The following is a 57323-nucleotide window of genomic DNA, read 5'->3' on the forward strand; positions in this document are numbered from 1 at the left end:
ATCGACGATGTGTTGGGCGCGCGCCTCGTATCCGATCCGCTCTCCGTGCGCGACTGTTGCCTCGTCACCGATGGCGCGGCGGCGGTCGTGATGGTGCGCGCCGAACGGGCGCGCGACCTGACTGACAAGCCGGTGTATCTGCTCGGCGCGGCTTCAGCCACGTCGCATCGCGAGATCGCGAACATGCCCGATCTGACCGTGACGGCGGCCAAAGAATCAGGGCGACGCGCCTATGCGATGGCGGGCGTCAGCGCCAGCGAGATCGATGTCGCAATGCTTTACGACGCATTTACGATCAACACGATTCTTTTCCTCGAGGATCTCGGCTTTTGCCCGAAAGGCGAGGGCGGCCGCTTCGTCTCCGATGGCGGGATCGCGCCTGGCGGCCGTCTGGCGGTCAACACGAACGGCGGCGGTTTGTCGTGCGTGCATCCAGGCATGTACGGGTTGTTTCTGATCGAAGAATCGCTGCGGCAGCTGACAGGTCGTGCTGGAGAGCGCCAGGTGCCGGGCGCGCGGCTTGCCGTCGCGCATGGCAATGGTGGCGTATTGTCGAGCCAGGCTACCGTGATTCTCGGTACCGAAGAAACGTTGTGACCGGCGCCAGCGGGCCCGTGCCCCTCGCCACGCAGGCAGCGCACCGATCCAGCGGTCCCGGTCAACAGGAGACAGACAGATGAGCGAACAGGCCACCGGCGACGCGACACAGATCGTGCAGGTCCAGCATGACGGGGCGATCGCAGTCGTCACCCTGAACTACCCCGAACGGCGCAACGCGTTTTCGCTGAAGATGCGCGAGACGTTGTACGACCGTCTGCATCACTTGATGCACCACGAGGACGGTTGCCGGGCGATCGTGCTGACAGGTGCCGGCAACACGTTCTGCGCGGGCGGCGACATCTCGGAGATGAAGCCGCGCAAGGTGCTCGAATACCGCGAGCGCAACCAGCTGCCGCTCGAGATCTTCAAGCTGATGGTGTCTGGGCCGAAGGCCATCGTCGCGGCCGTCGAGGGGTGTGCGTTTGGCGCGGGCCTTTCGCTCGCCGCCGCATGCGACATGGTGGTCAGCTCATCAGCGGCGCGTTATTCGAGTGCATTCGTCAAGGTCGGATTGATGCCTGATACAGGTCTTTACTGGTCCCTCGCGCAACGCATCGGCGGCGGACGGGCGCGCGAGCTGATGCTGAGCGCCCGCGAATTCAACGGCACGGAAGCCTTGCAGATCGGTTTTGCCAATCAGGTCGTCGAGCCTGGGCAGACGCTTGCCGCGGCGCTGGACGTCGCCCGCCAGTATGCCGCGCTGCCGGCGGTGGCCACGGCGCATCTCAAAGCGGCGCTGGCGACCGGTATCCGCACCCTCGATGAAGCGATCGAAACTGAGGTCAATCTGCAGCCCATCCTGCGCCGTAGCCGTGAACATCGCGAGGCCGTCAGCGCCTTCATGGACAAGCGCAAACCGGTATTCGTGGCTGACTAGGGGATGCACATCATGAGCGAGAAGCATTCGGATAAGAGAAACGCGTCCGCGTCGATCGAAGTGACCCGGGATGGCTCGGTGGCGATTGTCACGCTGAACAATCCTGGGCGCCGCAATGCGATGGGGCGGCAGATGCGTCAGTCGCTGCGCGACACGATGCACTGCCTGCTGACGGCCGATCCTGACTCGCGCGCGATCGTGCTCACCGGTGCGGGCGAGCACTTCTGCGCCGGTGCCGATATCTCTGAAATGACGCAGCGGACCATCCTGCAAAGCCGCGAGATTCTGGTTGAATCGTGCGTCGTGGTGCGTGACATGCTGGCGGGCGCGAAGCCGGTCGTGGCCGCTGTCGAAGGCGTGGCGTTCGGCGCGGGGCTGTCGCTGGCGGTGGCCACCGATTACGTGGTGGCGGCGTCGAACGCGCGCTTTTGTGCGGCTTTTCTGCGGGTCGGGCTGATTCCCGACACTGGCATTCTGTGGACGCTCCCCGAAAAAATCGGCATGGCGCGCGCCAGAGAGATGCTGTCGCTCGCGACGGAGATCGATGGCGTCAGGGCCGGTGAGATGGGTCTCGCGAACGAGGTCGTCGAGCCGGGCGCGGCACTCGCTGCCGCGGTCGAAGTGGCCCGCGGCCTCGCCGCTCGTCCACCGCTTGGCGTGGCGCTGCTGAAGGCGGCGCTGACCGACGGCGCCACCACGATGGATGCAGCGTTGCGTGCGGAGATCGACTATCAGCCAGTGCTGCGCCAGTCCAAAGACCACCAGGCCGCTTGCCAGGCGTTTTTCGACAAGAGCACGCCGGCCTTTACCGGTCAATGAAGCTTGAGGAGGCTCCGATGAGTGTCGAGCGAAATGAAGCACTGGGCGGCACAAGCGGCGCGGGCGGCCAGCCGGGCACGGACGATCTGAACGACATCGTGCAGGTGCGCCGCGAGGGCGACGTGGCGGTCGTCACAATGAACTATCCGCAACGCCGCAATGCGTTCTCGATAAAGATGCGCGTTGCGCTGATCGATGTCTTCCAGCACCTCGTGCACGAAGACGCCGCGACGCGCGCGATCGTACTGACCGGCGCGGGCGGCCATTTTTGCGCGGGTGGCGACCTCGCCGAAATGCAGGATTTCACGCCTACGCTGCTTGAACTGCGCGAACGCATTGCAGTGGGCGTGCGTCTGTTCCGGTTGATCTACACCGGCACCAAGCCGGTCGTCGCTGCGGTCGAGGGCACCTGCTTCGGCGCCGGGCTATCGCTGGCTGCCGCGTGCGATCTCGCCGTGAGTAGCAATGAGGCGAAATATTGCTGTGCCTTCGCCAAGGTGGGTTTGCTGCCTGACACCGGGCTGCTTTGGACCTTGCCGCAGAAGGTCGGCGGCGGCAAGGCGCGCGAATTGATGTTGAAAGCGCAAGTGATCGATGCGGCGACGGCGTTGCGCATCGGCCTTGTCAACCAGACCACCGAGGCGGGCGGCGCGCTCGACGCGGCAATCCAGCAGGCTGCGCGCTTCGCCAGTTATCCGCCCGTTACGCTGGCGCTGTTGAAGGCGAGCCTCGTCAACGCAGGCAACTCGATCGAAGACGCGTGGCGGCTGGAAGTCGATTTGAATCCGTTGACGCGTCAGACTGGCGACCACACAGAAGCTGTGGCCGCGTTCATGGAGAAGCGCAACCCCGTTTTCACCGGCACCTGAGCGTCCCGGCGGGTGCGCCGTTTCGCCTTTGCGTTCGTTGTGTCGCCCCTTGTTTCCGGCCACTGGATTTTACGGAAGTACACCGACCATGTTCACACCCGATCTGCTCAAGAACAAGAAGATTCTGATCACCGGCGGCGGTACCGGCCTCGGTAAGAGTATTGGCCGGCGCTATCTGGAACTCGGCGCGGAGCTGGTGATCTGCGGGCGCCGCAAGGAAGTGCTCGACGCCACCGCCGACGAATTTCGCTCCGCTATCAGCGGTGCGCAGGTCACGACGATCGCCGCCGACGTGCGCAGCGCCGAGTCGGTGGAAGCGATGATGGACACCATCTGGCAGTCCAGCCCGCTTGACCTGCTGCTCAACAACGCCGCCGCCAACTTCATCGCGCGTACCGAAACGCTCTCGGCGCGCGCGGTGGATGCTGTGCTCGACATCGTGCTGCACGGAAGTTTTTATTGCACGATCGCGGCGGGCAAGCGCTGGATCGAGGCCGGCCGCAAAGGCAACGTGATCAGCACGGTTTCCACACCGACCATGACCGGTTCGGCTTTCACTGTCCCGTCGGCGGCGGCAAAGGCCGGCGTGCTCGCCATGACGCGCAGTCTTGCGGTCGAATGGGGGCCGAAGGGGATACGCCTGAACGCGGTGGCGCCGGGTCTCTTTCCGACCGAAGGCGCCTGGGAACAACTCTATCCGCCGGGCTCACAGGTCGAACCGCAGGATCGCAGCGTGCCGTTGCGGCGCTTCGGCGACCATGCCGAACTGGCCGATCTGTACGCGTACCTGGCCTCGGATGGTTCCGGCTACATCACCGGCGACATGATCGTAATCGACGGCGGTCGCTGGATGCAGGGCGTTGGCGGCCCCACCTTCCGCGCCATGCAGGACTGGAGCGACGAGCAGTGGGACGCCATGCGTGCTCATGCGCGCAAGAGCTGACCATGGGGCCGCTCGCTGGCGTCAAGATTATCGAACTGGCCGGCGTCGGACCGGGCCCGATGTGCGCAATGCTGCTCGCCGACCTCGGCGCGACGGTGCTGCGCATCGACCGGCGGCAACCGGTCAAACTGGGTATCGAGCGTCCCTTGCGTTACAACCTGCTGCTGCGCAATCGCAAGACGGTTGCGCTCAATCTGAAGGATCCGGCCGCGATCGAACTCGTACTGACGCTGGTGGAAAATGCCGACGCCTTGATCGAAGGCTTTCGTCCTGGTGTGACCGAGCGTCTGGGACTCGGGCCGCAAGTGTGTCTTAAGCGCAATCCGAAGCTGGTCTACGGGCGTATTACCGGCTGGGGGCAGGAGGGGCCGCTTGCGCAGTATGCGGGTCACGATCTGAACTACATCGCCATCACGGGTGTGCTGAACGCGATCGGCCGCTTCGACCAGCCGCCCTCGATTCCGCTAAACCTGATTGGCGACTACGCGGGCGGCTCGCTATATCTGGCGATGGGCCTGCTGGCCGCCATCCTTCATGCCCGCGATGGCGGCACGGGTCAGGTGGTGGATGCGGCGATCGTCGACGGCACGGCGAATCTCGCCACGACCTTTTTCGGCATGCAGGCGGCGGGTATCTGGAGCGAGCAGCGCGGCACCAATATCACCGACTCTGGCTCACATTTCTACGATGTCTACGAATGTGCCGACGGCAAGTGGATCACGGTGGGTCCGATCGAAGACAAGTTCTATCTGCAACTGCTGGGTTTGCTCGAGATCGCGCCGGACACGCTCGGCGCCCAGCTCGATCAGCACAACTGGCCGGCCGCGCGCGCCTTGTTCGCGCTGAAGTTCAAGACTCGCAGCCGCGCCCAGTGGACCACCCTGCTCGAGCATTCCGATGCGTGTTTCGCGCCGGTCCTGTCGTGGTGCGAAGCGCCTGAGCATCCGCATCTGAAGGCGCGGGGAACGTTTATCGAAGTGGATGGAATCGTGCAGCCTGCGCCCGCGCCGCGTTTTTCGGCGACTGTGCCTGCGCCGCCGACGCCGCCGGAAGCACCTGATCCGGCTGCGCTGGATGCCGCGTTATCGGTCTGGCTCGACGCGCACACCATCAACCAACTGAAGCAAGCAGGGACGTTGGCCTGAGAGGCTGATGAGCGAGACAAAAAGGATGGACGGCCGCACGCGCCGCCGCAACGAGTCGAGACGAGACACTCATGGATCTGCGATATACCGATGAAGAGCTGGCCTTCCGCGAGGAGGTGAGAGCCTTTTTCAAGGAAGCTTTGCCGGAAGACATCCGTCGCAAGGCAGCGCTGGGTCAGCGCTACTCGGCCGCCGACCTGCGTCGCTGGCAGCGCATTCTGTACCAGCGCGGCTGGGCGACGCCCGCGTGGGACAAGGTATGGGGCGGAATGGGCTGGAGCGCGGTGCAGCAGTACATCTTCAAGGAAGAGCTGCATATGGCGCCCGCGCCGGAGCCGCTGTCGTTCAACGTCAACATGATCGGGCCGGTGCTGATTGCGTTCGGCAGCGACGAGCAGAAACGCGCTTTTCTGCCGCAAATCGCGAGCCTCGAATACTGGTTCTGTCAGGGCTTTTCGGAGCCAGGCGCCGGCTCGGATCTGGCCGCGCTGCGCACCCAGGCCGTTCGCGAAGGCGACCATTATGTGATCAATGGCCAGAAGTTGTGGACCTCCACGGCGCATCACGCGGACTGGATGTTCTGCCTTGTGCGGACCGACGCGAGTGCGAAGAAGCAGCAAGGCATCACGTATTTGCTGATCGATATGAAGACGCCCGGTCTGAGCGTGCGCCCGATCATCACCATCGACGGCCATCACGAAACCAACGAGGTGTTCTTCGATAACGTGCGCGTACCGGTGGCGAACCGGATCGGCGAAGAAAACAAGGGTTGGGACTACGCCAAGTATCTGCTCGGTAACGAGCGCAGCGGAATCGCCCGTGTGGGTGTGTCGAAGATGCGAATCCGGCACGCCAAAGACCTCGCAAAACGCACGCCGTGCGGCGATGGTGTGCTGTGGGATCAGCCGCAGTTCCGCGAGCGCGTGGCGGCGATCGAAGTCGAACTGAAGGCGCTGGAAATCACCCAGATGCGGGTGATCGCCGAAAGCTCCGCACGGGGCAGTCATGTGCCGGACCCGAAGACGTCGATCCTGAAGATCAAGGGTTCGGAGTTGCAGCAACGCTCGGCCGAACTTCTTCTGGAAGTGGCCGGCGCCGACGCACTACCGCTCGATCTCGACTTCCTGCGTGGCCTGGGCGAGCCGATCCGCGAGCCGGACTGGGCGCTGACCATCGCGCCGAATCACTATTTTGCGCGTCACGTTTCGATTGTGGGTGGATCGAACGAGATCCAGAAAAACATCCTCGCCAAGTCCGTTCTCGGGCTTTGAGCGTCAATCGAAACGAGGAGAAGCATCGGCCATGGATTTTGACCTCACCGACGAGCAACGCATGCTCAAGGACAGCGTCGAGCGGCTCGTGAAGGACGAGTACAGCTTTGAACAGCGTGCGCGGTACCTGGCGGAGCCGGAGGGCTTCAGCCGCGCACAGTGGGCGCGTTACGCGAGCATGGGCTTGCTGGGCCTGACGTTCGACGAAGCGTTCGGCGGCAGCGGCTGCGGCCCGGTTGAAACGATGATCGTGATGGAGGCGTTCGGCCGCGGGCTGGTTGTCGAGCCCTATCTGGCGACGGTGGTGCTCGGCGGCAGCTGTATCCGGCTTGGCGGCAATGTTGCCCAGCGCGAAGCGATTCTGCCGCACATCGCCGACGGTTCATTGCTGATGGCCTTCGCCCACGCCGAGCCGCAGTCGCGCTACGAGCTCGCCGACGTGGCCACCTGCGCGCGACGCGACGCACAGGGTTGGTTACTGGACGGTGCAAAGCGCGTCGTCATTCACGGCGGCAGTGCGGACCGGCTAATCGTGTCGGCACGCGTGTCGGGTGCGCGCCGCGACCGCGCTGGCATCGCGCTGTTTCTGGTTGACGCGAACGCGCCGGGTCTCACACGCAGCAGCTATCTGACGCAAGACAGGCTGCGTGCCGCGGATATCGATCTGTCGGGCGTGCGCGTGACCGACGACGATGTGATTGGCGTGGCAGGCGAGGCGCTGCCGCTGATCGAAACGGTCGTTGCGCAGGCGATTGCCGCGCTGTGTGCCGAAGCGGTCGGCTCGATGGCGGCCGCGTATGAGGAAACCGTTGCATACCTCAAGGTGCGCAAGCAGTTTGGCGTCGCGATAGGTTCGTTTCAGGCGTTGCAGCATCGTGCCGTGGACATGCTGGTCATGGTCGAGCAGGCGCGCAGCATGGCGCTGTTCGCCACCATGATGAGCGCGGAGCCGGATGTCGCGGAACGCGAGCGCAGCATGTCGGCCGCCAAGGTGCAGATCGGCCATGCCGGCCGTTTTGTCGGCCAGCAGGGCGTGCAACTGCACGGCGGCATTGGTATGACCGAGGAATGCAAGGTGGGGCATTACCTGCGTCGACTCAGCGTGATCGACATCCTGTTTGGCGCTGCCGAACACCATTTGACCCAGCTCGCCAGCGCGGGCGGACTGATCGACGCGGCTGCTTAAGTGCGCCGCCCGATCGCGTGACCGGAACCCTTGAAATGAGCAAACCTAGCCCCTCTGATCCGCATCGGGAACTGCGCGACGCATTGCGCGATCTGTCGAAAGAATACCCCGACGAATACTGGCGCCGCATCGACCACGAGCGGGTTTATCCGGAGGCGTTCGTCGATGCTTTGACGCGTGCTGGCTGGATGGCCGCGCTGATTCCACAGGAATACGGCGGCTCAGGGCTGGACCTGGTCGAAGCCTCCGTGATCATGGAAGAGATCAACCGCAACGGCGGCAATTCCGGGTTTTGCCACGGCCAGATGTACAACATGAACACGCTGCTGCGCAACGGCTCTGAAGCGCAAAAGCGGGCGTACCTGCCTAAGATCGCCAGCGGCGAACTGCGTCTGCAGTCGATGGCCGTGACCGAACCGACCACGGGCACGGATACTACCAGGATGAAAACCATGGCGCTGAAGAAAGACGGCCGCTATGTGATCAACGGGCAGAAGGTGTGGATCTCCCGTGTGCAGCATTCGGACCTCATGATTCTGCTGGCGCGCACCACACCGCTCGCCGACGTGAAGAAGAAATCTGAAGGCCTGTCATGCTTTCTGGTCGACCTGCATCAGGCGATCGGCAACGGTCTGACCGTGCGGCCGATTCCAAACATGGTCAATCACGAGACCAACGAACTGTTCTTCGACAATCTCGAGATTCCCGAAGAGAGCCTGATCGGCGAGGAAGGTAAGGGCTTCAAGTACATCCTCGACGGTCTGAATGCCGAGCGTGCGTTGATCGCCGCTGAGTGTATCGGCGACGGTTACTGGTTCGTCGATCGCGCCTCGAAGTACGCGAGCGAGCGCCAGGTGTTCGATCGGCCCATTGGCATGAACCAGGGCGTGCAGTTTCCTATCGCCGAAGCGTATATCGATGTGCGGGCGGCTGATCTGATGCGCTATAAGGCATGCGAACTGTTCGACAGCCAGGAGCCGTGCGGCGCCGAGGCGAACATGGCCAAGCATCTGGCCGCCACCGCCTCATGGAAAGCCGCTAACGCGTGTCTGCAAACGCACGGGGGCTTCGGCTTCGCCTGCGAATACGACGTGGAGCGCAAATTCCGCGAAACCCGTCTTTATCAGGTGGCGCCCATTTCGACCAATCTGATTCTGTCCTACGTAGCCGAACACGTGCTGGACATGCCGCGTTCGTTCTGAGCGGCGCGCCTATTGAGGGAGACATCCATGGGCTACGAGACCATTCTCTATGACGTGAAGGACCGGATCGCTACGGTCACGCTGAACCGTCCGGAACAGATGAACACCTGGAACGACACGGTGGCCACCGAGGTGTACGAGGCCATGCAGGCCGCCGGCGCCGACCGCGGCGTGCGCGTCATCGTCTTTACCGGTGCGGGCAAGGCGTTCTGCGCGGGTGGCGACATTCATAGCTTTGGCGGCGATCCGAACGCGCTGATGACCAAGCTGCCGCGTCCGTTCGACATGCGCAAGCGTGCCGACTGGCAGACGCGCTGCTCGTACTACCCGGCGATACCGAAGCCCGTCATCGCGATGCTCAACGGTGCGACGGTCGGCATTGGCCTGATCCATGCGCTCTTCTGCGATATCCGCTTCGCCGCCGAGGATGCCACGATCACCACCGCCTTCGCGCGTCGCGGGTTGACTGCTGAGTACGGCATGGCGTGGATCCTCTCGCATCACGTCGGGCACGCACGGGCGCTCGATTTGCTGCTGTCCGCACGCAAGATCAAGGGCGGCGAGGCAGAACGCATGGGGCTCGTGAATCGCGCGTTCCCATCCAGCACATTGGCGGACGAGACATATGCCTATGCGCGCGACCTGGCGGAGAACTGCTCCCCGCGCTCGATGCGCATCATGAAAGCGCAGCTATGGGAGGTGCCGTTCCAGACACCGCATGAAGCGATCATGTCTGCCGGGCTGGACATGCCGATCGCCAATCAATGCACCGACTACAAAGAGGGTATTGCAAGCTTTCTCGAGAAGCGCAAGCCGAATTTCACCGACGATTGATACGCTCCGGGGCAACGTCATGCTGAAGTACGAAGTCATCAAGAACTGGCCGATCGAAGACGTCACCCAGGCTTACACCGAACGCGATGTCATGCTGTACGCGCTTGGTCTTGGCATCGGCGGCGATCCGCTGGACGCGGCGCAACTTCGCTACGTCTACGAGAAGGATCTGCAGGCGATGCCGACCTGCGCCGCCGCGTTTGCGTGGCCTCGGTCCTGGATGCGCGATCCCCGTGCCGGCGTCGACTATCTGAAGGTCGTGCATGGCGAACAGGACGTCCGCTTCCTCCGCCCGATGCCGACTGCCGCCACTCTCGTCAGCAAGACGCGTGTGAGCCTTGTTTCGGACAAGGGAGCGGACAAGGGCGCAATTGTCGAGCTCAAGCGCGATCTGATCGAGGCGTCAAGCGGCGAGCGGCTCGCTGAAGTGCGGCAGGTGTCGTTCCTGCGCGGCGACGGCGGCTTCAGCGCGGAATCAGGCGTGAGCGATGCGCCGCCCGAAGCATTGCCCGCGGTTCCCGAGCGCGCGCCCGACAGCGAATTCGAGTTCGGGATCTCGACGCAGGCCGCGTTGATTTACCGCCTGTCCGGCGATTCGAATCCACTGCATGCCGACCCCGAAGTGGCCGCGAAGGCTGGCTTTAAACAACCCATACTGCACGGTCTCGCGACCTACGGGATCGCCGGGTATGCGGCGATTCGAACCTGCGCGGGAAATGATGCCGCACGGCTAAAGCGGCTTGCGCTTCGCCTCACTTCACCGGTCTATCCGGGCGAAGTTATCCGTTTCCAGTTCTGGCGCGACACTGGCACCCGTTTGTATTTGCGTGCGCGAGTCGATGCGCGCGATGTGGTGGTGTTGAACAACGGCATCGTCGAAATCGGCTGAACACGGGACCCGGTGTTTGTCCTGCGCAGGCGTAAGGTCAAAGGAGTGTAGGTATGGAATTGCGAGAAAGTCTCGAAGACAAGGCCTTTCGCGCATCGGTGCAGGAATTCGTGGTTGCCCGGTTGCCCGCGGATATCCGCGATCGCGTGCTGAATTTTCGGCATCTGCCGCGCGAAGATTACGTGCGCTGGCAGCGCATCCTCGCGGCCAATGGCTGGGGTGCGCCTGCATGGCCAATCGAATACGGGGGGGCAGGGTGGAACGCTGCGCAGCGCAATATCTTCGATGAGGAATGCTTCACCGCGGGTGCGCCGCGCCAGATGCCGTTCGGTCTGTCGATGGTCGGGCCGGTGCTGCAGAAATTCGGCACAGCGGCGCAACGTGACTATTTTTTGCCTCGCATCGTGTCGATGGAGGACTGGTGGTGTCAGGGCTATTCGGAGCCCGGCGCCGGTTCCGATCTGGCTTCGCTGAAGACACGCGCCGAGTGCATCCCGCGGGACGGCGAACCGTTCTATATCGTCAACGGCCAGAAGATCTGGACGTCGTTTGCACAGTGGGCCAACTGGATCTTCTGTCTCGTGCGCACGCACAGCGACGGCCGTCCGCAGGAAGGCATTTCTTTCCTGCTTATCGACATGAATACGCCCGGCATTACCGTGCGGCCGATTACGACGCTCGACGGCGGCCATGACGTCAACGAGGTGTTCTTCGAGAACGTCGAAGTGCCGATTCGCAATCTTGTCGGTGAAGAGCATCGCGGCTGGGCGATCGCTAAATATCTGCTCGGCCATGAGCGCACCAATATCGCGGGGCTAGGCAACTGCAAACGCTTCATGCTCCGGCTGAAGGAAATCGCGCGGACCGAACAGAAACACGGCAAGCCGCTGATCGACGATATCCGCTTTCGCGACCGGATCGCAAAGGTCGAGGTCGATCTGATCGCGCACGAGTGGTCGTTGTTGCGGGTGATTTCCGCTGAGTCAGCCGGCCGTCCGCTGGGTCCCGAGGCCTCGGTGCTGAAAATCCGCGGTTCGGAAATCCAGCAGGAACTGACCGAGCTGATCATGGCATGCGCGGGGCCGTACGCGGTACCGTTCGTACCGCAGGCACTCGAGCCGGGTTGGGCCGAAGGCACGGATGCCACGGCGCACGGCGAACTGCTCAACGCGCTGGCGCCGCACTATCTGGACTGGCGCAAGATCTCGATCTACGGCGGTTCGACAGAGATTCAGAAAAATATCATCGCCAAACTGGTGCTTGGCATCTGAGGACACGTCATGGATTTCACGCTCGTTGAAGAGCAGCAGATGCTAGCCGACCTGGTGGGCCGCTTCGTGGAGAAGGAATACTCATTCGAGGCACGGCGCAAGCTATCGGCGACACCGCGCAGCTGGTCCGAACAGCACTGGGGCACTTTCGCCGATATGGGCCTCCTCGCGCTCAACGTTCCGGACGAATACGGCGGAATGAACGCGAGTGTGGCAGAGACCATGATCGTGATGGAGGCGTTGGGTCGCGCTCTGGTACTGGAGCCCTATCTCTCGACAGCGGTGCTTGGCGCACGGTTGATCAGCCAGGCCGGTACCGATGCGCAGAAGAACCGCTGGTTGCCTGAGCTTGCGGCTGGCCGCCTGAAAACGGCGTTGGCCGCCCTCGAGCCCGGCGCGCGGTTCGATTTGTCGAACATAACGACGACCGCCAGGCCGTTGAATCAGGGTTTCGTCGTCGATGGTCGCAAAGGGGTGGTCATGCACGGCGATAGCGCCGACCTGCTGCTGGTGTCGGCGCGGACGTCCGGCGCGCAGGCCGACACGGCCGGCATCACGCTGTTCGCGATCGACCCGAAGACGCCGGGCGTCACGCTCAGGGGTTTCCCGACGCTGGACGGGCAGCGGGTCGCCGAAGTGTGCTTCTCGGGCGTGTCGGTCGAGTCCGACGCAGTGCTAGGCGCGATCGGAGACGGCTATCCTCTGCTTGAATGGACCGTCGACCACGGGCTGTTCGCGTTATGCGCGGAAGCGGTCGGAACAATGGCGAAGCTGGCCGAGATGACCTACGACTACCTGCGCACGCGTATCCAGTTCGGCAGACCCATCGGCGAGTTTCAGGCGCTTCAGCATCGCGCGGCAGACATCCTGACGGCGGTCGAGCAGGCCCGCTCAGTGGTGTACTTCGCCGCGTCGCGGGTGGCCGGGGCGGATGCCGACGAACGGCGCCGGGCGTTGTCCGCCGCCAAGAACCTGATCGGCCGGTGCGGCCGGTTCGTCGGCCAGCAGGCGGTGCAGTTGCATGGCGGAATGGGCATGACCGAAGAACTTCCGATCGGCTGGTACTTCAAGCGGTTGACCTGTATTGACATGACATGGGGTGACGCCGAGCACCATCTGGAACGCTACGGGACATACCTGTAACGCGGCGCCATGATGCGTCCCGCGCGCGGAGCCGCGCGCCTCCGTTTAGCGTCGCCCATTGAGCCGCTTCCTTGTCGTTCCAGCAGAATCGCGAGCCCAGCGGGTTCCCGCTGCCCGGCAATGGCGCGACTGCCACATGCGTTGCGAAACCTCTCCACGCCGATTCCTGGGCGATAGAAATATTTTTGCCTGGCCGACGTCATTTGCGCAGCGGAAAATATATGATACATATGTGAACGTCATTCAAAAAACTGTCGGCATGGCGATTTTGTGAACCGCCAGCTGGCCCGGAATCACGAAGGAGACATCGAATGTCAGAGACCAACCAACGCACGACGCCCGAAGTGGCGCCGATTCCCGCGCATGTACCGCCGCAACTGGTGGTCGACTTCGACATATACAATCCGCCCGGCGCCGCCGACGACTATCATCTCGCGCTCAAGAAACTCCACGACGCCGCCGTGCCCGACATCTTCTGGACGCCGCGCAACGGTGGCCACTGGATCGCGACGCGCGGCGACGACATCTACCGCATCTTCAAGGATTACGAGCATTTTTCGTCACGCCAGTTGACGGTGCCGTTAGTCGATCACGCGCCGCTGCCGCCGATCTTTTTCGACCCGCCCGATCACACCGCCTACCGCGCGTTGATCGCGCCCGCCTTCATGCCGCAAGCGATCAGCAAGCTTGAAGAAAAGGCGCGCGAAATGGCAATCGAGCTGATTGAAGGCTTTTATCCGCGGGGCGAGTGTGAGTTCGTCTCCGAGTTTGCGCAACATCTGCCCATCGGTATTTTCATGGACATGGTGGCGCTACCCGCGGAAGATCGCGACTATTTGCTGGGCCTTGCAGACAAGATGGTGCGGCCTGCCTCCGCCGCGCAGAAGCTTGAAGCGCTCGGCGCGATCTTTGAATACCTTGGCGTGAAAATCGCCGAGCGCCGTGCGAACCCGGGAGAGGATCTGATCAGCCGGATCGTTCAATCGACGATTGACGGTCGTGAGCTTAGCGACCAGGAGCTTAAAGGGCTGTGCGGACTCGTCCTGATCGGCGGCCTCGATACGGTCGCCTCCGCGATGGGTTTCATCGCCAACTTCCTGGCGGGAAGTTCCGCGCATCGCAAACAGCTGATCGACCACCCGGAGTTGACGCAAAAAGCGGTAGACGAGTTGTTGCGCCGCTTTCCGGTGGTCAACCAGGGACGGCAGGTAGCGCATGACTTCGAATACCAGGGCGTACAGATGAAGGCCGGCGACATGATCGTCATACCGACAACCCTGCACGGTCTGGACGAGCGCAAGTTCCAGAACCCGCTCGAAGTCGACTTCAACCGTCCGACACCGATTCATTCCACCTTTGGCAATGGGGCACATCGTTGTCCAGGTTCGTTCCTCGCCCGCGTCGAGATCAAGGTGTTCCTCCAGGAGTGGCTCAAACGCATCCCCGATTTTTCACTCAAGCCCGGCGCCAGAGCCGGCGTGCATGGCGGCGTCAACGGCACGCTCTACCATTTGCCGCTGGTCTGGGACGTGAAGTGAACAACACACGCTGACGATCGGCGGCTGCCCGATCTTCAGGGTCAGCCGTCACCGCAGACAAGCGGCGCAGCGCGTGGATCCTCGCGTTCGCGCTGACAGGCGCGACGGCCTTCGTCACGATATTTCGTCAGGCATCCCCAGGTGGGCGGCCGCGGAAGGTCCGTTTGTCCCGCTGTGACGGGGCTGCCGTGGCCTCCATCAGCATTCGCCAGCCGCGCGAGTCGATTCCGCATTCATGAGACTTCAGACGGATTCCTAACGTCTCAAGCGGCCGGTCAAACCTCAGTCCACCTATGTGCAAGGGTCCAGGCCTCTACTGGAAAACACTATTGACACCTCACAATGCGACGTTTATCATTTCGAACAGTATTCAGATTTTAGATGAACTTGAAATGTGGGAAGCAGGTCGGCGCGAAAAATACAACGAATAGAGTCGTGTGAATGTCCTCGCGGAGGAGACAGAAATGAGTCGGATTTTCAAAGGCGGGGCCGTTTACCGGCGTCGTTTTAAAGCGATGCTGCTGGCGGGGATTTGCGGCAGTTTTGCGAACGGAGCGCATGCATTCACGTTTACGACGCCCAATCCAGACATCGAAATGGATCTGGATACGACGATTCGTGCGAACTATGGGTTACGGCTACAGGGCATCGATCCGGCGATCGGTAACAACCCGAGCTACGACGAAGGCGACAACACCTTCAGGCGCTACCAGACCATACTCGCGCGGCTCGACGTGACGAGCGAATTCGACTTCAAATACAAGGGGACGACCGGATTCCGGTTCAGCGTAGCGGGCTGGTATGACGCCGCCTATTCGGGAAAGGACAAGAGCGCGCCGGGCCTCGAAAATGTCGCGAACTATCCGGGGAATAACTACACTAGCTACATCAAGAAGTATTACATCGGACCATCGGGCGAGGTGCGCGACGCGTTCGGATTCACCACCGTCAATGCGGGCCCCGTTCCCATTGACATCAAGGTAGGGCGCCTCGCGCAAATCTGGGGGCAGTCGCTGATCGGCAGCGTGGGCGGCGTCAACTCAGTCGCGGTATCGCAGGCTCCGCAAAACCTGATTGACGCGACGCAAAGCCCCGGGGCATCGCTGAAGGAACTGTCGCTGCCGACCGGGCAAGTCGCCATGTCGGCCCAGTTGACCGACCGGATGCAATTAAGCGCCTACTACTCGTTCGAATGGGCGCATGACCGCTATCCGGAAGGCGGCACCTATTTCGGCGGTTCGGACTCCATCGACTACGGCCCGCCGATCTCCGCGTATGCTGGGCCAAACTTCCCGATCTTCAACGTCAAGGGTCCGCAAGGGCAGACGGGGGACATCGGTGTCGAAACCAAGTACCGCCTCGAAAAATTCTCGAGCACAGTGGAGTTGACCTATCGCCGCTTCAGTTACAAGACTCCCTGGTTTGCTCAGTTCAATGCGAACAATTTCACGACCGAGGATATCTACGCGAACAAGGTTCAGCTGCTGGGCCTCGGAGTGAACAGCACGATTGCCGGCACGGCGGTTGGCGCCGAAGTGTCGTATCGCCGCAATACGCCTCTGGCTTCGGGCGGCAGCGGCACGCCGGGCACGCTCGAAGGAGCGCGCGGCGATACGTTGCACGCACTGATCAACACGACCACCTACCTCGGCAAGTCGTTCCTCTGGAACGAGGCGCCGCTCGCGATGGAAATCGCGGCGGCCCACCTGATCAAGGTGACGTCGGGCGCACAGAACTTCAATGCTCCGGGTTACTCCGCCGCCTGCACGAAGGCTGCCGACGCAGTCGCGCTGGGTTGTTCGACGAAGAATTTCTACACCTTTGGTGTGTCGTTCACACCGCACTGGAACCAGGTGTTTCCCGGCGTCGATCTCGACCTGCCGATGTTCGTACAATGGAACATCCACGGCAATACGCCGACTGTCGATGGCGGTAACCAGGGCAGCAACATCTACCAGGTGGGGTTGCAATTCACAATCTACAACAAGCACATCGTGAATCTCACCTACACCGGTTATACCAACTGGAAGAAAACAGCGACCAATGTCAACGGCGCGCCATATTCCGACAAAGGCTGGATCGGGATCACCTATCAGACCACGCTTTAACCAAAGCCGACTATCTGGTACTTCAGAGGACATCGCAAATGAACATCCCAAGGTTAGTGACGGCTGTGTTGATCGCCGCCACCTATGGTTCCACTGCGCACGCTGCAGTATCGGCCGAAGAAGCCGCCAAGCTGGGCACGACGCTCACATTGTTCGGCGCGGACGCCGCGGCCAGCACGGACGGGCAGATTCCGGCATACACGGGCGGCATCACCAAGGCGCCAGCGGAATTCAAGCCTAATACCGGTAAGTGGGTGGACCCGTTTGCCGGCGAAAAGCCGATTCTGACGATCACCGCGCAGAACTGGCAGGAATACTCGGACAAGCTGAGCGAGTCGTCCAAGGAGCTGTTCAAGCGCTTTCCCGATTACAAGATGATGGTCTATCCAACCCATCGCAGCGCATCGTTTCCGGACTGGTACGGTGAAAATTGCAAGATCAATGCGGCGCAGGCCAAGCTGACGAACGGCGGACAGGATATCGAAGGCGCTTTTGGCTGTATTCCTTTCCCGATTCCGAAGACCGGCGAGGAAGCGCTCTGGAACTACATCATGCGCTACGTCGGCACCAAGCAAAAGAACTTCGTCAATACCTGGCTGATGGACAGCTCGGGCAACCCTGTGCTGACGGGCTCGTTCAAAAGCAGCATCTATTTTCCGTACTACGATTCCACTCTCGGCCGGGACGGGTTCCAGAAGACGGATGGCGTCTGGTACCAGGTGCAGAATGATTACGCCGCGCCCGCGCGCCTGAAGGGCGAAACGTCTCTGTTCTGGGACTACACCGCGAGTTCGCGTGACTGGCCGGGCTGGTCATATTCGCCGGGGCAGCGTCGCACACGCGTCGCCCCTGACCTCTCTTACGATACTCCTAACCCCGGCTACTCGGGCGTGATCACAATGGACGATATCCAACTGATGTACGGCAAGCTCGATCGCTGGAAGGTCAAGATGCTCGGCACCAAGGAAATGTACATTCCGTACAACGGCTACAAGTGGCAATACGCGACCCCTGATAAGGACATGCTGACACCGCATTTCCCCAATGCCAACCTGATCCGCTGGGAGCTGCACCGCGTGCGCGTACTTGAATTGACGCTCAAACCCGGTGCCCGGCACCTCTACAGCAAAAAGATCATTTATACAGACGAGGATCTGGGCGGGGGCATGATGGATGCCTATGACCAGGCGGGAAAACTGTATCGAGGCGGCTTTGCCGACACGGTACCGGCCTACGACACCAAGGTTCCGTATTCACTCGGCAACTGGTTCTTCGACTTCAACAGCGGGGTGTATCTACTGGGCAGCCATCCTGCGGAGACCGCCGGCATTTTCTTCAACGTGGACTTTCCCAACGGATTTTTCACGCCTGAACGAATGCAGTCGACTGGCATCCGCTGATCCCTCGCGCGTTGCCGACACCATAGCCTGGAAAGGCAGGGCCGCAGCGGGTTTCGTCCGGTGCGGCCATCCGAGTATCGGGCGGGCATAAGGAGACATGATGCTGAGTACCTGTATGAACGCGGCAGTGTTGACGCTCGCGCTGACCCTCGCGTTGACCGTTTCGCAGCCGACGCTTGCCGCGTTCGCCGATCCGATCGACACGCCGGCCACGACCAATCCGCATGCACAGACAGGACCTCTGCTCGCCGTGGCCCATGCCGGAGACCGGTTGGTCGCGGTCGGCTTGCGCGGACTGATCGTCCTCTCCGACGACAATGGCGCAACCTGGCGCCAGGTTCCCGCACCGGTGAGCTTGGACCTGGTCGCGGTGTGTTTCGTTTCGCCGCGCACGGGCTGGGTGACCGGTCAGGACGGCATCGTATTGCACACCGCGGACGGCGGTGCAACGTGGATCAAACAGCTCGACGGCCGGTCGGCGGCGGCCTTGATGTTGGCCTACTACCGGAAGCGGGACCAGTCGGACCCGAAGGTCGCAGCCGGACTCGAAGAAGCGCGGCGCTTCGTCAACGACGGCCCGGGGCGCCCGTTTCTATCGGTCTGGTTCGATAACGAGCGCACTGGCTTCATCATCGGTTCATTCAACATCATCTTCAAAACCGACGATGGCGGGTCCAGTTGGACACCGTGGTTCGACCACACCGAAAACGAACAGGACGCACTGAACCTGCACGCGATACGCAGAATCGGCAATGCGTTGTACGTGGTCGGCGAACAGGGGCTGGTCATGCGCCTCGACGAGACCTCACAACAGTTCGTCAAGGTTCCGGTGCCGTACAAGGGCAGCTTTTTCGGCATTTTCGGCACGCCCGAGAACCTGATTCTCTACGGCCTGCGTGGCAATGCGTGGCGTAGCGCGGACGGCGGGCAGACCTGGACCAAGGTCGGCATTCCCGGCGAAGCGAGTCTGCTCGGCGGTGCGCGCCTGGCCGACGGGCGGCTCGCGCTGTTCAGCCAGGATGGACGCGTGCTGATCAGCACGGACGGCGGCGCCAGCTTCAGTGCGGCGAATGCGGCGGGTCAACCCTGGTCGATCTGGGACGGCACGAGCCTGGATCGCGGTGGCATTGTGGTGGTGGGCGCCGGGGGCGTAAAAAACATCGCGGTACTCAAGTGATCGCGGGATAGGGAGTGCAAGATGGCCGGTAAGAGCAATGAGCAGATCAGTTCCATGCCCGTGGTTCGGGAGCGCAGCGCGTTCGACTCGAAGTCCGGCAGTGCGCTGGAGCGATTGGTTTTCAATCATCGACTTGTCCTGATTCTGCTGTGCGCGATGCTGTCGGTTTTTTTCGGGATCAAAGTGGCGACCGGGCTGCAGATCAACGCCAGCTTCGAAAAGATGATTCCGCAGTCGAACACGTACATCCGCAACTACCTGGCGAACAAGAGCGACCTGAAGGGGCTCGGCAACAGCTTGCGGATCGTGGTCGAGAACACGCAGGGCAACATTTACGATCCCGCGTATCTGGAAGCGCTGAGAAAGATCAACGATGCGGTATTCCTCATGCCCGGGGTCGACCGGCCGTGGGTCAAATCGATCTGGATGCCAGCGGTACGCTGGAATATCGTGACCGAAAAAGGCTATGCGGGCGGCCCAGTCATGCCGTCGACATACAACGGCTCGCCCGCGTCGATCGACGCGTTGCGAACCAATATCGCGCGCGCAGGCATCACCGGTTCGCTGGTCGCCAACGATCTGAAGTCGAGCATGATCGTGGTGCCGCTGCTCGAGCGTGACGCGGCGGGCAAACCGATCAACTATGCCCACTTCTCGCATCTGCTCGACGACATGGTGCGCACGCAGCAGCACGGCAACATTCGCATCCATGTGGTCGGCTTTGCCAAACTGATCGGTGACCTGATCGATGGCCTGAAGCAGGTGATGACGTATTTCGGTATTTCGGCGGCCATCGCGCTCGGCGTGATCTACTTTTATACGCGCTGTCCGCGCAGCACGTTTCTGGTGGTCGCATGTTCGCTGGTCGCGGTCCTGTGGCAACTCGGCATCGTCACGGCGCTGGGTCTCGTCATCGACCCGTATTCAGTGCTGGTGCCGTTCCTGGTATTCGCCATCGGCGTGTCGCATGGCGCGCAGAAAATGAACGGCATCCTGCATGACGTGGGGCGTGGCACACATAAATACGTGGCGGCACGCTACACCTTCCGGAGGCTCTTTCTCACGGGTCTCACCGCGCTCATGGCCGACATGGTGGGTTTCGCTGTCCTGACGATCATCGATATTCCGGTCATCAAGGATCTGGCGCTGACAGCCAGCATCGGCGTGGGCGTGCTGGTCTTTACCAATCTCCTGCTGCTACCGGTATTGCTGTCGTATGTCGGCGTGAGTCCCGCCGCCGCGCAGCGCACGCTGATTGAAGAGTCCGCTGAAGCTGGCAACCGCTCGCGAATCGCGAGCCTGTGGGACTGGCTGGATCGTTTCACTGAACGGCGCTGGGCGTCGGGAGCGATCGTCGTGACCTTGTTGCTCGCGGCAGCCGGTTTCGCGATCAGCCAGCATCTACAGATCGGCGATCTCGACGCAGGAGCTCCCGAATTGCGGGCGGACTCGGTCTACAACCGTGACAATGCCTTCATCAACGGCCACTATGGCCTGTCGAGCGATATGTTCGTGGTGATCGGCAAATCGTCACTGCTCAATTGCGATGCGGATCATTATCAGATGCTGGCCGATGTCGATCGATTCGAGATCGCATTGCAAAATCTGAGCGGAGTACAGACCACGAGTTCGGCCGCGTCGCTTACCCGGCTCGTTACATCCGGCGCTTACGAAGGGTATCCGAAGTGGTTCACGATCAATCGCACGCCGTCGATCCTGAATCGCTCACTCTTCCAGGTTTTACTTGATCGCCCCGATCTGATCAGCGCGGCCTGCAACACGATGCCGATCATCGCGTACCTGACCGATCATAAGGCAGCCACGCTGAACCGCGTACTCGACGCCGCGCAACGTTTCGCGGATGCGCACAAAGATCCGGACCATCAATTTCTCCTGGCCGCTGGATCCGCGGGTATCGATGCCGCGACCAACATTGTCGTCAAGGAAGCGAACGAGCGCATGTTGCTGCTGGTCTACGCGGCTGTTGTCCTGCTCTGCCTGATTACGTTCCGTAGTTGGCGTGCCGCCGTTGTCGCACTGGTCCCGCTCGTGATCACTTCAGTTTTATGCGAGGCGCTGATGGTGATGCTGGGCATCGGCGTCAAGGTGGCGACGCTGCCTGTGATCGCCCTTGGTGTGGGCATTGGCGTCGATTACGCGCTCTATCTGCTGTCCGTGCAGCTCAACTATCAGCGCGCCGGCTTGCCGCTGCGGGACGCCTACCGGCGAGCGGTCCAGTTCACCGGCAAGGTGGTGGCGCTGGTGGGTGTCACGCTGGCCGCAGGGGTCGTCACGTGGACATGGTCGCCGATCAAGTTTCAGGCCGACATGGGCATTCTGCTGACTTTCATGTTCGTCACAAACATGATCGGCGCGCTGGTTCTGATCCCGTCGCTGTCCCACTTTCTGCTGCGCGGGGTATCGTCCAGGCCTGGGCACGCGGAGTTACGGAGCACGATAGCACTCGCCGAGAACTCGAAAGGCGCGTGATGATATGGCTGCGTGGAATGGGCGCGCGAGAAGCAGGCGCCCGGCACGTTGCGGCGCCGGCCGTGGCTAGACCACCGACATCGGGAAGCTCAGGATCTCCGAGACGCCGCCGTCGACCATCAGCATTTGGCCGTTCATATAGGAGCTCGCCTCGGAGGCGAGGAATACCGCGGCGCCGCCGAGTTCCTCCGGGCGCCCCCAGCGTCCGACGGAAATGTGCGAGCGGACGATCTCTTTCATTTGCGCATTCGACGTGACAGGCTCCGCCATTTCGGTCATGAAGTAGCCAGGGCAGATGCCGTTGCAGCGGATTCCGTGCCGCCCCAGTTCGGCGCCGAGCGACTTGGTGAGACCGGCCACGGCGTGCTTGCTCGCTACATAGGCCTGCAGCTTTTCTCGTCCGAGTACGGAAACGTACGAGCCGACATTGATGATGCGGCCGTGCCCACGTTCGATCATCGATGGGGACACTTGCTGTGCGAGCAGGTACGCCGCCGTGACGTTGGTGTCCATGGTGCGATGCCACATCTGCGGCGTTGATTGCAGGAAATCGCTCCATTCGCAGATACCGGCGTTGTTCAGCAGAATGTCGATCCTTCCATGACGCGCGAGAACGCTCTGCGCGGCGGCCTCGATGGCGGACTCATCGGTGAGATCGAATGGCTCGACGTCGATCCCACCGGCGCTGCCGGCACGAATGGACGCGGCGGCGGTGTCGAGACTGACGCGCGATCTGGCTGCGAGCACCACCGTCGCGCCAGCGCACGCAAGCGCGCTGGCCATCGCCAGCCCCAGGCCGCGCGAGGCGCCCGTGACGAGCGCGACCTGACCATCGAGAGAAAACATTTTCATGGGCGAGTTTTCACCGGGAGTCACCGCCGGCGATCCTGTGACAGAGCACGCAGTCAGCCGATCTGCGGAGAATTTAAAAATGCGAACGATGTTCTAAATTATGGATATATTCCGATGGCCGTGAAATGGGGTTTACGCGGGGCAGGGTCCGGAAAGGTCACGTTCGAAACAGCAGGCCGCCGCTCATCCGGCCGGCAACCGCTAGCGGAGCCGGACCGGAACCTTGCGCAAATGGCGCTGGCTTTCGAGGTGACGCAGCGCATCCGGCGCGTCGGCGTCGTTGACAGCAGCACAAGAATTGGTTCAGAATATAGAACATTGTTCAGAAAATAGTCTGGAGTGTCAATTGAGAGTACTGGTCGCGGTGAAGCGTGTTATCGACTACAACGTGAAGCCCCGGGTCAAATCCGACGGCTCCGGCGTCGATCTGGCCAACGTCAAGATGGCCATGAATCCGTTCGATGAAATCGCGGTGGAAGAGGCGGTACGGCTAAAGGAAGCAGGGGTTGCCGCCGAGATCGTCGTGATTTCGGCGGGCACGGCGCAGTCGCAGGAAGTCTTGCGCACCGCGCTTGCCATGGGCGCCGACCGGGCGATCCTGATCGAAACCGCAGCCGAGCTGCAGCCGCTGGCGGTCGCGAAGCTCATGGCGGCGATCGTCGAGCGGGAAGCGCCGCAACTGGTGCTGCTCGGCAAGCAGGCTATCGATAACGATGCCGGTCAGACGGGTCAGAAACTCGCCGGCCTTCTCGGCTGGCCGCAAGCCACATTCGCCTTCAAGACAGAAGTGGCCGACGGTGTGCTGACAGTGACGCGTGAAATCGACGGTGGGCTTGAACGCGTCGCGCTCAATCTGCCCGCAGTGATAACCACAGATCTGCGTCTGAACAGCCCGCGCTATGTGACGCTGCCCAACATCATGAAAGCGAAAAAGAAACCGCTCGACACACTGACGCCTGAAGCACTCGGTGTGGATGTCGCGCCACGTCTTACGGTACTGGAAGTCACCGAGCCACCGGCGCGCAAGAGCGGGATGATGGTGCCCGACATCGCGACGTTGATCGACAAACTTCGTAACGAAGCCAAGGTGATCTGATCATGTCCATTCTTGTTATTGCTGAACACGACAATGCGACGCTCCATGGCGCGACGCTCAGCGCCGTCACTGCCGCGACGCAGATCGGCGGCGAGGTTCATCTGCTGGTAGCCGGTCATGCAGCGGCGGGAGCGGTGGCCGATGCAGTGAAAGTCAGCGGAGTAAGCAAGGTATTGCACGTAGACGCCGCCGCCTACGCGCATCCGCTCCCCGAAAATCTCGCGTTGCTGGTGCTGTCGCTGGCGCACCCGTACAGCCATGTGATTGCAGCAGCGACGGCTGTCGGCAAGAACTTCATGCCGCGCGTCGCTGCGTTACTCGACTGTGCACAAATTTCCGAAGTCGTCGCCATCAAAGGGGCGAATACGTTTGTTCGGCCGATCTACGCCGGCAATGCACTCGCCACGGTTCGATCGGACGATCCGCAGAAGGTGCTGACGGTTCGCACGACAGCCTTCGAGTCCGCACCATTGCAAGGCAACGCGCCGGTCGAGTCGGCGCCGGCTGCGCCAGCTTATGAGCGGGTACGTTTCGTCGACCAGCAACTGACGAAATCGAGCCGGCCGGAACTGGCGGCAGCCAACATCGTGGTTTCAGGCGGCCGTGGAATGCAGAGTGGCGACAACTTCAGATTGCTCGACGCGCTCGCCGACAAACTCGGCGCGGCAGTCGGCGCATCGCGCGCCGCGGTGGACGCGGGATTTGTGCCGAACGACTATCAGGTCGGGCAAACGGGCAAGATCGTCGCGCCGGAGCTTTACATTGCAGTAGGCATTTCAGGCGCGATCCAGCATCTGGCCGGGATGAAAGATTCGAAGGTCATCGTCGCGATCAACAAGGACAGCGAGGCGCCCATCTTCCAGGTTGCCGACTATGGTCTCGCCGCCGATCTTTTTGAGGCCGTGCCTGCGCTTACAGCGGCGCTGGACTGACGTTGGACCGGATTGACAAGGCTCTCCCCATCAGCCTAGTATTTTGAACGGCGTTCATAAATGCCTACCGGTGCGTCACGTAGCCTCCATGGGCGGCGAGCCGGCAAGAAGAAACCAGAATCGGCATGCGAGCCGGCGAAACCATGAAGGAGATATCAATGCGTGACACGAATTCCGGTTCGGGTGAGCATCCCGTCCGCCTCGATTTTGTGCCCAAGGATAGCTACCTGTCGAAGCAGTTCCTCGACCAGGAAACGCGCAACCTGTGGCCGCGCGTGTGGCAGGTGGCGTGCCGGCTCGAGGAGATTCCCGCTGTCGGCGACTATGTCACGTTCGATGTGATCGGTGAGTCGATTATCGTGGTGCGTACGACGGCCGACCGGATCAAGGCCTATTACAACGTTTGCCAGCATCGTGGCCGGCGTTTGACGAATGGCTGCGGCAAAGCGGCGAAGTTTCATTGCAACTTCCACGGCTGGCAGTGGAATCTCGACGGCAGCATCGCGCGCGTGCTCGATCGCAGCGATTGGGAAGGCTGCCCCGACATGACCGACGGCGATCTGCGCCTTCAGGAAGTACGGGTGGACACGTGGGGTGGATTCGTGTTCATCAACATGGATGCCGACGCGGAGCCGCTCGCAAAGTTTCTCGAACCGGTACCCGAAATCACGAACTGTTTCGAGTTTGAAAAGATGCGCTACCGCTGGTACAAGTCGATCCGGCTGCCGTGCAACTGGAAGGTCGCGCTGGAGGCGTTCAACGAGGGCTATCACGTCTCGGCCACGCACCCGCAACTGCTCGATGTCGCCGGCGACGATGTGACTCGCAGCTTTGCCTATGGACGCCACGGCATGTTCGGCTACGCGACGGCCACGCGTTTTATCGGCGCCCCCTCGCCGCGGACCGGCAAGCCGATGCCCGAAGACGTGCGGCAAGGGTTGATCAATTTCTTCAAGGTGATGGAAGACACACTGAAGGCCATCAACTCGGCGCGCGACTACGAAGCGTCTAAACGCTTGCTGACCGACATGGCGCCGAGCGGCAACCAGTTCGAAGTACTGGCGAAGGCCATGGAATTCCAGCGCGAAGCGGCTGTTGCGGAAGGTGCCGGCTGGCCTGACATCTCGTTCGAACAGATGGGACGCGCGGGCGCCGATTGGCACGTGTTCCCGAACCTGATTTTCCTGCCTTACCCCGACGGTGCGCTGTTCTACCGTGCGCGCCCCGACGGCGACAATCCGGATTCCTGTATTTACGACATCTGGTCACTGGTTCGCTATGCGCCGGGTGCGGAGCCGCCTCTCAAGCGCGAGCTCTATCACGGCGTCGACGACTGGAAGCAGAACGCGCTGGAGAATTTCGGTCTGATCCTGTGGCAGGACTTCCAGAACATGACGAACGTGCAGCAGGGCATGAAATCGCGCGGTTTCAAGGGGGCACGTACGAACCCGTTGCAGGAGACATCGGTGTCCAATTTCCACCGCGCACTGCGGGAATTCATTGCGCAAGGGGATTGAACATGGCTGTCTGGGATGCAAGCTACGACTTCGTGGTGGTCGGCAGCGGCGGCGGTTCGATGTGCGCTGCGCTTGCGTGCAAGACCGCTGGCAAAGAGGCTGTCATCATCGAGAAGCAGGACAAGGTAGGCGGCTCGACGGGGTATTCGGGTGGCGTCTGGTGGCTGCCGAACAACCATGTGATGAAGCGCCACGGTGTGAAAGACTCCTACGAACGCGCGCGGCAGTATTTCGATGCCGCGGTCTCCTATCAGGGGCCGGGCGCATCGCCGGCGCGTCGCGAGGCGTATTTGCGCACCGGTCCGAAGATGGCCGAGTTTCTTGAAAAGCAGGGCATGCAGTTTGTCTATGCAGATGGCTGGTCGGACTACTACGACACGCTGCCCGGTGGCGAACCGCGTGGCCGGTCTTTGCTGGCGAAACTGTTCGACATCAAGGAACTGGGTGAGTGGGCGCCGAAGCTCTCGCGTTACAAGGGCCCTTCAATCCCTGCCAACTCCAACGAATTTCCCGAGTTGTTTCTGTTAAAGCGCACGTGGGGTGGCAAACGCAAGGCCATGCAGCTCGCGGGGCGCATGCTCTATCAGAAGGTCACGGGTAAAGAGCTCGTTTCGAACGGGGCCGCGATCCAGGGGCGCATGCTGCAAATGGCGCTGCGGGCCGAGATTCCGATCTGGACCGATACACCGGTGCGCGAGCTGATCGTTGAGGACGGCCGCGTTACCGGTGTGATCGCCATGCACAGCGGGCAAGAGATGCGCGTGCGTGCGCGCGAGGGCGTGCTGTTGAACACAGGCGGTTTTTCGCGCAACGCCGAAATGCGCCTCAAGTATCACCCGCAGCCGTCGTCTAGCGACTGGACGAACGCTAACCCGGGCGATACCGGCGAAGTTCTCGAAGCCGCCGTAGCAATCGGTGCAGCCGTGGATTGCATGGAAGAGGCGTGGTGGGTCGTGACCTCGCTCGGGCCCAATGAGACGCTGCCCGAGGGCGCGCGCGCGCCGGACGGTTCGCCGCTGCCCTTCATGCACCACCTCGATCTGTCGTTGCCGTTCTCGATCATGGTCGACCAGGACGGCCAGCGCTTTTGCGACGAAGCCGGCGCCTACATGGAGATCGGCCAACGCATGTATCAGCGCCACAAGGAGACAGGCAAGGCCGTGCCTGCCTGGGTGGTGATGGACAGCCGGCAACGCAAGTATTACCCGTGGGGTACGGCGATGCAGGGGCAGATCCCGCAACAATGGCTCGATAGCGGCTACATGATCAAGGCGGGATCGATCGCCGAGATGGCGGCCAAATGCGGGATCGACGCCGCTGGCCTGCAGGAGACCATCACGCGTTTCAACGGCTTCTGCAAGACGGGCGTGGACAGCGATTACGGACGCGGCTCGCGAGCCTTCGATCGCTGTCACGGCGATCCGACGATCAAGCCGAATCCGAATCTCGGACCGATCGAGCAGGCGCCGTTTTACGCGGTCCGTATGTACCCCGGCGATGTCGGCACGGCGGGTGGACTCGTCACGGATGAGTACGCCCGCGTGCTGAAAGAAGACGGTTCGCTGATTCCGGGGCTCTACGCAACGGGCAACTGCACGGCGTCCGTGGTCGGCCGCTGTTATCCCGGCGCGGGCAGCAGTATCGGCGCGTCATTCGTATTCGGATACATCGCGGCGCTGCATGCCAGCGGCGCCCAATCGATCTGGTGATCGAAGGAGACCTTCGCATGAAAGTCCATCAGCCGCCCAGCAGTGAAGTACTGGTCGATATCTATCGACGCATGACGCTCATCAAGCAGAACGACGAGCGCTTTCGTTCAGTCATCAAGTCCGGCAAGCTGGTCATGCCGTACTACTCGCCGCGCGGGCAAGAGGTGATTCCGTCGGCGGTGTCCGTTTGCCTCAGCAACGACGACTACATTTGCACGATCTATCGCGGCGTGCACGACATGATCGCCAAGGGCGTGCCACTCAAGGATCTGTGGGCCGAACTGGGGGGGCGTGTCACCGGCACCTGCAAGGGCAAGGGCGGCCCGATGCACGTGACCCACCCCGCGTCGGGCGTGATGGTCACGACAGGCATTGTCGGCAGTTCGATGCCCATCGCGAACGGTCTTGCGCTGGCCGCGCAAATTCGCGGCGAACCACGCGTGGCAGTTGCCTATTTTGGCGACGGCGCGGCCAACATCGGGGCATTTCACGAGTCGCTGAACATGGCGTCGGTCTGGAAGCTGCCCGTCGTTTTCGTCTGCCAGAACAACGGCTACGCTGAACATACGAAATACGCGTATGGCACATCGGTACCGAATATCGCGCAGCGTGCGGTGGCCTATCAGATGCCCGGCATCACAGTGGATGGCAACGATCCGATCGCGATGCACCGCGTGGCGCGCGAGGCCATCGAGCGGGCTCGCGACGGCGGCGGACCGACGCTGATCGAAGCCAACACGTTCCGCTTTCACGGCCACGTATTCGGCGATCCGGATGCCTATATGGACCAGCACGAAAAGGCAGCGTGGGTGGCGAAAGACCCGGTGCCGCTGTTCCGGGCGTGGCTGATCGCGGCGAAACACGCAACCGAAGCAGAACTGGCGGAGATGGAAGCGGAGCACAACGCGGCAATCGATGCAGCTGTCGAGTTCGCGCTGGCGAGCGCCTATCCGGACGTCGCCGAACTGCGGCGCGACATCTTTAAAGACGAGGTGCTTGCATGAACCCGGTGCAGACTGACATCAATACGATTCAGGCCGTCAACCTGGCGCTTGACGATGCGATGGCCGGCGATGCCAATGTCATCGTCCTCGGCGAGGACGTGGCGGACGGCCAGGAAGGCGGCATTGTCGGCGTGACCAAAGGGCTGTCGTCGAAATACGGCACCTCGCGTGTCAGGTCCACACCCATTTCGGAACAGGCCATTGTCGGCGCGGCGATTGGCGCAGCAATCGTCGGCATGCGTCCGGTGGCCGAGATCATGCTGATGAACTTTACGACGGTCGCGATGGACATGATTGTCAACCACGCGGCGAAGCTGCGCTTCATGTCGGGCGGCCAGACGCATGTGCCGCTCGTGATCCGCACGATGACCGGCGCGGGGTTTGGCACCGGTGGTCAGCACGCCGACTATCTCGAAGCATGGTTTGCGCACGTCGCGGGCATCAAGGTGGTCGCGCCGTCTACGCCTGCGGATGCCTACGGGCTCATGCTGTCGTGCATCGAAGACGACGATCCGTGCCTGTTCATCGAGAACCTGCCGAGCTACTGGAATCCGGGCAAGGCGCCGGAACGCGGCGTGCGGATTCCGCTTGGCAAGGCCAGCGTGGTACGCGGCGGCACGGATGTGACGGTGATCAGCTATAGCCGCCGCGTGCACGACGTGATGGCCGTGGTGGAACAGCTCGGTACGGACGGAATCTCGTGCGAAGTAGTCGACTTGCGCACGGTCTCACCGCTCGATACGGAAACGATCCTGACATCGGTGGCTAAAACCGGCCGCGCTGTTGTCGTGCACGAAGCGGTCAAACCGTTTGGCGTGGGAGCCGAAATCGCCTCGCGCATTTATGAATCGCTGTTTCGCGAGCTCAAGGCGCCGGTACAACGGGTCGGGTCGCAGTTTTGCCCGGTGCCGTTTTCGAAACCGCTTGAAGACGCTTTTGTACCCGGCGCTGCGCAGATCGAGGCCGCGATTCGCGCGACGCTCGATGACACGGGTTCGCGAGCCCCATCCCGACTTTAATCATCCAGAAGAGATCACTTATGTCCACACAGGTTTTGCTTCCGAAGCTGGGCTTTTCGATGAACGAAGGCACGCTGACCGAATGGCTCCTGGAGGACGGCGCAACGGTCGCCGAAGGCCAGGCACTCTATGCGCTGGAGAGCGACAAGTCGGTGCAGGAAGTCGAGTCTCCGGCGTCAGGAACGCTGCGAATCGTGGCCCAGATAGGCGAGGTGTATCCGGTCGGCACGGTGCTGGCGGAAATCGTCTGAACCGGCACCGGTCATTCACCCAGGCTGAAGCAGTCTAGCGAGGCATCCGCAATGAGCGTCGAATCCGTTTCTTCCCCTGCGCCCGTCGTGGCGCCCGCCGCGGTAACTGGTTTGGCGCCAGCCGGGATTGGCGCGAATTTGCCGACATGGCCGCGGGTCGATTTCGCCGAGTTCGGTGAGATCGAGATCAAACCCGTTTCTCGCATCCAGAAGTTGACCGGTGCACTCCTGTCGCGGAACTGGCTGACGATTCCGCACGTGACGCATCAGGACGACGCCGATATTACGACGCTCGAGACCTTCCGTAAGGCGTATAAAGAAGGCGGGGCGACAGTGAAGCTGACGCCGCTGGTGTTCCTGATCAAGGCGGCGGTGCGTGCGTTGCAGGCGTTTCCGCAGTTCAATGCATCGCTGGATGGCGACGGCAAGAATCTCGTGCTGAAGAAGTACTTTCACATCGGCGTGGCGGTGGATACGCGCTTCGGCCTGCTCGTGCCGGTGCTGCGCGACTGCGACAAAAAGAGCGTTCTGGAACTGGCAGCAGAACTCACGGCGGTGTCATTGAAGGCACGTGAGAAAGGTCTTTCGATGGCGGAAATGTCGGGCGGCTGCTTCTCGATCAGTTCGCTGGGAGGGGTTGGCGGTACGGGTTTCACGCCGATCATCAACGCCCCTGAAGTGGCGATTCTCGGGGTAACGAAAACCCGGCTGACGCCGCAGCCTTCGGACGATGGCGGGGTGGAGTGGCGCACGATGCTGCCGCTTTCGCTGAGCTACGACCACCGGGTCATCAACGGTGCGGACGCGGCGCGCTTCACAGCCTTGATTGCCACGCTGCTCGCTGACCCTCATGCACTTGCGGCCTGAAGCGCCGACACCCAACCTACAACGACAGGATCGAGATGAAAACGCTTGGGGAGATGATAGAGCGCAATGCCCGTTTCTATGCGGATAGGGACGCGCTGGTGTTTGGCAACCGACGGGTGACGCACGGCGAGATGGCAGAGCGCGCCCGCCGCTTCTCGGATGCGTTGTATCGGCAGGGATTGCGCAGGCAGGACCGGGTCGCGGTGCTGGCGATGAATTGCGCCGAGTACTACGAGACCTACCGTGCCTGCGAATGGGCTGGCTTTCTGCTCGCTACCGTCAACTTCCGGCTTGCGCCAGCGGAAATCCTGCACATCCTGAAGGATGCGGCGCCGAAAGCACTCGTCTTCGAAGCGCAATATGCCACGCTGGTGGATGGCCTGCGTGCACAGATGCCGGATGTCGAGCGGTATATCTGCATTGGCGATGCGCCGTCGTGGGCGATGCCATTCGAATCCATGATGGAAGTTGGTTCGCCCGACGGGCCGCCGATCCGCTCGCAGCCGGACGACTTTGCGTATCTGATCTACACGAGCGGCACAACCGGGAGCCCGAAAGGGGTGGTACGTACGCACCGCGCGATGAGCGCGACGGCGGAAAGCTGTGCTTTGGTCACCGAATTTTCCGGACACTCACGGGTGTTGCAGACCACGCCGGCGTTTCACGTGGGTGGCATCGGCTATGTGAACGCGGTCGCGTGGCTGGGCGGCACGACCGTGTTGCATCGCGGCTTTGAGCCGAAGGCGATGCTCGAGACGATCCAGGCCGAGCGCATCACCTTCACGTTCCTCGTTTCCGCGATGCTGCAGGCATTGCTCGATGTGCCCGAATTGTCCACGTACGATCTGTCGAGTATCGAGAACATCACAACGGCAGCCGCGCCCGTACCGGTGCCGCTCCTCGAACGCGGCATCGAAGTGCTTGGCCCAGTGTTCGCGGTCCAGTACGGTATGACGGAGAGCAATGCCTGCTGGCTGCCGGCGCACGAAGTGCGGCCGCGTGGCACGCCGGAAGAAGTTCGGCGTCTGGCGTCGGTCGGGCATCCCTGTCCGGGCATCGAACTGCGCATCGTCGACGATAACGGTAGCGACCTTCCGCAGGGCCAGACCGGCGAAGTGTGGCTGCGCTCGGCGACCCAACTGAGCGGATACTGGAACAACAGCGTGGCGAGCGTCGAAGCGTTGCGCGACGGCTGGTATCGCAGCGGCGACATGGGCTATCAGGACAGCCACGGTTATGTCTTCCTGGTGGACCGCAAGAAGGACATGATCATCTCGGGCGGCGAAAACATCTACAGCCGTGAAGTGGAGAACGCATTGCTGCAGCATCCTGCCGTGATCGACGCGGCGGCGATCGGCGTGCCACATGAAAAATGGGGCGAATGCGTGAAGGCCATTGTCGTGCTGCGGCCTGGCGAGACACTACAGGAGGCGGATCTGATCGGGTTTTGCCGGGAGCTGATTGCCAGCTACAAATGTCCGAAGTCGATCGAGTTCGTCGACGAACTCCCGCGTCTGCCTACCGGAAAGGTCAGCAAAGTCGTGTTGCGCCAGCGGTTCAGCCGCTGAACGCGTGGCGGCCATGCCGCTTTCTACGAATGAGAGTGAATCATGGGCAAATGGCTCAAAAGCACGGAATGCGTTCAATTCGACGTCGCCGAGCGCGTGGTGCGGATCACGCTGAATCGCCCGGACAAACGCAATGCGATCAACGGCGTCCTGTTGCGCGAACTGAAAGAGGCGTTGCTCGAGGCGGACGATCTGAAGTCGGTGAATGTGATTGTCCTGTGCGGCGCCGGCAAGGACTTCTGCGCCGGCTACGACCTCGTCACGACCTATTCGGACCGCGCGGCGGAGCAGGTCGATCCAGGTGAATATCGCGGTACGGTACGCAGCTTCGACGACGACTGCTGGTCGATGGAGCGGCAGGCGGAAACCGTCAGCCTGATGGCGGATGTGCACAAGCCGATCATCGCGCAGGTACACGGCAACTGCCTTGCCGGCGGCACCGACCTCGCGCTCGCCTGCGACATGGTGCTTGCTGCGGACAACGCACGGATTGGCTTTCCAGCGACGCGGGCCAACGGCTCGCCGCCCGCGCACATGTGGTTCTACCACGTCGGGCCGCAGTGGGCGAAGCGCCTCTTGTTGTCCGGGGATTCGCTGACCGGCCGCGATGCGGCGAAGATCGGTCTGGTCATGGACGCCGTACCCGCCGACGAACTTGACGCTGAAGTCGCTGAACTGGCACGCCGGCTGTCCTTCGTCGACGCCGATCTGCTCTCCGCCAACAAACGGATTGTGAATCTCGGGCTAGAACTGACGGGTGCACGCACGCTGCAGCGCCTCGCTGTCGAGAACGACGCGCGTGCCCATCAGAGCCAGGGACCACGTCGCGCGCAATTCAAGGCGGATATGGAAGCCAATGGTCTGAAGGAAGCGCTCAAGCGCCGCGACGAGCCTTTCGGGGACGGCATGATCAAGCTGCGTGCACGTGGCGAATGAAACGTCCCCGCGCCATGCGGGAGCCTCTGGGCCATTCGGCTGACTCACTTAAGACCTGAAAACCATGGATGTCGAACTTTCAGTGAAGGACGCGGTTGGCACGCTCTGTCTGAACCGTCCAGAGAAGCTCAACGCGTTGACGCCCGACATGCTGGCCATGCTGATCGAGCATCTTGATCGCATCGAGCGTGATCCGGAAATCCGCTCGGTCATCCTGACGGGCGCGGGGCGGGCCTTTTGCGCTGGTGCGGACATTAAGGGCAGCGGTGCAGCGCCGCCGCCGATGAGCGTGTCGCACGCGCGCCAGTCGATGGCCGTTTATCAGCAGATTGCGCTGAAGCTCTATAACCTCAACAAACCCGTGGTCGCGGCGGTGCGAGGCGTGGCGGTGGGTATTGCGTGGAGCTATGCGCTGTGCGCCGACCAGCTTCTCGTCTCGGACACGGCACAGTTCATTCCAGCGTTTCTCATGCGTGCGACCTTGCCGGAGGGGGGGATGGTGCATCTTCTCGCCCGTCACTGCGGGGAATTCCGTGCGAAGGAGATCATGTATCTCAATCGCAAGCTGACCGGGCAGGAGGCATTCGAGGCGGGGCTGGCAAGTCGTGTGGTCGAGGACGCGGGGCTCATGGAAGCCGCCGAAGCGCTCGCCGTCGAACTGGCGGCCATGCCGACCTTCTCGATTGGACTGACCAAACAGTTGTTCCGCAGGAACGCCGGCAGCATGGAAGAGTTTCTTGTTCAGGAGCTGAATGCTGTCGCGCTCGCGGTGAATTCCGAGGATGCCGCCGAGGGACGGCTCGCCGCGCGGGAAAAGCGAACGCCCAACTTCAAGGGGCGTTAGGTCGGTTAGAAATTCCGCCGCAAGCGAGCGGTGACTGCGAGGCAGGGCGACCTGCAGTGGGCGCGTGGATGGGGACATAGCAGGAGGAGTCAGGCATGCACTTCGAGTACACCCCGGAGGACGAAGCGTTTCGTCAGGACGTCCGGCAGTTTTTCAGGGAGCAGTTACCCGTCGCGATTTCGCATCGCTGGACGATTGGGGCGCATCCTCCGTTGAAGGAGGACATTCGTACGTGGCAGCGCATTCTGCATCAGCGCGGCTGGGGCGCGCCGCATTGGCCGGTAGAACACGGCGGCACCGGCTGGACGGCGTTTCGCAAGCATATCTTCATGGAAGAGCTGTATAACGCGGACGCGATGGACTACGGCTGGCAGGCGACCCACATGGTGGCACCGGTCATCATCGCGTTCGGCTCGGACTGGCAAAAGAAGCGATTTCTCCCGACGATTCTCTCCGGGGACGAATTCTGGTGCCAGGGTTTTTCGGAGCCGAATGCAGGCTCGGACCTGGCGGGTCTGAAGACCACGGCGGTACTCGACGGCGACGAATACGTGATCAACGGTCAGAAGATCTGGACCAGCGACGCCTCGATTGCCGAATGGGGCTTCTTCCTCGTCAAGACGGACACGACGGTCAAGCCGCAGCGCGGCATCTCGTTTCTGCTCGTCAAGATGGATACGCCTGGGATCACCGTACGCCCGATCGTTTCAATCGAAGGCGGAACGGGCCTGAATGAGGTCTTTCTCGAGAATGTCCGCGTGCCGCGCACACACCTGGTCGGCGAGGCGGGCATGGGCTGGACCTACGCGAAATATCTGCTCGAAAAGGAGCGCACGACGAGCGCGTTCCTCTATTTCAACAAGCGGGAATTGCAGCGCGCCAAAAGCATCGCCGAACAGGAGATGGTAGACGGCGTGCGCCTGATCGACACCCCCGAATTTGCCCGCAAGCTGGCGTCGGTTGAAGTGGACCTGCTGGCGCTCGAATGGTCGGTATTGCGAATCCTGGCCGAGGAAAAGAACACGCGCAATCTGGACGCCGTGGTGTCGGCGCTCAAGATCAGCGGCTCGGAGATGCAGCAGCGCGTCACGGAGTTGCAGATCGACGCGCTCGGTCCGCGCAGCATGCGCTTCCAGCAGCACGGCGACTGGTGCTTCGACGATCCGGCATCCGACGACGCATGGCCCGGCTACGTCGCGGGCCGCACGACGGGCTACCTCATCGGGCGCGCCTCGACCATTTACGGCGGCGCACGGGAGGTACAGAAGAACATTATTGCCCGCCTCGCCTTTGGACTTTGACCATGGACTTCAACCTCTCCGAAGAACAGTTGATGCTGAAGGACGGCGTCGAGCGATTCATCCAGCAGGAATACGGCTTCGAAAAGCGCCGGGAGATTGCCGCGAGCGAAGAGGGCTTTAGCCGTGCGCGCTGGCAGGACTACGCGGAGCTTGGCTGGCTCGGCCTGATGCTGCCTGAAGATGTTGGCGGCCTCGCCTGCTCGTTTGTCGAGACGGCCATCGTGATGGAAGGGTTCGGGCGCGGCATGGCGCTCGAACCCTTCGTGCAAACAGCGCTTCTGTGTTCGGCCATCATTGATCGTGGTGGTTCGGGGGCCAAACGGCAGGCACTCTTGCCGGCTGTGATCGAAGGCCGGTTGCTGCTTTCGCTCGCCGACAGTGAAGCGGGTTCGCGGTTCAAGCTGGGCTGCAGCGAACGTACCGTCGCACGCAGGACGACCGGAGGCTATCTGCTCAACGGCGCCAAGACACTGGTGATGGCGGGCGGTTCGGCAGACCAGTTGCTGGTGACTGCGCGTCTTGACGACCACGCGGAAGGCCCCGCGATTTTCGTCCTGGAGCGCCGTGCGGCGGGCGTGACCTGTCGTACGTATCGTCTGCTCGACGGATCTCGTGCCGCGGACATCGAGTTTCGCGACGTCGAGCTGGAGGCGTCCTCGTTGCTTGTGGCCCCTGATCGCGCCCGCGAGGTGCTTGAAGCAGCGACGGGGCTCGCGACGCTGGCCAGCGTGGCCGAAATTCTCGGCGTGATGGAAGCCGTAATGGAAATCACCGCCGAATACATCAAGGCCCGCGTGCAGTTCGGTCAGCCGATCGGAAAATTCCAGGCACTGCAGCATCGTATGGCCGAAATGTTTGTCGCCGTGCAGGAGACCCGCTCGATACTCTATTGCGGCATTGCTCACCTGGATCGGCCCGCAACGGAATGCAGGGCCGCTATTTCGGCGGCCAAGGCGGTCGCCGGCCGTGCCAGCCGTTTCGTCTGTGCCCAGGGCATTCAGTTGCACGGCGGCATGGGGATTACCGAGGAATATCAGGTCGGCCATTACTTCCGCAAGATGACCATGATGGAAAAAATGTTCGGCGACATCGACTTTCACCTCGCGCGCTTCGCGGCGACGCGTTGAATCGGGCCACGTGTCCAATCACAAGGAATTGCGCTTATGTTACGAGTCAAAGACAGGATCGCCGTCGTCACGGGCGCAGCGTCCGGGATCGGTGCGGCATGCGCCGCGATGCTTGCCGCTGAAGGCGCGCAGGTGGTCGTGGCAGACCGGGATTTCGACGGGGCCGTCGCGCAGGCCCAGCGCATCGAGCAGCTGGGCGGTCGGGCGATTGCCGCGCGGGTCGATATTGGCGACGAGGCCTCGATAGCGGCGTTGTTTGCGCTCACCCTCGAAACGTGGGGTGGCCTCGACGTGCTGCACAACAACGCGGCGGCCACATCGCTATCGAGCACGGTCGATGCCGCCGTGGAGGCCGTCGATGTCTCCGTCTGGGACGACACGATGCGCATCAACCTGCGCGGCACCATGCTGGCCTCGCGTTATGCCATCCCGCTGATGCGCGCTCGCGGCGGCGGCTCGATCATCAACACGTCGTCGGGCGCGGCTCAGGCCGGCGCGCTCGGTTATAGCGCTTACGGTGTGTGCAAGGCGGGCATTGAAGCGTTGACGCGCTATGTGGCTGCTCAGCATGGCAAGGAGGGCATTCGCTGCAACGCGATTGCGCCCGGCCTGATCGTGACGCCGGCCACAGTGGGCCATTACGCGGGACCCGTGGGCGAGATGATGCTCAGCCATCATCTCACGCCGCGCCTCGGGCAGCCGGAAGACGTGGCACATGCGGTGGTGTACCTGGCGTCCGATGAGGCGGCTTTTGTCACGGGGCAGATCATCAACGTGGACGGCGGGTTGCTCTCGCATCAACCGTACTACGCCGATGAAATTCGCGCCCGCACCGCGGGCAGCGTGACGGTCGGCGCGAAGAGGACGACATGAGCATCGATGCCGATCTGCTGGCTCGAATCGAACGCATAGAGGCGCAACTGGCGATCCAGCAATTGCCCATACGCTATGCGCTTGCTGTCGATTCGCGCGATCTGGACAGCCTTGTCACGCTCTTCACCGACGACGTGAATTGCGGCCGGTGGGGCGTGGGTCGCGCCGCGCTGAAAACGTTCTACGGGTCGGAGCATATTCTACGCAGCTTCTACCGCAGCATTCACCAGATCTGCGGACACGCGATCGACCTGGTCGATGCCGATCACGCAACGGGCCAGGTGTATTGCCGCGCCGAGCATGAGGATAACGGCAAATGGGTCGTCATGGCTCTCTGCTATTTCGACCACTACGTACGGCGCGACGGCAACTGGTATTTCGAACGCCGGGATGAACGCCACTGGTACTCGACCGACTGGCTGGAGCGACCGGGGACGCCGCGCTTTCAGAACTGGCCCGGCAAGTACGAGAGCGACAAATACCAGCCGCGCCTGCCGCAGTCTTTCCCGACCTGGGCGTCTTTCTGGGAAGCGGTCGAACCGGCTGCGCGCAATTTACTGACGCGTTTGCCCTGACTCGCTCTACGTCACAACGCGGTGCCGGGCGCACGGTACGCGGCGGGCAGGCGAAGAGCGCCCATCGCGCGGCTCGTTCACGCCTCGCTGGGCAGACGAACCACCAAACCGTCGAGTTCAGGCGTGACATTGATCTGGCACGTGAGGCGGCTATTCTCTCGCACGTCCATCGCGCAGGTCAGCATGTCGATCTCGTACGACTCGGCGGGCGGCATGTGGCTCACCCACGCTTCGTCGACATACGCATGGCAGGTTGCGCAGCTGCAACTACCGCCGCAGTCTCCCAGAATGCCAGGCACCTGGTGGCTGACAGCGGTCTGCATGATGGTCTCGCCGACGTTGGCCGTTGCGACCGTTTCGTCGCCGTCTGGTTGAATGAATCGAATGATGGGCATGATGTCGTCGGATTGAGTCAGTTTAATCAGGCTGCGGGCAGCAGGCTTTTGAGCGGGATCGAATCGTCGGCGAGTTCGGTGGCGCGCACCGGAATCTTCTCGCCGACAAAACGCTTGGCCAGCATGAATTCCTGCGGGCGGCTGACGGTGTCGGCAGCGAGCATCACGCCGTCCTTCAGATAAAACGCAGAGAACGATCGGCTTTCCGGTGCGCCGCGCAGCACGAACTCGTCATAGCCCTGCGACAGGCCGACCATCTTCAGCTTCAGATCGTATTGGTCGGACCAGAACCACGGCACGCTGTTGTACACGCGCTCCTTGCAGCAAAGTGTGGCCGCGGCCGTGCGTGCCTGTTCCATGGCGTTGGGCACGGACTCCAGCCGCAAGCGCCGGCCCAGCAGCCCGTTGGGATGGTTAGTGCAGTCGCCGATGGCGAAGATGTCGGGATCGGAAGTGCGGGTATGCTCGTCCACCACGATGCCGTTGTCCACGGCGAGGCCCGCTGCCACGGCCAGATCGGTGGCGGGCTGCAGGCCGACACCGACAATGACGAGATCCGCCGGGATGCGTGACCCGTCGGCGCAGACAACTGCCGCGACCGCATAGCCCGAGGCGTCCACTTCGAATCCGCTGACCGCGGTGCTGGTGCGTACGTCGACGCCAGCTTCACGGTGCACCCGTTCGTAGAACGCAGAAAGTTCAGGCGCCGTGACCCTTGCGAGCACGCGAGGCAGCGCTTCGAGAACGGTGACGTGCAGACCGCGCCGCACCGCAATCGCCGCGACTTCGAGGCCGATATACCCGCCGCCGATGATGACGAGGCGTGCGCCCGCATGGAACTGCGCGCGGATCCGTGCGACATGGTCGAGCGTGCGCAGGTAGTGAAAGTTCGGCTGCTTCTCAATGGCCTCAATGCCTGGCAACGCGAGCCTGCGGGCATGCCCGCCAGTGGCGATCACGAGCTTCGAGTAACCGAGCTCGCGACCGTCCGACAGGGCGACCGTGTGCGCCGCGCGGTCGATGCGCTCGGCCCGGGTATTGGGGATGAATTCAATCCGGGCCTTGTCGTAAGTGGCCTGCGGCTTCAGATAGAGCTGTTCAGCGCTCAGTTCGCCCGACAGAAACGCTTTCGACAAAGGCGGGCGCTGATACGGCAGATGCGGTTCCTCGCCGACCAGCACGATGCGGCCTGCCCAGCCCTGATCACGGATGCTGGTTGCGCACTCGCCGGCCGCATGACCGGCACCGACGATCAGTGCGGTGTCCTCTGGGGATGCTGCGGTGCTCATCAAGGCTGACTCCCGTCTCGCGTGGCTATCGTACGTCCGGCGACGCATTAGCGACTATCTATATTTATGAATGATGTTCTCAATTGTGAATGCCTCATGAAGCAGCTGTCAATGCTCACGAATCCGGGTTGTCAGGCGTCGGCCGCGCGAGTGAGTCGATGCCGCCCACGGCGAAGCGCACGAGGTACGTGCGCATTCGCTCGACTTCAGCTGGCGATAGCGCCGACGCTTTGACCTGGGCGTTTGACTTCGCTGCGCGCGCGTACAACTCATTGAGCACCAGGTGGAATACCGATTCGACGAAGCGCTGCACCAGCCTGACCGTGTCCGGATCCGCTTCGGGCAGCGCGAGCGCGAACGCCTGGCGGTAACGCGCCGCGGCCGGCGAATATTGATCGTAGAAGGGCGCCGTCAGGTCGGGCCGTTCCCGCAAGCAACTGTTCTGCGTCAGCAGACGAAGGTAGTTGTGCCAGCCTCGCTCGCCGCTCTTCAGGTGCTCGAACGCTGGCGCGGACAATGCGGTCACGATTGCCGCTGTGCTGGGCGGGGCGTCGCCGAGGCTATCCAGCAAGGCATCGAGCGAAGCAATCACCTGCTGGCTGATCGCGCCCGCACGTCGTCCGATTGCTTCGCGGAACAACGCATCCTTGTTCCCGAAGTGATAGCGGGCGAGGCTGAATTCCAGTCCACAGGCTTGCATGATGTCGCGGATCGACGTGCCGAAATAGCCGTGCCGCGCGAACAGCTCCTCGGCGGTGTCGAGGATGCGTTCGACCGTTGTGCGCCGGGCGAGCGCAACCGGTGCGCTCGCCCGGGCAGGTTCGTCCGTCGTTGGGGCGCGTGCGGCGTGGGTGCTGCGTGACGGCATGGCTTGCTTCCCTGTGACTGTGACCGGAGCGGTGACTGTGTTCTGCATCGGTGACATCGTCCCTGTCTGCGGATGATAAATCCATCTTGCACAATTGTGCAAAATAGAACATAGTTCAAATATTGGCACCAGACGGGATGTCTGCATGAACGCCGCCGCGAACCGATAAACGCAACGACAGGAGACAGCATCATGGGCGCTCGACTGCGACTTCAGGATTTCGACGATCCTGCGTTCAATCCCTTTTTCGAGGATGCACTGGCGTACGGTGCGGATAGCGACCCTTATCCACGCATTGCTGCGCTGCGCGAGAAAGGCTCGGTTCAGAAGGGCGACTATCGTGTGTTGATGGACACGCCCGCCGACCTGACGATGCCGGACGTCGAGCACTACTGCGTGTTCGGCTACGACGAAGTCGCGCGGGTGCTGGGCGATCCGGCGACGTTTTCGAACCGGGCTTATGAACGCAATATCGGCATCAGTTTCGGCCACAGCATCTCGACCATGGATGCGCCCGAGCATCCGAGGTACCGGCGCATTTTCCAGAAGGCCTTCATCCCGAATACGGTGGCCGCGTGGGGCGATACGCTGGTCGATCCGGTGGTGGCCGGCCTGATGGAGAAGTTTGCCACTCGCGGCCACGCGGACCTCGTCCAGGAATTCACGCTGCACTACCCATTCAACATCATTTACCACCAGTTGGCGTTGCCGCCCGAGGACGTCAAGGTATTTCACAAGCTCGCCATCGCGCAGACGCTTGTCTCGGTCGATATCGAGCATGGCGTCGAAGCATCAACGAAGCTGGGCACGTATTTCGCGCAACTCGTCGCGCAGCGTCGGGAGAACCCCGGCGACGATCTGGTGAGCATGCTGGCTACTGCTGAAGTCGAAGGCGAACGGTTGCCCGAGGAGGTCGTCATTTCGTTTCTTAGGCAACTGGTGAACGCGGGCGGCGACACGACCTATCGCGCGACCAGCGTATTGCTGCTCGGACTGCTGCGAAATCCGGATCAACTCGATGCCGTGCGGCGTGACCGCGCGCTCGTGCCACGTGCCATCGAAGAAGCGTTGCGCTGGGACGGACCCGTATTGATGCAGTCGCGCATGGCGGCGCGCGCTGTGACGCTGGGTGGCGTCGAGATTCCGGCAGGTGCATTTATCGACGTAGTCGCGGGAAGCGCCAATCGAGACCCCAGCCGCTTCACGGATCCCGACCGGTTCGACATTTTCCGCACCGGCACGCATCGGCACTTCGCTTTTGCATATGGGCCGCACGTGTGCATCGGTCAGCATCTGGCGCGCGTCGAGATGACGCGTGCGCTCAACGCGATCCTTGACCGGTTGCCGAACCTGCGGCTTGACCCCGCGGCGCCGGCGCCACTCATCAACGGCATCATGATGCGCGTGCCGCATTCGATTCCGGTCGTATTCGACTGAGCGCCAGAGGGGCCGCGTCAAATGCGCTTGATTCTGCGGGGCCATGCCGCCACAGCGACAGCAACACACGGCTGCGAATGCCACTCGTTGTGAGCGAGACGATTCAACCCGCCGTCGGAGACTGAAGGGATGACCGAGTTCGACTATATCGTCGTGGGGGCAGGCGCCGCTGGGTGCGTGCTGGCCAACCGCCTCTCAGAGAGCGGCCGTCATGACGTGCTGCTGATCGAGGCGGGTCCGGAAGATACCAGCCCATTGATCCGGATGCCGAAAGGATTCGGCAAACTGCTGGGCGATCCCGCTCACGCGTGGTTCATCCCGGTGCAGCCGGATGACTGTAACGGTCATCGTAATGAAGTCTGGTTGCGCGGCAAGATGCTCGGCGGCTCTAGCGGCATCAATGGCATGGTTTATATGCGCGGTCATCCCGACGACTACGACGGTTGGGCGGCACTCGGTGTGGAAGGCTGGGGCTGGCAGGACGTGGCGCCTTGTTTCAGGCGTATCGAAGACCATGCGCTGGGTGCCGATGAACTGCGCGGCGCGGGCGGCCCGCTGAAAGTGTCGCCGTATGCCGAGCGCAACCGTCTCGGCGAAGCGGTGCTGGACGCCTGCCAGTCACTTGGCGTGCGACGGGTCGAAGACATCAATCGGCTCGACCACGAAGGCGTGGCGTATCTAACCTACACCATCCGCAACGGCCGCAGGCAGAGTTCCGCAGAAGCGTTTCTCAAGCCCGCGAGGAAGCGCAAGAACGTGGCTGTGGTCACTGGAACGGAAGTCACCCGCGTCGTCTTCGAGGGTACGCGCGCGGTGGGCGTCGGATGCCACCGCAACGGCATTGTCACCGCTTACCGGGCGTGCCACGAAGTTGTGCTGTCAGCGGGCGCGCTCGAGTCGCCGCGGCTTTTGCAACTGTCGGGTGTGGGCGATCCGCAGCATCTGCAGTCGCTCGGCATCGGTGTCGTTGCGGCGAGCCCCGGGGTTGGTCTGAACATGCGTGAACATTTGCTGTACATGACTCAGGCGCGCCTCAGGCAATGGCGCGATTCACAGAACCGGCAGTTCGCCGGGGCGCGTCTGTGGCGCAATGCGTTGCAGTATTTTCTGTTCCACCGCGGCGTCATGGCGTTGGGCTCTTATCCGGTGGGCGGCTTCGTCAGAACTGCACCCGACGCCACCAGGCCCGACGTCCAATTGATGATGGCGCCGTTTTCGTTGGACTTCGGCGCGGCGGCTGGCTCCGGTTTCGAGCCGTTTCCCGGCATGCAGCTTTTCAGCTATCCGCTCAGACCCGAGAGCCAAGGGCATGTGAAGATCGTTTCCGCCGACCGCAAGGTCGCGCCCGAGGTGGCCGCCAACTATCTCGCCGAGACCTACGACCGGCAGATGGCGATCAACGCATTCCGGCTGATGCGCAACGTGTTCGGCGCAGAGCCGTTGGCGAGCCTGCTGGAGGGCGAAACGCGCCCTGGCTCTGCGGTTCAGTCGGATGACGAAATTCTCGACCTTTACCGGCGCGAAGGCCAGTCGGGCTTTCACGCTTGCGGCACCTGCAAGATGGGTACGGACCGCCTTGCGGTACTCGATTCGCGCTTGCGCGTGCGCGGCGTTGCCGGACTGCGCGTCATGGATCTGTCCGTCACACCGACGATGATTTCCGGCAACACGAACGGCCCGATGATGGCCATGGCGTGGCGCGCCGCCGACTTGATTCTGGAGGACGCACGATGAGCCGGCCTGACTCGAATCGCGAGCGTTACGCAAACATTTGTAGGCGAAATTTCGATCAGGGAGACGCCGCATGAATTTGACGGCGCAAACGTCGGCCACGACGGCAATCGTCCAGCAGGCGCTGGAGTACGCGACGAGCGCGGGTGGCGAGATCGGCGTCCAGGTGGCGGCTTATCTGAATGGCAAACTGGTCGTGGATGCGTGGAGCGGGGTAGCCGATCCGGCGACAGGACGTCTCGTGGACGGCGAAACGCTTTTCAACGTCTACTCGGTGACCAAGGCTGTTGCGGTGACCGCACTACACATTCTGGCCGATCGCGACCACATCGACTACGACGCACCGGTCGCGCGTTACTGGCCCGAATACGGCGCGCACGGCAAGGCGCGCACGACGGTTCGAGATGTACTGACGCATCGTGCGTGTGTGCCGCAGATGCCCGAGGGCGTCACGCCGGAACGGATGTGCGACTGGCATTGGATGACTGCTGCGATTGCCGACCTGAAACCGCTCGCGGAGCCCGGGACAAAGACGCTATATCTTTCGATGACCTTTGGCTGGATCATCGGCGAACTGGTGCGACGAGTGGATCCCAAAGGGCGCTCGCTGGGGCGCTTCGTACGCGAAGAAATCGCCGAGCCGCTCGGCATTTCCGATCTTTGGATCGGCATCCCCGACGAGGTCGAGCCACGTATCGCCAAGCTCACCGATGCGATGGTGCCGGTGCCGGCGGAATATCTGCCGCCGCTTTTTCTCGCGTCGATGCCCGAGCAGTTCGCGCTGAACCCAACGGTGTTCGAGCGGCCCGATGTGCGCCGCGCGGAAGTGGCGGGGGTGGGCGGCATCTTCAACGCGCGCAGCGAGGCGCGCTTCTGGGCGATGCTTGCGGGCGGTGGCGAGCTTGACGGCGTGCGGTTGCTGTCGAAAGAACTCGTCGCAACGCTGAATACGCCACGGGCGAACAGCGCGGAACCCGACCCGGTGATGTTCGGCTTTCCGCTTCCGATCACAGTCGGCGGATTCTGGTTCGGCGGTGCTCATCCGCCGGTGACAGCGGTTCAATCGCCGCGCGCGCTGTGTCATCCGGGGCAGGGCAACTCGATCGGCTGGGCCGATCCGGACACCGGTCTGGCCGTCGCGATCTGTCACAACAAGATGTTTAATCCGACCTCGCCGGAAGAAGATCCCTTGTTGCCCGTCGCACGGGCAGTCCGCGCAGCATTGAATCTGAGTGAATCGACGTTATGCCTATAGATGTTGCCCATTTGCAGCAGTGGATCAGCAGAAGCGAGCGTGTTTCCGACACGCTTTCCCTGACGCCGATCGCCGCGCTTGCCGCTACGCTTGACCATGACAGTGCGCCAGTCGCGCCCGGCGATGCATTACCGCCGCTGTGGCATTGGCTCTACTTTTTGCCGGTGCACCGGCAGTCGCTCGTGGGCCCCGACGGGCATCCGAAGCGCGGCGGTTTCCTGCCGCCGGTGGCGTTGCCTCGACGGATGTGGGCGGGCAGTCAACTGGCGTTTTTACGCGAGCTACGGGCCGGTGAGGCGGTCACCCGTTTGTCGACGATTAAAGACGTGACGCACAAGCACGGCCGTAGCGGCGATCTGGTCTTCGTCAAGGTGCTGCATCAGATTTGCGACGCTGCAGGCGTAGCGATCGAGGAGCATCAGGACATCGTCTACCGCGATCGTCCCGCTGCCAGCGAAGCGCCTGCGACCCCTCGCCCCGCCTTTGAGGGCGCCCGATGGATGCGTACGATCGATCCGGATCCCGTGCTGCTGTTCCGCTATTCGGCGCTGACCCTCAACGGCCATCGCATCCATTACGACCGGCCCTATGCGATGGAGGAGGAAGGCTATCAGGGGCTAGTCGTGCATGGCCCGCTTCTGGCGACACTGCTGCTGGATCTGGTGCGAGCGGAGCGGCCAGGGGAGCGCGTCACTGCCTTTTCGTTTCGCGGCATAAGTCCGGTGCTCGATACGGCACCGTTCGTCGTGTGCGGACGTCCAGACAGTGACGACGGTAAAGTGCTCAAGCTGTGGATTGCGGGTAGCGACGGCACGTTGCGCATGGAGGCCAGCGCGGTTCTGGCATAGCGGCTGGCCTGGGTGTCCTTGTCCTGCGTGAACCACTAGTGCGTTTACAACCAGCGTTTATTGTTCAGGAAGCGTGATGCGTTCTCTTCTGTTTGTTCCCGGCATACGGCCTGAGCGTTTTGCCAAGGCGCTCGCCTGCGGCGCCGACGCGGTGATCGTGGATCTCGAAGATGCGGTCGGCGCCGTGGACAAGGGGCCGGCTCGTCAGCATGTCGCCGATGCGGCGGCGGCCTTCGCTGCGTCGACCACGCGTGTGCTACTGCGTATCAACGGCTTTGGCACGCCGTGGTTCGACGAAGACCTCTCGCTGCTGATGCTCGGTGGTATTGACGGCGTTGTATTGCCGAAGGCGGAGAACGCTATGGCCCTCGAAGCGCTCGTCCGTGTGACCACCAAGCCGATTCTGCCGATCGTCGAATCGGCGCTCGGCGTGTGGCAGGCGCTCGAGGTGGCGAGAGGGCCGGGCGTCGAGCGGCTTATATTCGGATCGGTTGATTTCGAACTCGATCTGGATTGCTCCGGTACCTGGCAAGCGCTGCTCTATGCGCGCTCGCAGATCGTTCTGGCGTCTCGGGTGGCCGGCTTGCTGCCGCCGGTGGATGGCGTCACCGTGGCGCTTGACGACGCAGCTCAACTCGCGACCGATGCATCGCGTGCGCGAAGCCTGGGTTTTGGCGGCAAGCTCTGTATCCATCCGAAGCAGGTCGCGCAGGTCAATGCCGCTTTCAGTCCGAGCGAAGAGGAACTCGCGAAGGCCCGGGAAGCGATCGAAGCATTTGAGCGCGCCGGGAGTGGTGCGGTCTCCGTGAACGGACGGATGGTGGACCTGCCGGTTCTGCTAAAGGCGCGGCGTCAGTTGGCGATGGTTGGGTGCGAAGCGTCGAGCGAACCGGGTGGCGTTGTCACGGGCAGTGACTGCGCCGGCGAACCGCGCATTGCATAAGGGCCTCCGCTTGCTCGCGCGGCGAGCGGGACCCGCGGGGTATTCGAATGACCAGCCGCAGGTCCGCGGCTGGACGTCAAGGTCGGCCGCGGTTGGCAGCGGCTTGCGAAGCGTAGAACGTGTGCGTTAAACCGGATCCCAAGGCGTCAGCGTCAGCGACGGCACGTTCGGGAAGAAGCTGGATTCGAACGCCGGCATCACCTGGTCGGCGATCGATTCCGGCGTCCAGCCACCATCGCGATGCAACGAGCGCACCATGCGGATCTGGTTGAAGAAGTAGATTTCGTTAGCGCGGACACCGAAGATCTGTCCCGACACCTTCGCTGCGCGATCCGATGCCAGATAGACCGCGAGCGGAGCCACCTTGCGCGCTTCCATCTTCTTCATGATCTCGACGCGAGCCTTTTGCTCGGGCGTGTCCGACGGAATCGATGCGGTCATGGCGGTCCATGCCCAAGGCGCGATACAGTTTGAGCGCACGTTGAATTTCGCCATGTCGAGCGCGATCGACTTCGACAGACCCACGACACCCATCTTCGCCGCTGAGTAGTTAGCCTGGCCGATATTGCCGATCAGACCGGAGGTGGACGTCATATGGACGTAACTGCCGCCGTTCTGTGCCTTGAAGAGCGGTGCCGCGGCGCGCGCCACGAAGAACGAACCGTTCAGATGCACGTCGACGACGGCCTTCCATTCTTCCGGGCTCATATTGAAAAACATCCGGTCGCGCACGATGCCTGCATTGTTGACCACGCAATCGACTCGCCCGAAGGTGTCGAGCGCGGCCTGCACGATCTTTTGTGCCGAATCCCATTCGGCAACGCTATCCGTACTCACCACCGCCTCGCCGCCCGCTTCCTTGATTTCCGCCACGACCCGCTGCGCCGCGAACTCGCCGCTCTCCGCATGGCGCCCAAGATCGTTGACCACCACCTTCGCGCCAGCCGCTGCGAACTGGAGCGCGAAATCGCGACCGATACCGGCCCCCGCTCCCGTTACCACCACAACCTTGTCCTTCACGATATCGCTCATTGTCGTCTCCATTCGTTTCAGACGTTGATGTAAAAAGTTTGTCAGCCTATAATAACAAAACTGAACGCTGTTGCATATTGTGAACGACTGAGTGGCGCGATGCCAACGTGCCTGGAGACGAGAAAATGAACTATCCGGAGCACTGGAGCGTGCCGGATCATGTGCCGCACGAGCGCGTGGTGGATTTCGACTACATGAATCCGCCGGGCGCGGCCGAGGACGTTCATCTCGCGTGGAAGGTGTTGCATGCGGGTCCGGACATCGTCTGGTCTCCGTACTATGGCGGTCACTGGATCGCGACGCGCGGTGAAGACATCGAAGCGATGCAGAAAGATCATACGCATTTTTCGCACCGCCACGTCAGTATCCCCCCTGTGGGTCGGGTGCAGCTTGCGCCGCTTGAACTCGATCCACCCGAGCATACGGCGTACCGGAATCTGATCACACCGTCGTTTCTGCCGAAAGCCATCGCGTCACTTGAAGACGATGCGCGCGCAGTCGCAATCGAGCTTATCGACAAGCTGGCGCCACGCGGCGAATGTGAATTCGTGTCCGAGTTCGCCAGGATCTTGCCGATTGTAATTTTTCTGCGCCTTGCTGACCTACCGCCGAGTGACCGCGAACGGTTGCTCGAATGGGCCGAGATGGCGGTGCGTGGCAAGATCGAGGAACGTATCGAATCCCAGAATCGGCTGGGTGCATATATCTCCACATGGGTGGCGCAGCGTCAGGCAAAGGCAGGCAGCGATCTGGTGAGCCTCATTGCGAATGCGCAGATCGACGGCGAGCCGATGCGGCCTGATCGCATGTTCGGCATGTTCATCGTCGTGTTGTTCGGCGGTCTCGACACGGTCGCTTCGCTGATGGGCTTTATCGCCCGCTTCCTGGCGGAGAACCCGGACCATCGGCATCAACTGATCGAACATCCTGAATTGATGATTTCGTCAGTCGATGAGCTGATCCGCAGGTTCGGCGTAGCGAACACGGCGCGGCTCGTCACCGAAGACATGGAGTACAAAGGCGTGACGCTCAAGAAGGGCGACCAGATCCAGTTGGCCAACTCGCTTTTTGGTCTGGATGAGCGCAAGTTTGCCAATCCGCTCGATGTCGACCTGACCCGCAAGCCGGTGCTGCACGCCGCATTCGGCAATGGGCCGCACCGCTGCCCCGGATCGTTCCTCGCGCGCACTGAAATCAAGGTGTTTTTGCAGGAATGGCTGAAACGGATTCCAGATTTCGGAATTCGCGAAGGTGACAAGCCCCGTTGTGGCTCCGGCTCCGTGAACGGCATGCTCTATCTGCCGCTAACGTGGCCAGTCGCATCCTGAATCTGTTTCCTGAATACATGACAGACCGACAACGATGAAACAGTGGCAATGCATCTTCTGTGGCTTTTTCTACGACGAAGCCGTTGGACTTCCGGCTGAAGGTTTTCCGCCTGGTACGCGTTGGGCAGACATTCCCGAGGACTGGGCTTGCCCGGAATGCGGCGCCGCGAAGGCGGACTTTGTGATGATTGAAGTGTGACGCGCGCCGCCGTTCACTATGTTTGCGTGGACAGCGTTGCTACGATAACGATCGACTACCCCCCGGTCAACGCATTGGGCGTCGCAGTGCGATCCGGTTTGTTACGCGCCTTCAAGCGGGCGAGAGATGACGGCGACGCTAGAGCCATCATCCTTACCGGGTGGGGCAAGGGCTTTTGCGCGGGCGGCGATATCCGCGAATTTGGCACATCTGCAGCTGCCGCGCCGCCCGGACTGTCGATGCACGTTCACCCCTTTATCGAGTCGATGAACAAGCCGGTCATTGTCGCTATCCATGGTCTGGCGTTGGGTGGAGGTCTGGAAACGGCACTCGTTTGCCACTATCGCATCGCCGAAGCGGATGCGCAGATAGGACTTCCCGAAGTCGGACTGGCGACCATCCCGCTGTCGGGCACGCAACGCATGCCGCGCGTTGTGGGGCTTGCGCGGGCCATCGACATGATTATGGCGGCACGGCTGGAACTGGCATCGTCGTTTGCGGGGACCGCGCTGTTCGATCGTATCGTCGAGCCTGGTCAGTCTTTAGATGCCGCCGTGCAGCTGGCGTATGCACTTGTCGAGCGCAATGACCTGTCACTGCCTTTGATCCGGCACCTCGCTGTCACCCCTGGTCATGCAATCCAGGTTCTTGCGGACGCGCGCGCGGGACTCGCGAACAAGCCCACTACGCACGCAGCCATGCAAGCACTGGAGGCGATCGCTGCCTCAGTCGAATGCGGCGACTTCGACGCTGGTATGCGCAGGGCGCGAGTCATTTACGATACCTTGATGGCGTCCGACGAAGTACATATTCAGCGCGAGCGATTTTTCAAGCGCCGATGAAGCCGATCGTCGTCTGGGCGGCACACGCCGCTCACGCTCGCTCGAATAGCGCGGCGAGCCCCTGGCCGCCGCCGATGCACATTGCCTCGAGACCGTAGCGGCCCTTGCGCCGCTGCAATTCGAAGAGCAGGGTGGTCATCATGCGGACACCGGTAGCGCCGATCGGATGACCCAAGGAGATGCCGGAGCCGTTGACGTTCAGCCGTTCCGGATCGTTCCATCCCCATCCCTTGAGTACCGCCAGCACCTGACAGGCGAACGCCTCGTTGAGTTCGACAAGATCCATCTGATCGACCGACAACCCGGTGCGTGTCATCAGTTTCTGCACGGCATGCACCGGGCCGATTCCCATGCGCGACGGCTCGCAACCCGCTGCGGCCCAGCCGTTCAGATACGCCATCGGTTCCAGACCAAGTGGTTCGAGCTTGTCTTCCGCGACGACAAGGCAGGCCGCTGCCGCATCGTTCTGCTGGCTGGAATTGCCTGCCGTCACGGTGCCACCTGGGATCAATGCGCGCAGCTTGCCGAGGCTCTCCATACTGGCGTCTTCGCGAAAGCCCTCGTCCTGGGCAAAGACAAGGGGCGCGCCTTTCTTCTGCGGCACGCTGACGGCCACGGTTTCATCGGCCATGCGGCCTGACGACCAGGCGGCGGCCGCGCGGCGATGGCTGCGCACCGCATATTCATCTGCCTCTTCGCGACTGATGTGAAAGTCGCTGGCAAGGTTTTCAGCGGTTTCTATCATGCCAGAGATGCGGCCGAAGCGCTCCTCCGGCTGCGAGCGTTCGCGGCCACGCGCGAGCCGGTCGTGAAACTGCACCGAACCCGCCCGTGCACCCCATCGCATGTCCGTGCTGTAGTACTCGATGTTGCTCATGCTCTCGACGCCGCCCGCCAGCACGACGTCGGCGGCGCCGGTCTGGACCATCATGGCGGCGGTCGCGAGCGCCTGAAGCCCGCCGCCGCAGCGCCGGTCAAGCTGCATGCCTGGCACTTCGACCGGCAGTCCCGCCTGCAACGCGATCCAGCGTCCAACGCAGGGCGTTTCGCTGTTTGCGTACGACTGCGCGAAAACCACGTCGTCAATCCGCACGGGGTCGAGCTCCGTGCGCTTCAGGACTTCTCTGGTAACCAGCGCGCCGAGTTCTTCGACCGGCACGCTGCGCAGACTGCCGCCAAAGGTGCCGACCGGCGTGCGTACGGGACAGACGATCGCTGCGCGTTTCATATGCGTTCCTTCAATTGACATGGAAGAGGCTGGTGGCGGTACGTTGTCTTGTCGCCGGCAATAGTTGTCCGGATTGCGTCAGCCGGCCCCGCCGGTGGAGCGTTCAAGTGCCGCTCGGTAGTCGGGGTGGGCGATTGCCAGCAGACGCTCGCGTCGCTGTTTCAGGGTGAGTCCGCGCAGGTCCGCGACGCCGTATTCGGTGACGATGACACCGGCGTCGCTGCGCGGCGTGCTGACGGGGCCGCTGAGCGTCGCGACAATGCGGCTCGCCCCTTTGCCCGCGGTCGATGGCATTGCAACCACCGGTAGACCACCCTTGGCGCGCCAGGCGCCACGCAGGAAGTCGAGTGCGCCGCCCACTGCGCCGACGTAGCTGCCGTTGGCCACTTCCGCGTTGATCTGTCCGCTCAGGTCGACTTCGAGCGCCGAATTGAGGGCGACAAAACGGTCGATCCGGGCCAGCACCTCCGGATCGTGGGTGTAGCTTGTGGAGCGAAACTGCACGGCCTGGTTGCGATGCGCGAAGTCATGAATGCGGCGACTGCCCATCATGACGCCGGCAATTGTCTGCCCTCTGTCGACGTTTTTTCGCGCGTTGTTGATGACGCCCGCGTCCATCAGATCGGCGACCTTGTCTCCGATCGCACCCGAGTGGACTCCCAGGTTTCGCCGGTCCGACAGGCGAGCAAGGACGGCTTCGGGAATCGCGCCGAGGCCGAATTGGAGCGTCGAGCCGTCTTCGATCAGACCGGCGACGTGGCTGGCGATCGCCAGTTCGAGGTTGCCGGTTTTGCTGGGCGCGTTTTCGAGTGGCGCGCGCGAGGTCGGCAGAATGAAGTCGAGGTCGGCGTCGCGCAGATAGCGCTCGCCATACGTCCAAGGCGCCTGCTCGTTGACTTCGGCAACGGTGACCCGGGCTGTGTCCAGCGCCGGAACCAGATACTCGTGTGCGACCGACAGACTGTAGCGACCCTCTTGATCCGGCGGCGCGAGCTGCAGCAGCAGCACGTCGATCTTGAGCGCGCCCGAGCGCATCATATGCGGAAACTGCGAATAGTGGCACGGCAGCACGTCGAGCGCGCCGGCGCGCGCCAGTGCGCGATTGGCGCCCGTGCCGCAGTAAGAAACGAAGTCGATACAGTCGGCGTGGCCGGGTTGGCACGTATCGGCGGTGCTCGCGCCCAGAAACACGCGGAACCGGCCGATCTGGTGCCGCTGCGCGATGAGTGCCTGAGTCAGCGGCACCGGCTCCGCATTCGCTTGGCCCCACATGACGTTGTCGCCAGCACGGACAATGGACGCAAAGTCGATGGAGCCGGGTTGCAGGAGTGTGGGCATGAGGCTGACGGGACGCGCGGGGGAGGATTCGGAGTCTTTTGATCAGGACACTGGCGGAGGCGTGACGCTGCGTCTTTGCGGCGCATTCTGCGCGCGGATGACGCCGGCAGCATCGAGTGCGGCGATGTGTTCAGCGGTGTAGCCGAGGGTATCGAGAATCTCTGCCGTGTGCTCGCCAATGGACGGAATCGACAGAACGGGTTGTGCCGGTTCGCGCTGGAAACGGATCGCGCTTCCGACATGCCGACGACCCGCCGCGTCAGCGCTGACCATCTGACGGGCCTGCGTGTGTGGATGCGCAAGCGCGTCACGCAGCGACAGCACCGGGGCGACACTGACGCGGCGGCCTTCGAACCACGCGAGCCATTCGCTCAGCGTGCGTGTCAGGAAGGTCCTGGTGAGGAAGGCACGCAGTTCGTCCTGCGCCACGCCGGCTGGTCCCATGGCGACGTCAATCAGGTCTGGTCGACCTAGCGGCGTTAGCAGATTCGTCGCAAAGTCGAGTTCGCGGCCACCGAGACAAAGCCATTGCGAATCGGCCGTCTGGTACGCAGCGAGCAGAGCGATTGCGTTGCCGCCATGCGCAGTAGCGACGGTATCGCCTGCTACTTGGTTTAGCGCGTGGCTGGTCAGATGCGGTTGCACCGTTAGCGCTGCGTCGTACAGCGAAATATCGATGAAGTCTCCCTCGCCCGTTTCGCGTGCGTGCAACAGCGCCATCAATACCGCGGACAACGCCGTCAACGAGCCCGCCAGCGCGGCAAGGGAGGCGCCCGATGTCACCGGAGCGCCGCGCTCGTCGCGTGGCAAGGTTCCCGCCATGGCCTGGATGACGGGGTCGTGCGCGGGGACCTGTGACAGCGGACCGGTCTGGCCGAAGGCGGTCAGCGAACAGTAAACGAGCCTGGCATGGGTGCGGTTCACCGTCTCGTAATCGATGCCCAGGCGCGCCGCCACACCGGGCCGCGACGACTCGATCACGATGTCGGCCGCGTCGATGAGCTTGCGGGCGATCGCGAGACCATCGGGGTGTTTCAGATCCAGTGCAATGCTGCGCTTGCCGCGATTGAGCGCCACAAAAAACTCGCTATCCGACTCGAGCGGGCCGCGTGCCGCATCGCCCGACAGCGGTTCTACCTTGATGACGTCGGCGCCGTGATCGGTGAGATTCGACGCGAGCATCGGCCCTGGCATGAACTGCGACAGATCGACGACGCGGACGCCCGAGAGCTTCATGCGGCAGGCACCTTGAACGTAAAGCCCCGTGCCGCGATGTCGGACGCCTGCCGCAAGATTCGTGCGATCAGTTCGGCACAGGTCGGCAGATCGTGGATCAGTCCTGTCACCATCCCGGCCGGAAAGGCACCGCCTTCGACATCGCCACTTGCGAATGCGTCCATCCAGCGGCTGGCACCGGTCAGCGTGTACAGGTCGGCGGCCGTGGCGCCGCCTGCACGTTCCAGCTCGATTGCCGCGAGGCTGACAGTGTTTTTGATCACGCGGCTCGAATCGCCGAGCGTGCGTCCGACCAGCAACGTATCGCGTTCGGTGGCTTCCAGCAGGCGTTGTTTGATTGCGGGGTGCACGCGCGACTCTTGCGTGAGCATGAAGCGCGTGCCCATATTGATGCCGTCCGCGCCGAGCGCGAGCGCCGCCACCAGGCCGCGGCCATCCGCGAAGCCGCCTGAGGCGAGCAGCGGAATTTTCAGCTTGTCTGCAGCGGCGGGGATCAGGATCAGTCCAGGAATATCGTCTTCGCCGGGATGCCCCGCACATTCGAATCCGTCGATGCTCACGGCGTCCGCGCCGAGCGATTCTGCCTTCAGCGCATGCCGCACAGCGACGCATTTGTGGATCACCTTGACCCCGTTTGCCTTGAGCGTTTCGATGTATTTCGCGGGATTGCTGCCCGCCGTTTCCACGACGGGCACACCCCGCTCGATGATGGTGCGCACATAGCCCTCGTAGTCGAGCCCGGCGTTACTGCCGAGCAGCGTCAGGTTGACGCCGAACGGTTTGTCGCTAAGGGCGCGCACCTGGTCGATCTCGCGCGCCAGTGCATCGGCACTCGCGTGCGTATGCGCGGAGATGAATCCCAGCCCGCCCGCATTACCGACTGCCGCCGCGAGTTCCGCGCGCGCCACCCAGCGCATACCGCCCTGGATGATCGGGTAGTCGATGCCGAGCAATTCGGTGATGCGATTCTTTGGAGAGTTCATGATCGGTCGTGAAGCCATGTGGGCGAATGGCGGGTTGAATAGATTCAATCGAGTGCGTGCAGTTCAACGGATGCAGACGACTGCGATTTCACGGATGCGTACGGCGCTCAGCAATGGCGAAACACCGGCTTGCGCTTTTCCGCGAATGCGGCCATGCCTTCCTTGCGGTCTTCGGTGGCGAACGTTGCATAGGCCATGCGCCGCTCGAACAGGATGCCTTCGGCAAGACTGGACTCGTAGGCGCGATTGACGCACTCCTTCGCAATCGCAACGACAGGTTGCGAGAATCCGGCGATGGCGTCCGCCGCTTTCAACGCTTCGTCCAGCAATTCGTCGGCCGGTACGACGCGGCTCACCAGTCCGCAGCGTTCGGCTTCGAGAGCGTCCATCTTCCGGCCGGTGAGAATCATCTCCATGGCCTTTGATTTGCCGAGCGCGCGCGAGAGGCGTTGCGTCCCGCCGGCGCCAGGGATGGTGGCAAGCGTGATTTCAGGCAGCGCAAAGCGGGCGTTGTCGGCAGCGAGTATGAAGTCGCACATCATGGCCAGTTCGCAACCGCCCCCCAACGCGAGGCCGGCCACGGCGGCGATCACCGGCTTGCGGCAGCGCGCCGTGCGCTCCCAGTTGGACGTGATGAACTGTCGCTTGAAAACGTCCATGTAAGTCCACTCGCTCATCATCTTGATATCGGCGCCAGCGGCAAACGCCTTCTCGCTTCCAGTCAACACGATTGCGCCGATCGCTTCGTCAGTTTCGAAACTGTCGAGCGCGTCAGTCAACTCGTCCATCAGCAGGTTGTTGAGTGCGTTGTACGCCTGCGGTCGGTTAAGCTTGATAAGGCCGGTCCTGCCGCGCGTTTCGACGATGATCGTTTCGTAGGCCATCAGTTTTCCTCGCATGAATGCGGACCAACACGTATGCCACCTTTCCGCCGCCGGAACAGCGCACTCACTCGCCATTCGCGACCGCTTCCGGCGCTGCATCGCAGCATGAATCGGCGCTGTGCAGGGTTGCTCGTAATTTGAACGATGTTTATAATTGTGAATGCGCGACGGAGCTTTGTCAATTGGGCTTCGGGCCGGCGCTTCACGAAATGAGGCAAGGAGGCACAGTATGACCACACGCCATGAGGACGGGCAGATTCGCGTCGAACAGCGCGGCCATATTCTCTTGATCGGCATCGACCGTCCGGAAAAGCGCAACGGCTTTACCCCTAGAATGTTCGAGGAACTGGCCAGAGCGTACACGCGTCTGGAAGCGAGCCCGGATATCTTCTGCGGGCTGCTTTACGCGGAGGGCGATCACTTCACCGCGGGCCTCGACATGCCGAAGATCGTGCCGTTGCGCCGCGCGGGAAAGCCGTTGCTGCCAGTGGGCGAAGTCGACCCCTTCAATCTGCGCGAGCCGTTGCGCAAGAAGCCGGTTGTGATCGCGCTGAAGGGCATCAGCTTTACGGTGGCAGTCGAACTGATGCTGGCGTCCGAGGTGGTGGTGGCCGCCGACAATTGCCGCTTCTCGCAGATGGAGGTCAAGCGCGGCATCATGGCAGGATGCGGCGCGACCATCCGGATGGTGGAGCGCGCGGGGTGGGGTGACGCGATGAAGATTCTGCTCACCGGTGACGAATTCACGGCGCAGGAAGCGTATCGCATGAATTTCGTGCAGGAAGTCGTGCCGCTGGGCGAAGAGTTCGGGCGCGCGCTGGAGATCGCGGAGCGCATTGCTGCCCAGGCTCCGCTGGCCGTGCAGGCCACGATGGCCAATGCGCGGGTGTCGCTGGGGGCGGGCTGGCAGGAGGCCTATTCGAATATCCAGTCGGCCCAGCAGGTTCTCTACAACACGGAAGATGCCAAAGAGGGCGTGCAGTCGTTTATCGAAAAGCGCACCGCGAAATTCATTGGGCAATGACCCGGCAACAAATCAATTCAACGGAAACGGTTCGATATGACGAAAGGTGCGTTGTCCGGGATCCGCGTGCTCGATCTGAGCCGCATTCTCGCAGGGCCATGGGGCGCGCAGATGCTGGCGGATCTGGGGGCGGAAGTGATCAAGGTCGAACGGCCGGGCAAGGGCGACGACTCGCGCCAGTTTGGCCCGCCGTTCCTGAAGGACCGCGATGGCAACGACACGCGCGAATC

At 62.2% G+C, this 57323-nt stretch carries 53 protein-coding genes (2 of these 53 cut by a window edge); 43 read left to right on the forward strand and 10 right to left on the reverse strand.

Annotated elements, in window-relative coordinates:
* The 18 genes from P3T23_RS15440 to P3T23_RS15525 all read left to right on the forward strand — a co-directional run.
* A protein-coding gene (locus tag P3T23_RS15440) for a thiolase (protein WP_429317035.1) crosses the window boundary here: on the forward strand, positions 1-597 show its 3' portion. The gene continues 555 nt to the left of window position 1, outside the view; only the last 597 of its 1152 coding nucleotides appear in the window; its start codon lies off the left edge, out of view; the stop codon is at positions 595-597.
* Positions 598-676: 79 nt separating this feature from the next.
* Positions 677-1477, forward strand: coding sequence for an enoyl-CoA hydratase/isomerase family protein (locus tag P3T23_RS15445; RefSeq protein WP_429317036.1), 801 nt, complete (start codon positions 677-679; stop codon positions 1475-1477).
* 12 nt (positions 1478-1489) lie between these two features.
* Positions 1490-2296 carry an enoyl-CoA hydratase/isomerase family protein gene (locus tag P3T23_RS15450; protein ID WP_429317037.1) on the forward strand — a complete coding sequence of 269 codons (807 nt, stop codon included), beginning with the start codon at positions 1490-1492 and terminating at the stop codon, positions 2294-2296.
* A 17-nt stretch (positions 2297-2313) separates the two neighbouring features.
* On the forward strand, positions 2314-3165 hold the full coding sequence (locus P3T23_RS15455) for an enoyl-CoA hydratase/isomerase family protein (protein WP_429317038.1): 852 nt from the start codon (positions 2314-2316) through the stop codon (positions 3163-3165).
* 88 nt (positions 3166-3253) lie between these two features.
* Positions 3254-4108 carry an SDR family oxidoreductase gene (locus P3T23_RS15460; protein ID WP_429317039.1) on the forward strand — a complete coding sequence of 285 codons (855 nt, stop codon included), beginning with the start codon at positions 3254-3256 and terminating at the stop codon, positions 4106-4108.
* Positions 4109-4110: 2 nt separating this feature from the next.
* A complete protein-coding gene (locus tag P3T23_RS15465) occupies positions 4111-5253 on the forward strand; it encodes a CaiB/BaiF CoA transferase family protein (RefSeq protein ID WP_429317040.1) in 1143 nt (380 codons plus the stop codon).
* Positions 5254-5324: 71 nt separating this feature from the next.
* Positions 5325-6524: an acyl-CoA dehydrogenase family protein gene (locus tag P3T23_RS15470; protein WP_429317041.1), complete on the forward strand. Its 1200-nt coding sequence runs from the start codon at positions 5325-5327 to the stop codon at positions 6522-6524.
* A gap of 31 nt (positions 6525-6555) precedes the next feature.
* Positions 6556-7710, forward strand: a complete 1155-nt coding sequence (locus P3T23_RS15475) for an acyl-CoA dehydrogenase family protein (RefSeq protein ID WP_429317042.1) — start codon at positions 6556-6558, stop codon at positions 7708-7710.
* Between the two features lie 35 nt (positions 7711-7745).
* On the forward strand, positions 7746-8912 hold the full coding sequence (locus P3T23_RS15480) for an acyl-CoA dehydrogenase family protein (RefSeq protein WP_429317043.1): 1167 nt from the start codon (positions 7746-7748) through the stop codon (positions 8910-8912).
* A gap of 27 nt (positions 8913-8939) precedes the next feature.
* Positions 8940-9746, forward strand: a complete 807-nt coding sequence (locus P3T23_RS15485; RefSeq protein ID WP_429317044.1) for an enoyl-CoA hydratase — start codon at positions 8940-8942, stop codon at positions 9744-9746.
* Between the two features lie 19 nt (positions 9747-9765).
* Complete coding sequence (locus P3T23_RS15490) at positions 9766-10635, forward strand: MaoC/PaaZ C-terminal domain-containing protein (protein ID WP_429317045.1); 870 nt, start codon at positions 9766-9768, stop codon at positions 10633-10635.
* 53 nt (positions 10636-10688) lie between these two features.
* Positions 10689-11906 (forward strand): acyl-CoA dehydrogenase family protein, encoded by a 1218-nt coding sequence (locus P3T23_RS15495; RefSeq protein WP_429317046.1) that lies wholly within the window; start codon positions 10689-10691, stop codon positions 11904-11906.
* Positions 11907-11915: 9 nt separating this feature from the next.
* Positions 11916-13049, forward strand: coding sequence for an acyl-CoA dehydrogenase family protein (locus P3T23_RS15500; RefSeq protein ID WP_429317047.1), 1134 nt, complete (start codon positions 11916-11918; stop codon positions 13047-13049).
* 311 nt (positions 13050-13360) lie between these two features.
* Complete coding sequence (locus P3T23_RS15505) at positions 13361-14587, forward strand: cytochrome P450 (protein WP_429317048.1); 1227 nt, start codon at positions 13361-13363, stop codon at positions 14585-14587.
* A gap of 464 nt (positions 14588-15051) precedes the next feature.
* A complete protein-coding gene (locus tag P3T23_RS15510) occupies positions 15052-16695 on the forward strand; it encodes a DUF1302 family protein (protein ID WP_429317049.1) in 1644 nt (547 codons plus the stop codon).
* Between the two features lie 38 nt (positions 16696-16733).
* A complete protein-coding gene (locus P3T23_RS15515; RefSeq protein WP_429317050.1) occupies positions 16734-18095 on the forward strand; it encodes a DUF1329 domain-containing protein in 1362 nt (453 codons plus the stop codon).
* Between the two features lie 100 nt (positions 18096-18195).
* Positions 18196-19272, forward strand: coding sequence for a WD40/YVTN/BNR-like repeat-containing protein (locus P3T23_RS15520; protein WP_429317051.1), 1077 nt, complete (start codon positions 18196-18198; stop codon positions 19270-19272).
* Between the two features lie 21 nt (positions 19273-19293).
* Positions 19294-21762, forward strand: a complete 2469-nt coding sequence (locus P3T23_RS15525; protein WP_429317052.1) for an efflux RND transporter permease subunit — start codon at positions 19294-19296, stop codon at positions 21760-21762.
* Between the two features lie 66 nt (positions 21763-21828).
* Here the strand turns inward: P3T23_RS15525 and P3T23_RS15530 are convergent, their stop codons facing one another.
* The gene (locus P3T23_RS15530; protein ID WP_429317053.1) at positions 21829-22614 is read right to left on the reverse strand and encodes a glucose 1-dehydrogenase; all 786 of its coding nucleotides are present in this window, start codon (positions 22612-22614) and stop codon (positions 21829-21831) included.
* A 346-nt stretch (positions 22615-22960) separates the two neighbouring features.
* On the opposite strand from P3T23_RS15530, the gene P3T23_RS15535 reads away from it, so the two are divergent.
* From P3T23_RS15535 to P3T23_RS15605, 15 genes are all read left to right on the forward strand, one after another.
* The gene (locus P3T23_RS15535) at positions 22961-23710 is read left to right on the forward strand and encodes an electron transfer flavoprotein subunit beta/FixA family protein (RefSeq protein WP_429317054.1); all 750 of its coding nucleotides are present in this window, start codon (positions 22961-22963) and stop codon (positions 23708-23710) included.
* 2 nt (positions 23711-23712) lie between these two features.
* Complete coding sequence (locus tag P3T23_RS15540) at positions 23713-24642, forward strand: electron transfer flavoprotein subunit alpha/FixB family protein (RefSeq protein WP_429317055.1); 930 nt, start codon at positions 23713-23715, stop codon at positions 24640-24642.
* A gap of 158 nt (positions 24643-24800) precedes the next feature.
* Complete coding sequence (locus tag P3T23_RS15545; protein WP_429317056.1) at positions 24801-26159, forward strand: aromatic ring-hydroxylating oxygenase subunit alpha; 1359 nt, start codon at positions 24801-24803, stop codon at positions 26157-26159.
* A gap of 2 nt (positions 26160-26161) precedes the next feature.
* Positions 26162-27868 (forward strand): FAD-binding protein, encoded by a 1707-nt coding sequence (locus tag P3T23_RS15550; RefSeq protein WP_429317057.1) that lies wholly within the window; start codon positions 26162-26164, stop codon positions 27866-27868.
* Between the two features lie 17 nt (positions 27869-27885).
* A complete protein-coding gene (locus tag P3T23_RS15555) occupies positions 27886-28872 on the forward strand; it encodes a thiamine pyrophosphate-dependent dehydrogenase E1 component subunit alpha (protein ID WP_429317058.1) in 987 nt (328 codons plus the stop codon).
* Entirely contained in the window at positions 28869-29891 is a 1023-nt protein-coding gene (locus P3T23_RS15560) for an alpha-ketoacid dehydrogenase subunit beta (protein WP_429317059.1), read from the forward strand. The genes P3T23_RS15555 and P3T23_RS15560 overlap by 4 nt, the downstream gene beginning before the upstream one ends.
* A 20-nt stretch (positions 29892-29911) precedes the next feature.
* On the forward strand, positions 29912-30142 hold the full coding sequence (locus tag P3T23_RS15565) for a biotin/lipoyl-containing protein (protein ID WP_172160981.1): 231 nt from the start codon (positions 29912-29914) through the stop codon (positions 30140-30142).
* A gap of 51 nt (positions 30143-30193) precedes the next feature.
* Positions 30194-31009 carry a 2-oxo acid dehydrogenase subunit E2 gene (locus tag P3T23_RS15570; RefSeq protein ID WP_429317060.1) on the forward strand — a complete coding sequence of 272 codons (816 nt, stop codon included), beginning with the start codon at positions 30194-30196 and terminating at the stop codon, positions 31007-31009.
* A 35-nt stretch (positions 31010-31044) separates the two neighbouring features.
* A complete protein-coding gene (locus tag P3T23_RS15575) occupies positions 31045-32577 on the forward strand; it encodes a class I adenylate-forming enzyme family protein (RefSeq protein WP_429317061.1) in 1533 nt (510 codons plus the stop codon).
* A 42-nt stretch (positions 32578-32619) separates the two neighbouring features.
* Complete coding sequence (locus P3T23_RS15580; protein WP_429317062.1) at positions 32620-33513, forward strand: crotonase/enoyl-CoA hydratase family protein; 894 nt, start codon at positions 32620-32622, stop codon at positions 33511-33513.
* A 64-nt stretch (positions 33514-33577) separates the two neighbouring features.
* A complete protein-coding gene (locus P3T23_RS15585; RefSeq protein WP_429317063.1) occupies positions 33578-34357 on the forward strand; it encodes an enoyl-CoA hydratase/isomerase family protein in 780 nt (259 codons plus the stop codon).
* A 95-nt stretch (positions 34358-34452) separates the two neighbouring features.
* A complete protein-coding gene (locus P3T23_RS15590) occupies positions 34453-35658 on the forward strand; it encodes an acyl-CoA dehydrogenase family protein (RefSeq protein WP_429317064.1) in 1206 nt (401 codons plus the stop codon).
* A 2-nt stretch (positions 35659-35660) separates the two neighbouring features.
* Positions 35661-36785 (forward strand): acyl-CoA dehydrogenase family protein, encoded by a 1125-nt coding sequence (locus P3T23_RS15595; RefSeq protein ID WP_429317065.1) that lies wholly within the window; start codon positions 35661-35663, stop codon positions 36783-36785.
* A 36-nt stretch (positions 36786-36821) separates the two neighbouring features.
* Positions 36822-37658 (forward strand): SDR family oxidoreductase, encoded by an 837-nt coding sequence (locus P3T23_RS15600; protein ID WP_429317066.1) that lies wholly within the window; start codon positions 36822-36824, stop codon positions 37656-37658.
* Complete coding sequence (locus P3T23_RS15605) at positions 37655-38233, forward strand: nuclear transport factor 2 family protein (RefSeq protein ID WP_429317067.1); 579 nt, start codon at positions 37655-37657, stop codon at positions 38231-38233. Before P3T23_RS15600 ends, P3T23_RS15605 begins: the two co-directional genes overlap by 4 nt.
* 77 nt (positions 38234-38310) lie before the next feature.
* Here P3T23_RS15605 and P3T23_RS15610 read toward each other — a convergent pair whose 3' ends face one another.
* From P3T23_RS15610 to P3T23_RS15620, 3 genes are all read right to left on the reverse strand, one after another.
* Positions 38311-38628: a 2Fe-2S iron-sulfur cluster-binding protein gene (locus P3T23_RS15610; RefSeq protein WP_429317068.1), complete on the reverse strand. Its 318-nt coding sequence runs from the start codon at positions 38626-38628 to the stop codon at positions 38311-38313.
* Positions 38629-38654: 26 nt separating this feature from the next.
* The gene (locus tag P3T23_RS15615) at positions 38655-39917 is read right to left on the reverse strand and encodes an NAD(P)/FAD-dependent oxidoreductase (RefSeq protein WP_429317069.1); all 1263 of its coding nucleotides are present in this window, start codon (positions 39915-39917) and stop codon (positions 38655-38657) included.
* A gap of 115 nt (positions 39918-40032) precedes the next feature.
* Complete coding sequence (locus P3T23_RS15620; protein WP_429317070.1) at positions 40033-40785, reverse strand: TetR/AcrR family transcriptional regulator; 753 nt, start codon at positions 40783-40785, stop codon at positions 40033-40035.
* Positions 40786-40977: 192 nt separating this feature from the next.
* Between P3T23_RS15620 and P3T23_RS15625 the strand changes: the two genes are divergently transcribed.
* The 5 genes from P3T23_RS15625 (at position 40978) to P3T23_RS15645 (ending at position 46999) form a co-directional block, all read left to right on the forward strand.
* Complete coding sequence (locus P3T23_RS15625; RefSeq protein ID WP_429317071.1) at positions 40978-42222, forward strand: cytochrome P450; 1245 nt, start codon at positions 40978-40980, stop codon at positions 42220-42222.
* A 129-nt stretch (positions 42223-42351) separates the two neighbouring features.
* Entirely contained in the window at positions 42352-43956 is a 1605-nt protein-coding gene (locus P3T23_RS15630; RefSeq protein ID WP_429317072.1) for a GMC family oxidoreductase, read from the forward strand.
* Positions 43957-44026: 70 nt separating this feature from the next.
* The gene (locus P3T23_RS15635; RefSeq protein WP_429317073.1) at positions 44027-45208 is read left to right on the forward strand and encodes a serine hydrolase domain-containing protein; all 1182 of its coding nucleotides are present in this window, start codon (positions 44027-44029) and stop codon (positions 45206-45208) included.
* Positions 45199-46056, forward strand: a complete 858-nt coding sequence (locus P3T23_RS15640) for an FAS1-like dehydratase domain-containing protein (protein WP_429317074.1) — start codon at positions 45199-45201, stop codon at positions 46054-46056. Before P3T23_RS15635 ends, P3T23_RS15640 begins: the two co-directional genes overlap by 10 nt.
* 76 nt (positions 46057-46132) lie before the next feature.
* Entirely contained in the window at positions 46133-46999 is an 867-nt protein-coding gene (locus P3T23_RS15645; RefSeq protein ID WP_429317075.1) for an HpcH/HpaI aldolase/citrate lyase family protein, read from the forward strand.
* A gap of 126 nt (positions 47000-47125) precedes the next feature.
* Here the strand turns inward: P3T23_RS15645 and P3T23_RS15650 are convergent, their stop codons facing one another.
* Positions 47126-48031 carry an SDR family NAD(P)-dependent oxidoreductase gene (locus P3T23_RS15650; protein WP_429317076.1) on the reverse strand — a complete coding sequence of 302 codons (906 nt, stop codon included), beginning with the start codon at positions 48029-48031 and terminating at the stop codon, positions 47126-47128.
* A 125-nt stretch (positions 48032-48156) separates the two neighbouring features.
* On the opposite strand from P3T23_RS15650, the gene P3T23_RS15655 reads away from it, so the two are divergent.
* The 3 genes from P3T23_RS15655 to P3T23_RS15665 are packed head-to-tail and all read left to right on the forward strand — an operon-like array spanning position 48157 to position 50400.
* Positions 48157-49359 carry a cytochrome P450 gene (locus P3T23_RS15655; protein ID WP_429317077.1) on the forward strand — a complete coding sequence of 401 codons (1203 nt, stop codon included), beginning with the start codon at positions 48157-48159 and terminating at the stop codon, positions 49357-49359.
* 34 nt (positions 49360-49393) lie between these two features.
* Entirely contained in the window at positions 49394-49558 is a 165-nt protein-coding gene (locus tag P3T23_RS15660) for a rubredoxin (protein ID WP_429317078.1), read from the forward strand.
* Between the two features lie 26 nt (positions 49559-49584).
* A complete protein-coding gene (locus P3T23_RS15665) occupies positions 49585-50400 on the forward strand; it encodes an enoyl-CoA hydratase-related protein (RefSeq protein ID WP_429317079.1) in 816 nt (271 codons plus the stop codon).
* Positions 50401-50431: 31 nt separating this feature from the next.
* Here P3T23_RS15665 and P3T23_RS15670 read toward each other — a convergent pair whose 3' ends face one another.
* From P3T23_RS15670 to P3T23_RS15690, 5 genes are all read right to left on the reverse strand, one after another.
* On the reverse strand, positions 50432-51628 hold the full coding sequence (locus P3T23_RS15670) for an acetyl-CoA C-acetyltransferase (protein WP_429317080.1): 1197 nt from the start codon (positions 51626-51628) through the stop codon (positions 50432-50434).
* 78 nt (positions 51629-51706) lie between these two features.
* Positions 51707-52966 (reverse strand): acetyl-CoA hydrolase/transferase family protein, encoded by a 1260-nt coding sequence (locus P3T23_RS15675; RefSeq protein ID WP_429317081.1) that lies wholly within the window; start codon positions 52964-52966, stop codon positions 51707-51709.
* A 42-nt stretch (positions 52967-53008) separates the two neighbouring features.
* Complete coding sequence (locus P3T23_RS15680; protein WP_429317082.1) at positions 53009-54202, reverse strand: CaiB/BaiF CoA transferase family protein; 1194 nt, start codon at positions 54200-54202, stop codon at positions 53009-53011.
* Positions 54199-55185, reverse strand: a complete 987-nt coding sequence (locus P3T23_RS15685) for an NAD(P)H-dependent flavin oxidoreductase (protein ID WP_429317083.1) — start codon at positions 55183-55185, stop codon at positions 54199-54201. The genes P3T23_RS15680 and P3T23_RS15685 overlap by 4 nt, the downstream gene beginning before the upstream one ends.
* A gap of 107 nt (positions 55186-55292) precedes the next feature.
* Positions 55293-56069 carry an enoyl-CoA hydratase gene (locus P3T23_RS15690; RefSeq protein WP_429317084.1) on the reverse strand — a complete coding sequence of 259 codons (777 nt, stop codon included), beginning with the start codon at positions 56067-56069 and terminating at the stop codon, positions 55293-55295.
* A 229-nt stretch (positions 56070-56298) separates the two neighbouring features.
* On the opposite strand from P3T23_RS15690, the gene P3T23_RS15695 reads away from it, so the two are divergent.
* Positions 56299-57093 carry a crotonase/enoyl-CoA hydratase family protein gene (locus P3T23_RS15695; protein ID WP_429317085.1) on the forward strand — a complete coding sequence of 265 codons (795 nt, stop codon included), beginning with the start codon at positions 56299-56301 and terminating at the stop codon, positions 57091-57093.
* 36 nt (positions 57094-57129) lie between these two features.
* Positions 57130-57323, forward strand: the start of a protein-coding gene (locus P3T23_RS15700) for a CaiB/BaiF CoA transferase family protein (RefSeq protein ID WP_429317086.1). The gene runs 1060 nt beyond the window's last position; the window shows 194 of its 1254 coding nt (coding positions 1-194); it begins with the start codon at positions 57130-57132; its stop codon lies off the right edge, out of view.

It is taken from the genome of Paraburkholderia sp. GAS448, assembly GCF_050435685.1.
In the GTDB taxonomy this organism is placed as follows: Bacteria; Pseudomonadota; Gammaproteobacteria; order Burkholderiales; family Burkholderiaceae; genus Paraburkholderia.

What these genes read in the sequence shown, in the direction of transcription:
- P3T23_RS15445 (WP_429317036.1), top strand. Translation starts at nt 677, where the DNA reads ATGAGCGAACAGGCCACCGGCGACGCGACACAGATCGTGCAGGTCCAG.
- P3T23_RS15450 (WP_429317037.1), top strand. Translation starts at nt 1,490, where the DNA reads ATGAGCGAGAAGCATTCGGATAAGAGAAACGCGTCCGCGTCGATCGAA.
- P3T23_RS15455 (WP_429317038.1), top strand. Translation starts at nt 2,314, where the DNA reads ATGAGTGTCGAGCGAAATGAAGCACTGGGCGGCACAAGCGGCGCGGGC.
- P3T23_RS15460 (WP_429317039.1), top strand. Translation starts at nt 3,254, where the DNA reads ATGTTCACACCCGATCTGCTCAAGAACAAGAAGATTCTGATCACCGGC.
- P3T23_RS15465 (WP_429317040.1), top strand. Translation starts at nt 4,111, where the DNA reads ATGGGGCCGCTCGCTGGCGTCAAGATTATCGAACTGGCCGGCGTCGGA.
- P3T23_RS15470 (WP_429317041.1), top strand. Translation starts at nt 5,325, where the DNA reads ATGGATCTGCGATATACCGATGAAGAGCTGGCCTTCCGCGAGGAGGTG.
- P3T23_RS15475 (WP_429317042.1), top strand. Translation starts at nt 6,556, where the DNA reads ATGGATTTTGACCTCACCGACGAGCAACGCATGCTCAAGGACAGCGTC.
- P3T23_RS15480 (WP_429317043.1), top strand. Translation starts at nt 7,746, where the DNA reads ATGAGCAAACCTAGCCCCTCTGATCCGCATCGGGAACTGCGCGACGCA.
- P3T23_RS15485 (WP_429317044.1), top strand. Translation starts at nt 8,940, where the DNA reads ATGGGCTACGAGACCATTCTCTATGACGTGAAGGACCGGATCGCTACG.
- P3T23_RS15490 (WP_429317045.1), top strand. Translation starts at nt 9,766, where the DNA reads ATGCTGAAGTACGAAGTCATCAAGAACTGGCCGATCGAAGACGTCACC.
- P3T23_RS15495 (WP_429317046.1), top strand. Translation starts at nt 10,689, where the DNA reads ATGGAATTGCGAGAAAGTCTCGAAGACAAGGCCTTTCGCGCATCGGTG.
- P3T23_RS15500 (WP_429317047.1), top strand. Translation starts at nt 11,916, where the DNA reads ATGGATTTCACGCTCGTTGAAGAGCAGCAGATGCTAGCCGACCTGGTG.
- P3T23_RS15505 (WP_429317048.1), top strand. Translation starts at nt 13,361, where the DNA reads ATGTCAGAGACCAACCAACGCACGACGCCCGAAGTGGCGCCGATTCCC.
- P3T23_RS15510 (WP_429317049.1), top strand. Translation starts at nt 15,052, where the DNA reads ATGAGTCGGATTTTCAAAGGCGGGGCCGTTTACCGGCGTCGTTTTAAA.
- P3T23_RS15515 (WP_429317050.1), top strand. Translation starts at nt 16,734, where the DNA reads ATGAACATCCCAAGGTTAGTGACGGCTGTGTTGATCGCCGCCACCTAT.
- P3T23_RS15520 (WP_429317051.1), top strand. Translation starts at nt 18,196, where the DNA reads ATGCTGAGTACCTGTATGAACGCGGCAGTGTTGACGCTCGCGCTGACC.
- P3T23_RS15525 (WP_429317052.1), top strand. Translation starts at nt 19,294, where the DNA reads ATGGCCGGTAAGAGCAATGAGCAGATCAGTTCCATGCCCGTGGTTCGG.
- P3T23_RS15530 (WP_429317053.1), bottom strand. Translation starts at nt 22,614, where the DNA reads ATGAAAATGTTTTCTCTCGATGGTCAGGTCGCGCTCGTCACGGGCGCC.
- P3T23_RS15540 (WP_429317055.1), top strand. Translation starts at nt 23,713, where the DNA reads ATGTCCATTCTTGTTATTGCTGAACACGACAATGCGACGCTCCATGGC.
- P3T23_RS15545 (WP_429317056.1), top strand. Translation starts at nt 24,801, where the DNA reads ATGCGTGACACGAATTCCGGTTCGGGTGAGCATCCCGTCCGCCTCGAT.
- P3T23_RS15550 (WP_429317057.1), top strand. Translation starts at nt 26,162, where the DNA reads ATGGCTGTCTGGGATGCAAGCTACGACTTCGTGGTGGTCGGCAGCGGC.
- P3T23_RS15555 (WP_429317058.1), top strand. Translation starts at nt 27,886, where the DNA reads ATGAAAGTCCATCAGCCGCCCAGCAGTGAAGTACTGGTCGATATCTAT.
- P3T23_RS15560 (WP_429317059.1), top strand. Translation starts at nt 28,869, where the DNA reads ATGAACCCGGTGCAGACTGACATCAATACGATTCAGGCCGTCAACCTG.
- P3T23_RS15565 (WP_172160981.1), top strand. Translation starts at nt 29,912, where the DNA reads ATGTCCACACAGGTTTTGCTTCCGAAGCTGGGCTTTTCGATGAACGAA.
- P3T23_RS15570 (WP_429317060.1), top strand. Translation starts at nt 30,194, where the DNA reads ATGAGCGTCGAATCCGTTTCTTCCCCTGCGCCCGTCGTGGCGCCCGCC.
- P3T23_RS15575 (WP_429317061.1), top strand. Translation starts at nt 31,045, where the DNA reads ATGAAAACGCTTGGGGAGATGATAGAGCGCAATGCCCGTTTCTATGCG.
- P3T23_RS15580 (WP_429317062.1), top strand. Translation starts at nt 32,620, where the DNA reads ATGGGCAAATGGCTCAAAAGCACGGAATGCGTTCAATTCGACGTCGCC.
- P3T23_RS15585 (WP_429317063.1), top strand. Translation starts at nt 33,578, where the DNA reads ATGGATGTCGAACTTTCAGTGAAGGACGCGGTTGGCACGCTCTGTCTG.
- P3T23_RS15590 (WP_429317064.1), top strand. Translation starts at nt 34,453, where the DNA reads ATGCACTTCGAGTACACCCCGGAGGACGAAGCGTTTCGTCAGGACGTC.
- P3T23_RS15595 (WP_429317065.1), top strand. Translation starts at nt 35,661, where the DNA reads ATGGACTTCAACCTCTCCGAAGAACAGTTGATGCTGAAGGACGGCGTC.
- P3T23_RS15600 (WP_429317066.1), top strand. Translation starts at nt 36,822, where the DNA reads ATGTTACGAGTCAAAGACAGGATCGCCGTCGTCACGGGCGCAGCGTCC.
- P3T23_RS15605 (WP_429317067.1), top strand. Translation starts at nt 37,655, where the DNA reads ATGAGCATCGATGCCGATCTGCTGGCTCGAATCGAACGCATAGAGGCG.
- P3T23_RS15610 (WP_429317068.1), bottom strand. Translation starts at nt 38,628, where the DNA reads ATGCCCATCATTCGATTCATTCAACCAGACGGCGACGAAACGGTCGCA.
- P3T23_RS15615 (WP_429317069.1), bottom strand. Translation starts at nt 39,917, where the DNA reads ATGAGCACCGCAGCATCCCCAGAGGACACCGCACTGATCGTCGGTGCC.
- P3T23_RS15620 (WP_429317070.1), bottom strand. Translation starts at nt 40,785, where the DNA reads ATGCCGTCACGCAGCACCCACGCCGCACGCGCCCCAACGACGGACGAA.
- P3T23_RS15625 (WP_429317071.1), top strand. Translation starts at nt 40,978, where the DNA reads ATGGGCGCTCGACTGCGACTTCAGGATTTCGACGATCCTGCGTTCAAT.
- P3T23_RS15630 (WP_429317072.1), top strand. Translation starts at nt 42,352, where the DNA reads ATGACCGAGTTCGACTATATCGTCGTGGGGGCAGGCGCCGCTGGGTGC.
- P3T23_RS15635 (WP_429317073.1), top strand. Translation starts at nt 44,027, where the DNA reads ATGAATTTGACGGCGCAAACGTCGGCCACGACGGCAATCGTCCAGCAG.
- P3T23_RS15640 (WP_429317074.1), top strand. Translation starts at nt 45,199, where the DNA reads ATGCCTATAGATGTTGCCCATTTGCAGCAGTGGATCAGCAGAAGCGAG.
- P3T23_RS15645 (WP_429317075.1), top strand. Translation starts at nt 46,133, where the DNA reads ATGCGTTCTCTTCTGTTTGTTCCCGGCATACGGCCTGAGCGTTTTGCC.
- P3T23_RS15650 (WP_429317076.1), bottom strand. Translation starts at nt 48,031, where the DNA reads ATGAGCGATATCGTGAAGGACAAGGTTGTGGTGGTAACGGGAGCGGGG.
- P3T23_RS15655 (WP_429317077.1), top strand. Translation starts at nt 48,157, where the DNA reads ATGAACTATCCGGAGCACTGGAGCGTGCCGGATCATGTGCCGCACGAG.
- P3T23_RS15660 (WP_429317078.1), top strand. Translation starts at nt 49,394, where the DNA reads ATGAAACAGTGGCAATGCATCTTCTGTGGCTTTTTCTACGACGAAGCC.
- P3T23_RS15670 (WP_429317080.1), bottom strand. Translation starts at nt 51,628, where the DNA reads ATGAAACGCGCAGCGATCGTCTGTCCCGTACGCACGCCGGTCGGCACC.
- P3T23_RS15675 (WP_429317081.1), bottom strand. Translation starts at nt 52,966, where the DNA reads ATGCCCACACTCCTGCAACCCGGCTCCATCGACTTTGCGTCCATTGTC.
- P3T23_RS15680 (WP_429317082.1), bottom strand. Translation starts at nt 54,202, where the DNA reads ATGAAGCTCTCGGGCGTCCGCGTCGTCGATCTGTCGCAGTTCATGCCA.
- P3T23_RS15685 (WP_429317083.1), bottom strand. Translation starts at nt 55,185, where the DNA reads ATGAACTCTCCAAAGAATCGCATCACCGAATTGCTCGGCATCGACTAC.
- P3T23_RS15690 (WP_429317084.1), bottom strand. Translation starts at nt 56,069, where the DNA reads ATGGCCTACGAAACGATCATCGTCGAAACGCGCGGCAGGACCGGCCTT.
- P3T23_RS15695 (WP_429317085.1), top strand. Translation starts at nt 56,299, where the DNA reads ATGACCACACGCCATGAGGACGGGCAGATTCGCGTCGAACAGCGCGGC.